Annotated in this window: 43 protein-coding genes (2 of these 43 cut by a window edge); 31 read left to right on the top strand and 12 right to left on the bottom strand. The window is 53.6% G+C overall.

Annotation, left to right across the window (positions count from 1 at the left end):
- On the top strand, positions 1-1,819 hold the 3' portion of the coding sequence (locus C5Y83_RS14865; RefSeq protein WP_158262368.1) for a membrane dipeptidase. 284 nt of this gene lie to the left of the window's left edge; 1,819 of the gene's 2,103 nt are visible here — the last part of the coding sequence; its start codon lies off the left edge, out of view; it ends in the stop codon at positions 1,817-1,819.
- Here the strand turns inward: C5Y83_RS14865 and C5Y83_RS14860 are convergent.
- The gene (locus tag C5Y83_RS14860; RefSeq protein ID WP_105330509.1) at positions 1,809-3,224 is read right to left on the bottom strand and encodes a sulfatase-like hydrolase/transferase; all 1,416 of its coding nucleotides are present in this window, start codon (positions 3,222-3,224) and stop codon (positions 1,809-1,811) included. The two genes, C5Y83_RS14865 and C5Y83_RS14860, sit on opposite strands and share 11 nt — an antisense overlap.
- 585 nt (positions 3,225-3,809) lie before the next feature.
- On the opposite strand from C5Y83_RS14860, the gene C5Y83_RS14855 reads away from it, so the two are divergent.
- Positions 3,810-12,422: an Ig-like domain-containing protein gene (locus tag C5Y83_RS14855; protein ID WP_105330508.1), complete on the top strand. Its 8,613-nt coding sequence runs from the start codon at positions 3,810-3,812 to the stop codon at positions 12,420-12,422.
- A 166-nt stretch (positions 12,423-12,588) separates the two neighbouring features.
- Here C5Y83_RS14855 and C5Y83_RS14850 read toward each other — a convergent pair whose 3' ends face one another.
- Positions 12,589-13,185, bottom strand: a complete 597-nt coding sequence (locus C5Y83_RS14850; RefSeq protein WP_105330507.1) for a hypothetical protein — start codon at positions 13,183-13,185, stop codon at positions 12,589-12,591.
- A gap of 329 nt (positions 13,186-13,514) precedes the next feature.
- On the opposite strand from C5Y83_RS14850, the gene C5Y83_RS14845 reads away from it, so the two are divergent.
- From C5Y83_RS14845 to C5Y83_RS14835, 3 genes are all read left to right on the top strand, one after another.
- On the top strand, positions 13,515-13,925 hold the full coding sequence (locus tag C5Y83_RS14845) for a hypothetical protein (RefSeq protein ID WP_105330506.1): 411 nt from the start codon (positions 13,515-13,517) through the stop codon (positions 13,923-13,925).
- A gap of 231 nt (positions 13,926-14,156) precedes the next feature.
- On the top strand, positions 14,157-15,977 hold the full coding sequence (locus tag C5Y83_RS14840) for a sodium-dependent bicarbonate transport family permease (RefSeq protein WP_199195042.1): 1,821 nt from the start codon (positions 14,157-14,159) through the stop codon (positions 15,975-15,977).
- 60 nt (positions 15,978-16,037) lie between these two features.
- Complete coding sequence (locus tag C5Y83_RS14835; RefSeq protein ID WP_105330505.1) at positions 16,038-16,367, top strand: P-II family nitrogen regulator; 330 nt, start codon at positions 16,038-16,040, stop codon at positions 16,365-16,367.
- Positions 16,368-16,873: 506 nt separating this feature from the next.
- Here the strand turns inward: C5Y83_RS14835 and C5Y83_RS14830 are convergent.
- The 6 genes from C5Y83_RS14830 to C5Y83_RS14805 form a co-directional block, all read right to left on the bottom strand.
- The gene (locus C5Y83_RS14830; protein WP_146117784.1) at positions 16,874-17,446 is read right to left on the bottom strand and encodes an HdeD family acid-resistance protein; all 573 of its coding nucleotides are present in this window, start codon (positions 17,444-17,446) and stop codon (positions 16,874-16,876) included.
- A gap of 151 nt (positions 17,447-17,597) precedes the next feature.
- The gene (locus tag C5Y83_RS14825) at positions 17,598-18,116 is read right to left on the bottom strand and encodes an exonuclease domain-containing protein (protein ID WP_105330503.1); all 519 of its coding nucleotides are present in this window, start codon (positions 18,114-18,116) and stop codon (positions 17,598-17,600) included.
- 105 nt (positions 18,117-18,221) lie between these two features.
- Positions 18,222-18,578: an Imm8 family immunity protein gene (locus tag C5Y83_RS14820; protein ID WP_105330502.1), complete on the bottom strand. Its 357-nt coding sequence runs from the start codon at positions 18,576-18,578 to the stop codon at positions 18,222-18,224.
- A 24-nt stretch (positions 18,579-18,602) separates the two neighbouring features.
- Complete coding sequence (locus tag C5Y83_RS14815; RefSeq protein WP_105330501.1) at positions 18,603-19,532, bottom strand: acyl-CoA desaturase; 930 nt, start codon at positions 19,530-19,532, stop codon at positions 18,603-18,605.
- A gap of 200 nt (positions 19,533-19,732) precedes the next feature.
- A complete protein-coding gene (locus tag C5Y83_RS14810; protein ID WP_105330500.1) occupies positions 19,733-20,575 on the bottom strand; it encodes a DUF4397 domain-containing protein in 843 nt (280 codons plus the stop codon).
- Complete coding sequence (locus C5Y83_RS14805; RefSeq protein WP_105330499.1) at positions 20,572-21,864, bottom strand: APC family permease; 1,293 nt, start codon at positions 21,862-21,864, stop codon at positions 20,572-20,574. The genes C5Y83_RS14810 and C5Y83_RS14805 overlap by 4 nt, the downstream gene beginning before the upstream one ends.
- 528 nt (positions 21,865-22,392) lie before the next feature.
- Between C5Y83_RS14805 and C5Y83_RS14800 the strand changes: the two genes are divergently transcribed.
- The gene (locus C5Y83_RS14800) at positions 22,393-22,851 is read left to right on the top strand and encodes a bacterioferritin (RefSeq protein WP_105330498.1); all 459 of its coding nucleotides are present in this window, start codon (positions 22,393-22,395) and stop codon (positions 22,849-22,851) included.
- Positions 22,852-22,916: 65 nt separating this feature from the next.
- Here the strand turns inward: C5Y83_RS14800 and C5Y83_RS14795 are convergent, their stop codons facing one another.
- The gene (locus tag C5Y83_RS14795) at positions 22,917-23,273 is read right to left on the bottom strand and encodes a hypothetical protein (protein ID WP_105330497.1); all 357 of its coding nucleotides are present in this window, start codon (positions 23,271-23,273) and stop codon (positions 22,917-22,919) included.
- A gap of 337 nt (positions 23,274-23,610) precedes the next feature.
- Here C5Y83_RS14795 and rpmF point away from each other — a divergent pair, with 337 nt between their 5' ends.
- The 5 genes from rpmF (at position 23,611) to fabF (ending at position 27,443) form a co-directional block, all read left to right on the top strand.
- A complete protein-coding gene (rpmF, locus tag C5Y83_RS14790) occupies positions 23,611-23,817 on the top strand; it encodes a 50S ribosomal protein L32 (protein ID WP_105330496.1) in 207 nt (68 codons plus the stop codon).
- Positions 23,818-23,953: 136 nt separating this feature from the next.
- Positions 23,954-24,862, top strand: coding sequence for an ACP S-malonyltransferase (gene fabD / locus C5Y83_RS14785; protein WP_105330495.1), 909 nt, complete (start codon positions 23,954-23,956; stop codon positions 24,860-24,862).
- A 67-nt stretch (positions 24,863-24,929) separates the two neighbouring features.
- Entirely contained in the window at positions 24,930-25,700 is a 771-nt protein-coding gene (gene fabG / locus C5Y83_RS14780) for a 3-oxoacyl-[acyl-carrier-protein] reductase (protein WP_105330494.1), read from the top strand.
- Positions 25,701-25,915: 215 nt separating this feature from the next.
- The gene (gene acpP, locus C5Y83_RS14775; protein ID WP_105330493.1) at positions 25,916-26,152 is read left to right on the top strand and encodes an acyl carrier protein; all 237 of its coding nucleotides are present in this window, start codon (positions 25,916-25,918) and stop codon (positions 26,150-26,152) included.
- A 46-nt stretch (positions 26,153-26,198) separates the two neighbouring features.
- A complete protein-coding gene (fabF, locus tag C5Y83_RS14770; RefSeq protein ID WP_409994594.1) occupies positions 26,199-27,443 on the top strand; it encodes a beta-ketoacyl-ACP synthase II in 1,245 nt (414 codons plus the stop codon).
- Between the two features lie 114 nt (positions 27,444-27,557).
- On the opposite strand, the gene C5Y83_RS14765 is transcribed toward fabF, so the two are convergent.
- Complete coding sequence (locus C5Y83_RS14765; RefSeq protein WP_105330491.1) at positions 27,558-28,766, bottom strand: MJ0042-type zinc finger domain-containing protein; 1,209 nt, start codon at positions 28,764-28,766, stop codon at positions 27,558-27,560.
- 280 nt (positions 28,767-29,046) lie between these two features.
- Here C5Y83_RS14765 and C5Y83_RS14760 point away from each other — a divergent pair, with 280 nt between their 5' ends.
- From C5Y83_RS14760 to C5Y83_RS14715, 10 genes are all read left to right on the top strand, one after another.
- Positions 29,047-29,973, top strand: a complete 927-nt coding sequence (locus C5Y83_RS14760) for a hypothetical protein (RefSeq protein ID WP_146117783.1) — start codon at positions 29,047-29,049, stop codon at positions 29,971-29,973.
- Positions 29,974-30,116: 143 nt separating this feature from the next.
- On the top strand, positions 30,117-31,379 hold the full coding sequence (locus C5Y83_RS14755) for a hypothetical protein (RefSeq protein WP_105330489.1): 1,263 nt from the start codon (positions 30,117-30,119) through the stop codon (positions 31,377-31,379).
- Positions 31,380-31,623: 244 nt separating this feature from the next.
- Positions 31,624-32,934, top strand: coding sequence for a beta-ketoacyl-[acyl-carrier-protein] synthase family protein (locus C5Y83_RS14750; protein WP_105330488.1), 1,311 nt, complete (start codon positions 31,624-31,626; stop codon positions 32,932-32,934).
- Positions 32,935-33,094: 160 nt separating this feature from the next.
- On the top strand, positions 33,095-34,318 hold the full coding sequence (locus tag C5Y83_RS14745) for an ABC transporter ATP-binding protein (RefSeq protein ID WP_105330487.1): 1,224 nt from the start codon (positions 33,095-33,097) through the stop codon (positions 34,316-34,318).
- 152 nt (positions 34,319-34,470) lie between these two features.
- Positions 34,471-35,685 carry a transcription termination factor NusA gene (nusA, locus tag C5Y83_RS14740; RefSeq protein WP_105330486.1) on the top strand — a complete coding sequence of 405 codons (1,215 nt, stop codon included), beginning with the start codon at positions 34,471-34,473 and terminating at the stop codon, positions 35,683-35,685.
- A gap of 259 nt (positions 35,686-35,944) precedes the next feature.
- Complete coding sequence (infB, locus tag C5Y83_RS14735) at positions 35,945-38,932, top strand: translation initiation factor IF-2 (RefSeq protein WP_233207233.1); 2,988 nt, start codon at positions 35,945-35,947, stop codon at positions 38,930-38,932.
- 39 nt (positions 38,933-38,971) lie between these two features.
- Positions 38,972-39,409 (top strand): 30S ribosome-binding factor RbfA, encoded by a 438-nt coding sequence (rbfA, locus tag C5Y83_RS14730; RefSeq protein WP_105330484.1) that lies wholly within the window; start codon positions 38,972-38,974, stop codon positions 39,407-39,409.
- A gap of 64 nt (positions 39,410-39,473) precedes the next feature.
- Complete coding sequence (locus C5Y83_RS14725) at positions 39,474-40,376, top strand: hypothetical protein (protein WP_105330483.1); 903 nt, start codon at positions 39,474-39,476, stop codon at positions 40,374-40,376.
- Positions 40,377-40,609: 233 nt separating this feature from the next.
- Positions 40,610-42,847 (top strand): tetratricopeptide repeat protein, encoded by a 2,238-nt coding sequence (locus tag C5Y83_RS14720; RefSeq protein ID WP_105330482.1) that lies wholly within the window; start codon positions 40,610-40,612, stop codon positions 42,845-42,847.
- 118 nt (positions 42,848-42,965) lie between these two features.
- Entirely contained in the window at positions 42,966-43,715 is a 750-nt protein-coding gene (locus C5Y83_RS14715) for a YebC/PmpR family DNA-binding transcriptional regulator (protein WP_105330481.1), read from the top strand.
- Positions 43,716-43,774: 59 nt separating this feature from the next.
- Here C5Y83_RS14715 and C5Y83_RS14710 read toward each other — a convergent pair whose 3' ends face one another.
- A complete protein-coding gene (locus tag C5Y83_RS14710; protein ID WP_105330480.1) occupies positions 43,775-44,095 on the bottom strand; it encodes a Rieske (2Fe-2S) protein in 321 nt (106 codons plus the stop codon).
- A gap of 132 nt (positions 44,096-44,227) precedes the next feature.
- Between C5Y83_RS14710 and C5Y83_RS14705 the strand changes: the two genes are divergently transcribed.
- The 4 genes from C5Y83_RS14705 (at position 44,228) to C5Y83_RS14690 (ending at position 50,869) form a co-directional block, all read left to right on the top strand.
- Positions 44,228-47,065 (top strand): tetratricopeptide repeat protein, encoded by a 2,838-nt coding sequence (locus C5Y83_RS14705; protein WP_105330479.1) that lies wholly within the window; start codon positions 44,228-44,230, stop codon positions 47,063-47,065.
- Entirely contained in the window at positions 47,062-47,412 is a 351-nt protein-coding gene (locus C5Y83_RS14700) for a MazG nucleotide pyrophosphohydrolase domain-containing protein (RefSeq protein WP_105330478.1), read from the top strand. Before C5Y83_RS14705 ends, C5Y83_RS14700 begins: the two co-directional genes overlap by 4 nt.
- Positions 47,413-47,645: 233 nt before the next feature.
- Entirely contained in the window at positions 47,646-49,919 is a 2,274-nt protein-coding gene (locus C5Y83_RS14695) for a hypothetical protein (RefSeq protein ID WP_105330477.1), read from the top strand.
- Complete coding sequence (locus C5Y83_RS14690) at positions 49,916-50,869, top strand: ABC transporter ATP-binding protein (protein WP_105330476.1); 954 nt, start codon at positions 49,916-49,918, stop codon at positions 50,867-50,869. The genes C5Y83_RS14695 and C5Y83_RS14690 overlap by 4 nt, the downstream gene beginning before the upstream one ends.
- A gap of 24 nt (positions 50,870-50,893) precedes the next feature.
- On the opposite strand, the gene C5Y83_RS14685 is transcribed toward C5Y83_RS14690, so the two are convergent.
- A complete protein-coding gene (locus C5Y83_RS14685) occupies positions 50,894-51,691 on the bottom strand; it encodes an HpcH/HpaI aldolase family protein (RefSeq protein WP_105330475.1) in 798 nt (265 codons plus the stop codon).
- 212 nt (positions 51,692-51,903) lie between these two features.
- Here C5Y83_RS14685 and C5Y83_RS14680 point away from each other — a divergent pair, with 212 nt between their 5' ends.
- The 6 genes from C5Y83_RS14680 to truA form a co-directional block, all read left to right on the top strand.
- On the top strand, positions 51,904-53,127 hold the full coding sequence (locus C5Y83_RS14680; protein WP_105330474.1) for a protein-L-isoaspartate(D-aspartate) O-methyltransferase: 1,224 nt from the start codon (positions 51,904-51,906) through the stop codon (positions 53,125-53,127).
- 243 nt (positions 53,128-53,370) lie between these two features.
- Positions 53,371-54,477: a TIGR03000 domain-containing protein gene (locus C5Y83_RS14675; protein WP_146117782.1), complete on the top strand. Its 1,107-nt coding sequence runs from the start codon at positions 53,371-53,373 to the stop codon at positions 54,475-54,477.
- Positions 54,478-54,629: 152 nt separating this feature from the next.
- Positions 54,630-55,298, top strand: coding sequence for a hypothetical protein (locus C5Y83_RS14670; RefSeq protein WP_105330472.1), 669 nt, complete (start codon positions 54,630-54,632; stop codon positions 55,296-55,298).
- The gene (locus C5Y83_RS14665) at positions 55,295-56,269 is read left to right on the top strand and encodes an HTTM domain-containing protein (protein WP_105330471.1); all 975 of its coding nucleotides are present in this window, start codon (positions 55,295-55,297) and stop codon (positions 56,267-56,269) included. Before C5Y83_RS14670 ends, C5Y83_RS14665 begins: the two co-directional genes overlap by 4 nt.
- A 261-nt stretch (positions 56,270-56,530) precedes the next feature.
- The gene (locus C5Y83_RS14660; RefSeq protein ID WP_105330470.1) at positions 56,531-57,544 is read left to right on the top strand and encodes an aspartate-semialdehyde dehydrogenase; all 1,014 of its coding nucleotides are present in this window, start codon (positions 56,531-56,533) and stop codon (positions 57,542-57,544) included.
- Between the two features lie 14 nt (positions 57,545-57,558).
- Positions 57,559-57,671, top strand: the start of a protein-coding gene (gene truA, locus C5Y83_RS14655) for a tRNA pseudouridine(38-40) synthase TruA (RefSeq protein ID WP_105330469.1). The gene runs 682 nt beyond the window's last position; only the first 113 of its 795 coding nucleotides appear in the window; it begins with the start codon at positions 57,559-57,561; its stop codon lies off the right edge, out of view.

Raw genomic sequence — 57,671 nt, 5'->3', positions numbered from 1 at the left:
AGACCCAGACGCAATTAACGAGACCATTACCTTCTCTGAAAACGCCGACAAGACGGTTGGTTCCACCAGCGATGTCAACGCTGGCGAGAAAGTTTCGGTGGGAGATCTTTTGTATGGTTTGCTCTTGCCATCGGGCAATGATGCATCGGTTGCATTTGCCGAGCACTTCGGCGATCGAGTGGGAGAAGAAAGCGACGCGAAGGGATACGATCGTTTCATCGAAGCAATGAACCAGCGAGCAAAGTCGTTGGGAATGGACAAGACCGGCTATCGCAATTCGCACGGTCTGGATCACGACGAGCACCTGACAACTGCTGCCGACCAAGCCAAGCTGGCCTGCGAGATCATGAAGAGCCCGATCTTGTCCAAAGTTGTGGGTACGGCAAACTACAAAACACACGTGACCAAACCAGACGGATCGAAGCGCGAAGTCGAGTGGGATAATACAAATCGTTTGCTGAAGTACCAGAACTATCTGGGAATCAAGACAGGTACTACTAGTAAAGCGGGCGCTTGTCTCGCTTCCTGCTGCGAGCGGGAAGGGGATCGCCGGATCTTAATTGTCCTTGGTTCCAGCGGCACCGACGCTCGTTATTCCGATTCCCGCAATTTGTGGCGTTGGACTTGGACGCAAACTCCACCCAATTCGGCGAAGACGGATAACAAAATGACACTCAGCCCGGAAGCGAAACGAATTCACGAATCGTCCTTGGTGATCGATGGTCATAACGACTTGATGTGGGAGGTTCGTGAGAAGGGGGACAGCAGTTTCGAGAAGATTGACATTCGCAAGCCACAGCCGAAACTGCACACCGATATTCCTCGTTTGAAGGCTGGCAACGTCGGCGCTCAGTTTTGGTCGGTCTACGTTCCGGCAACTCTCGACGATGATGGAACGGCGTTTTTGACCACGCTGGAACAAATTGCTCTTGTAAAGAAGATGGTTGAGCTTTATCCCGATCAATTCGAACTGGCGATGACCGTGGATGATATCGAACGCATCACGAAGAGTGGTAAGCTGGCTTCGCTGATCGGTGTGGAAGGTGGCCATTGCATTCAAGAATCGCTAAGTAACCTGAATCACCTTTACGATCAAGGTGCTCGCTATATGACATTGACGCATAGCAAGAACTTGAGCTGGGCGGATTCGAGCACTGATGAGGAGCAAACCGGCGGCTTGAGTCCGTTTGGTGTCGAAGTTATTCAACGAATGAATCGACTTGGAATGATGGTCGACATCTCACATGTATCGGCAAAGACCATGCATGCTGCGATGGATGTCAGCAAGGCTCCGATCATCTTCTCGCATTCATCCGCTAGAGCCGTCGCCGATTCACCACGTAATGTTCCAGACGACGTCTTGAAGCGGGTACACGACACTGAAGGCTTGGTGATGGTGAACTTTTACTCGGCGTTCGTTGTTCCAGAATCTGCCCAGCGATACTCGACTCGCTTCGCTCTGAAACAAAAGTTGATCGACGAAGTCGGTTTAGCCGAAGCCAATGTACGAATGGCAAAATGGGATCGTGAGAATCCGATGCAGCTAGGCACGATTGAAGACGTTCTCGATCATATCGATCACCTGGTGAAGGTCGCCGGTTGGGAACATGTTGGTTTGGGCGCCGACTTCGATGGAGTCGACGCTCTGCCCGAAGGCCTTGAGGACGTCAGCCGTTACCCCTACATCACGCAAGGCTTACTCGATCGTGGTTACACCGAAGAGCAAATTCGCGGTATCCTCGGCGAAAACTTGATGCGTGTCATGCGGAAGGTGGAAGAGGTCGCTGCAGAGATGAAACAAACGACCGCTACTCCTTAAAGTCTTGCCGACGCTTCTTTTGAATCGGATCGGACGCTTCAGTGACTGCGACGTGCTTCTTAAGTCCGTCGCGTAGGCGTTCGATCCGCTCGGCATCTTTCGCTGGGATGGTACTCTTGGCCAAAGCTTTCTTTTCGTCGGGATCGGCCAAGACGTCGAACAATCTTCCATCTGCGTACAGCTTGTACTGGGCATCCCGTACATGCTGGGATGCCTTACCACGCATTCCGTTGCGTTCGTACCAACAATAGATGTACGGCTTTTCTCGCTGCTTCCCAGAAAAAACGGGGGCCAAGCTTACGCCATCGATGTTGAGCTTTTCTGGAACTTCGACGCCGGCAACTTCCAGCACGGTTGGCAGTACATCGCTGAAGTCGACCAAGTCTTCCACGACCTTGCCTTTTTCAATTTTGCCAAGCCAGCTCGCGAGAAAACCAACATGGGTACCATTATCTTGTGGGCTACCCTTGCCACCTCGATAGTCACGGCCATGAAAAGGGGTGACAATACTGGTATAAGTTCCGTTATCACCTGTCCATAGAACCAACGTGTTTTCGCGAAGCTTAAGCTCGTCAAGCTTGTTGATGACTTTACCGACCATCTTGTCGGTGTACCGAACCATCGCGTCCCAATATTTCGGTCCCTTAAACCCACCAGGTTCGGTCGTCTTGTCACGCCACATCGTCGGATCCCAATCGGGGTGATCCGGTGTCGGCAAGAAGGGCCAGTGCGGGGCGATCATCGGATAGTAAACCAAGAACGGTTTTTCCTGATGCTCTTCCATGAAGTTGCAAATGTAGTCGCTTACGACGTCTGGGCCGAATTCACCATTCTTGAAGTCAACTTCCTTACCGTCGATTTCTAAGCCTGGGTTCGGGTAGCGGCTTGGCCGCCGTGTGAGCTGCCAGAGGCAATAATGATTGAAGCCAAACTTGTCTGGTCCTTCATACCCACCTTTGAGTTGCCACTTTCCGGCGATGCACGTCTCGTAACCAGCGTCTCGCAAGATGTTAGCAAAGGTCGTCGCGTTGGGATCCAGCAACCCGAATTGGATGTAGTTGCGATTGTTATAGATACCCGTCATGATCTGCACTCGCGAGGGTGTACAGATCGGCTGAGCGTGAGCATTCTCAAATCGCATCCCCTCCGCCGCCAGCCGATCGATGTTAGGAGTGGGATACGCCTTGGAGCCGTAACAACCGAGGCACTCGTAACCGATGTCATCCGCCATAATAACGACGATATTTGGCTTGTCAGGCGATGCTGCCGTTACGAGGTCGACCAATACGAATTGCCACAGCAAGGAAAGCAATCCGAACGCGGCATACCTTGCAAATCGACTTCGCAAAACGCATGGTAGCCAGTTGCGGATGCCAGATTGCGGCTGCGAACGCACAAGAAGCATGGTTATCTTTCGAGTATTGGCGACGGAATCGCCATAGGTTGCGACTTCACTTGGGACCGCGTTGCCTACCGCGATCGAAGAGTCGCTATCGGTGGGAATAAGGCCGCATCGATGATCGATTGACCGCGCGAGCGTCTATTCGCTCGAATTGCATTTTGATCCTTCAATAAAGCTGCGTCAATTCCGACCGTTCAATCGGCTTCAGCGATGACGTGACCGTCCATTTCAAGCAACTCAAGCAGGGATGGTCGAGGCGGTAGGTATCGGACTTCACTTTCGCAATTCAAAACGACTCCAGAAGCGGGTCAACACGTCAGACACGTCAACGTACGGCGTAGAAGAAGTGAATAATTCGTAAAGAGGTAAGGAGGTTGGAGTCGCGAGTTCTTTTGTTGTCCTAGCTAACAGATTATGCAGTTATGTACTTTTATGATTTTCCTTGACTTATGGGTTGCGCTAGTTTTAACTTACCGCAGCTTAGTGTGAATTCCGTCTCAGTGGGTATCTGTTTCCATGAACACTGCGTCGAATTCAGGCTCTCCCCCACATGCTTCGCTCCTCGTCTAATGCACGATTGATAGCCCCATGCGCCAACCCAAACGAGTCTCTCGCCGCAACCGGTACGCACGTCGCCAGCATAAAGCTCGAACGCTTCGCTTCGACACGCTCGAACAACGAGCCATGTTGGCGGCAAACTTCATCGTTAACACAACGCTCGATACGATCGACGTGAATCCTGGCGATGGGATCGCGGAAGACGCAAGTGGAAACACGAGTCTGCGTGCCGCAATCATGGAAGCGAACGCCACGATCGGCAACGATACGATCACGCTCCCGGCTGGAACTTACCGGTTAACTCGTTCGGGAGCTGCTGATGATACGGCCCAGCGAGGCGATCTTGATATCACGGACGATATTACAATCAATGGTGCCGGTTCTGGTTTAACCGTCATTGATGCTGGAGGAGATTCTGGTATCGGTGAGCGAATCTTCGAGATTCATCGTGGACAATTCGAACTCGACCGAGATGTCGAGTTTCACGGGATCACGTTCCGGGGTGGTCGGACGTTAGGGACCACCTTTCCCCTAACTCGTGGCGGAGCGATGCGGATCGATTTCTACAACGATGTGCTCATCACCGATGCCATTTTCGTTGATAACCAGGCACCAGCAACTTCCGGAACTTCCAGTTATGGCGTCGGTGGAGCGATTTCAACGAGCGGTGCGCTCGAAATCCGCGATAGTCGTTTCGAGAACAACTACGCGAGTAATTCGGGAGGAGCGATTTATGCGGCCGGAACGGTTTCCAACTCGCCTGACCGGGTACGACTTGATATCTTCAATTCCACGTTGACGCAGAACCGTTCAGTATCCGGCGGGGCAATTGAGAATTTCGTGCCCCTGACGATTGAAGCTTCGACCTTAGACAACAACACGGCGGTCTCCCAGAACGGCGGAAGCGGGCAGGGCGGGGCGATTAATTTACAAGGAGGATCGTATGCAAGTCTTGCGCTGACGAACTCGACGCTCTCTGGAAATCGAGCAATTTTTGGCGGGGGAATTAACAGCTACTTAACTGCCAACAGCTTTGATATTACTTCAAGCACCATTGTGTACAACGACGGTGCTGGCATTCGCGTTTCTTCAAGCAACGCCCCCTCAATCACCAATTCAATCATTGCGGGGAACTTCGGATCCAATTCTGGTACAGATGTTGTCGGAACGGTTAGCAGTTTGGGCTTCAATCTCGTCGGTGATTCCAGCGGCAGCACCGGTTTCAATGCCGTTGGTGACCTGGTCGGTAGTAGTACCACTCCGATCGACCCCAACTTGGGCGTGCTTGCCGATAACGGCGGGCTAACGTTTACCCATGCACTGTTAGCCGGCAGTCCTGCGATTGACACTGGGAATATCAACCGTTCGACGTCGATCGATCAGCGGGGTATTTTTAGACCTCAGGGAGCCGAGTCTGATATCGGCGCCTTCGAACTAGAAGTCTCCGTCACGGATGGTGTCGTCGCGAACGATCTTTCGTTGACGATCGATGAAGATGCTTTCTACAACGGAACACTTCCCGTTACTGCGCCAGATGGAGCTACGTTGACCTATCGCGTAGTCCAGGCTCCGCTTCACGGTAATGCAGTTACGCGCACGAATGGCACTTTCTTTTATGCTCCCACGTTGAATTATTTCGGATCTGATAGTTTCATCTACGAAGTTTCGGACGGTCAAGGAAACTCCGACACGGGAACGATTTCTTTTACCATCGCTCCTGTTAATGATCCCCCCTATGTTGACAATACGCTCGTTGTCACCACCGATGAAGATCAGGCCGTGACCGCCGAAATTGGCTACCTCGAAGTCGAAGGAGAAACGGTCGCATTTAGCCAAGTGTCCGGACCTGCAAACGGATCGCTTGTCTTTGACTCGAATGTCCCAGGCAAGTTTAACTACACACCTGATCCAAATTTCAACGGAACCGATACGTTCGTATTTCGTGCTACTGACATTCAGGGGAACTTCACCGAAGCAAGCGTAACAATAGAAGTGACACCCGTTAACGATGCACCGATCGCCGTTGGCGATCAGTTTGCGATTAACGTCGGCGAATCGTTGTCGATCAGTGCCCTTCCGGTGTTTCAGTTATCGATGGATAGTGCCCCGGGTGACTTTGTCGGAGCCGGGAAGTCGTGGTACTACGATGATAGTAATACGAGTTTTTCTGGGACGAGGAATTTCGATTCAGGCGTTTCGATCTCACTTCAAGGCGATACGTTTTGGAATCTTGATTTCGCTGCAGCAATGGATGCTCTTCTGACCCCTGGGTATTACACCGACGCAACCCGTTGGCCATTCCAGAGTTCCTCCGAACCAGGACTTGACGTATCAGGTGACGGCCGTGGAAACAACCTGCTAGCTGGCGAGTTCACGATCTACGATGTCGATTATGGTCAGGCCACATCCACCAGCAATCCGATTACCAGTTTCGCCGCTCGGTTCACTCAGCAAGGAATCGAGGATGGCATCATTATGCCACCATTAACCGGCACTATCCTCTACAACACGGCGATTGGCACTGGGGCTGGTGTGCTTGCCAACGACAGCGATATCGATGGCGACCTGTTTACGGCGATGCTGGTTGATGGACCCTCGCACGGCACGCTAACTCTGAACCCTGACGGAACGTTATCTTATTTCCCAGATGCAGGCTTTATCGGGACCGATTCCTTCACGTACAAGACGAACGACGGTCGACTCGATTCTAACGTTGCCACCGTTGAGATTACCGTCAGCGAAGTAAATGATCCGCCGATAGCGGTCGACGATCGGGCAACAACAACGGTTAACAATGCGGTTGTTATTAATGTGCTCGATAACGATACCGATGCAAACGGCGACCCACTGCAAGTATCGCAAACAACGCAGCCTTCCAATGGAACGGTTTCGGTTAATCGTGACGGATCGGTGACCTACTCGCCGGCAACGGGCTTTTCTGGAAACGATAGCTTCTCTTACACAATCAATGATGGAAAGGGAGGGAGCGATATCGCCACCGTTTCTGTTGTGGTGGAAGCCGTCAATACGCCGCCGGTTGCCCAAGACGATGCCTATGCGACTAGCGAAGATGTACCATTGGTCGTATCAGTGTCCTCTGGAACAGGAACCCTCGATCAAGTGAACGACCGGGACACAGGGCGTCACCAGTTCAATGCCGCATCGCTTGATCTACAACAACAAATCGTGGCCGGTCAATCGGGGTATCTTAAGTCGGTCGATGTTTATATCGGTCAATTTAGCGATGTCGGGAATACGCTCGACTTCTACGTCAATGTCGGTTCGGCACTTCAAACCGACACGCCTGACTTCCGCATGCAACACACGTTGCAGGCCAGCGACATCGACGGCTGGCTGACGATTGATGTCGCTGCCGCCAACATCTATCTACAAGCGGGGGAGGTATTCACCATCGGGGCATTCTCGCTTGCCCCGGCAGATGTCTTTCTATTGGCTACAAACTCCGACCTCGTCAACGGCGACAATTACACGGCTGGTTCACTCTGGGTGGATGGGCAACTGCGTCAAACGCCAGGCAACAACGATTACGACTTGCTGTTCCGCACGAGAATGGGGACGGTATCTTCAGCAGGCGGCGTTCTCTTGAACGACCAAGACGCGGATGGCGATCCGCTGACGGCATCTCTGCTAACGCAGGCATCTCACGGTACGGTCGACTTTGCCTCAGACGGCACGTTCACCTACACCCCGGAGTCGAACTTCAACGGTCAGGATAGCTTCACCTACTCAATCAGTGACGGGAATGGTGGATCGGATACGGCGACTGTTGTGTTAACGGTTACGCCTGTCAACGATTATCCAACCGCGTCGGACGACGGTGCGACGACCGACGAAGATAATTCTGTGCTTATCAACGTATTGGCGAACGACACCGATATCGAAGGAGATTCGCTAACCATTGTGCGGACCACTACGCCACTGCATGGCAGTGTCTTTGTTAATCCGAATCAGGAGATCGTCTACACTCCCAACTCCAACTTTAATGGAGTCGATACGTTTACTTACGCCGTTGATGACGGAAAAGGGGGAGTCAGTTCGGCGTCAGTCTCGGTAACCGTCAATTCGGTAAACGATTCGCCAATCGCGATCGACGATGCCCAAACGACCGATGAAGATACTGCCGTGGTGATTGACGTGCTTGCCAATGACTCAGACGTCGACGGCGATCCATTGGCGGTCTCAGGTATGAGTAGTCCGGCGCATGGCGTTGTCGTGTTGAACGGAAACGGAACGATTACTTACACGCCAGATGCAAACTACCACGGTGCTGATAGTTTCACCTATGATGTGAGCGATGGAAACGGAGGTGTCGATACCGCAACGGTCACCATTACCGTGAATTCGGTGAACGATAAGCCTGTTGCAAATGCAGACACCGGGACGACCGACGAAGATGTTCCTGCCGTATTCGATTTGCTCAGCAATGATAGCGATATCGATGGCGACCCGCTGACGATCTCTTCCGTTACCAATCCGAATCACGGTACGGTGGTGGTCAATAACGACGGCACGATCACCTATACACCGAATGCGAACTTTTTTGGTACCGACAGCTTTCTGTACACAATTAACGATGGACAGGGAGGAACTGATACGGGCACGGTCGCGATTACGGTTGACTCCGTCAATGACGCACCTGATGCGAACAGTGACAGCTTCTTAACAAACGAAGATGTCGCTGTCATTTTCGACGTGCTCATCAACGATACGGACGTAGAAGGAGATTCGCTTTCGGTGACTGGGGTTGCTGCACCGTCACATGGAAGTGCTGTACTCAACGTTGACGGGACGGTTACTTATACGCCAGATCCCAATTTCAATGGTGTAGATAGTTTCACTTACACAATAAGCGATGGTCTTGGAGGCGCGGACACGGCCACTGTGTCGGTTACCGTCAGTCCCGTCAATGACAATCCGGTCGCCACCAACGATGTGTCAACCACCGTCGAAGATGCTGCGGTCGTCATCTCGGTGCTCGCTAATGATTTCGATGTCGATGGTGACCCACTGTCCGTGGAATCTGTCGGTAACGCAAGTAGCGGAACCGTCGTGATCAATCCAGACAATACCATCACGTATACGCCCGATCCCAACTTCAATGGAGTCGATAGCTTCCGCTACACCATTATCGACGGTGCCGGTGGTAGTGCGACGGCAACGGTCGATCTTCGTATTAACAACGCCAGCGATCGTCCGGTCGCAGTGGACGATGTTGCCAGCACTGATGAGGATACACCCATTGTTATCGACGTCCTGGCAAATGACAGCGACATTGATGGCGATACCTTGTTACTCGTTTCCGCTTCCAATCCACTTCATGGCAGCGTGGTCATCAATGCGGATAATACCATTACTTATTCACCTTCCGCCGACTACCACGGAGCAGATAGCTTTACTTACTCGATCAGCGACGGAAATGGTGGCACCGACACAGCCACCGTGTCGATCACGGTTGTTCCTGTGAACGATAAACCGGTTGCCGTCGACGATGAAGTATCTACGGCGGAAGACGTTCCCGTTGTGATTGCTCTGTTGAGTAACGATAGCGAAGTCGATGGCGATTCTTTGGGAATTGTTTCGACTACGAACCCACTCCATGGCAATGTCGTTGTCCACGCGGATAACACCGTCACGTATTCGCCATCGGCAAACTACAACGGAACGGATAGTTTCACCTACACGATCAGCGATGGAAACGGTGGCACGGATACCGCAACCGTATCAATTACTGTCACGCAGGTGAACGATGAACCGGTTGCCGTCGACGATGAAACATCTACGGCAGAAGACACGCCAATTGTGATTGATGTGTTGAGTAATGATAACGATGTGGATGGCGATTCGCTCACCATCACAAGCGTATCTAGTCCTGCTTCCGGTTCCGTCTTGATCAACGTGGATAGCACGATTACCTACACGCCGAATCTCAATTTCCATGGCTCCGATAGCTTCACCTATTCGATCGCAGATGGGAACGGCGGAACGGATATGGCCACGGTAACAGTTGGCGTAAGCCCCGCGAACGATGAGCCCGTTGCCTTGGGCGATGTCGTGGTAACCAACGAAGATTCGCTGGTTGTCATCGATGTGCTTAGTAACGACAGCGATATTGACTCCGACCTGCTCTCAGTGAGTTCGGTTTCGTCGCCAAGCAATGGAGTCGCCGTCTTGAATGGTGACGGCACCGTTTCCTACACGCCCAATCCTAACTTCAATGGGACCGACGCATTCACCTACACAATCATTGACGGACACGGCGGGACAGACACAGCCACGGTGAATGTGACCGTTCTTCCGTTGAATGATGCTCCGATCGCCGTGGACGATGTCGTTGTCCTGGCGGAAGATACGTTTGCGGCTATCGATGTTCTGAACAACGATGGCGATGTCGAGGGCGACGTATTGACTGTGATCGCAGTGACGAATCCTGCTAATGGAACTGCCACGATCGAGACCAACGGTTCGATCGCTTACACACCGAATGCGAATTTCAACGGTGTGGACAGTTTCGAGTACACCATCGCGGACGGTAACGGCGGCTTCGATACGGCGACTGTCAATGTTACGGTCACGCCGGTAAACGATGCTCCGATTGCTGAAGACGACTTGGCCACAACCGCGGAAGATTCGTCCGTGGTGATTGCCGTGCTCGATAACGACACTGATTTCGATTCGGATCCATTAGTCGTCGATTCGCTAACTAGTCCAGCGAATGGAAGTGTTGTGCTCAATGGTGACGGGACGATTACTTATACACCAGCCGCCAATTACTTCGGTATAGACAGCTTCGAGTACTCACTTGTGGGTGGCGTCGGAACGGCGACAGTAACCATTACGGTCACTTCTGTTAACGACGAACCAGTTGCAAAAGACGACGCAATAAGCACTACGGAAGATACGGCCGTGGTCATTGATGTGCTTGCGAACGATTCGGATATCGACAGCAACAGTCTGCAGGTCACGCAAGTTGGAGCCCCCGCCAACGGTCTCGTGAGTACCAATATCGATGGTACTCTCACCTACACTCCCAATGCTGATTTTCATGGCTCAGACTCGTTCACCTATTCGATCAGCGATGGCGATGGTAAGAACGCTACAGCTACCGTCTTTGTGACGATCAATTCGGTGAATGATGATCCCATTGCAAACGACGACACCGTCAGCACCGAGCAACGCGTGCCCGTCGTCATACCAGTCTTGGCTAATGATAGTGACGTGGATGAAGATGCGCTCAGCGTCAGTATTTTGGGCAATCCCGCGAATGGCGTTGCCCAGGCAAATCCAGATGGAACGATCACTTACACCCCTAATGCCACGTTTGTCGGAAGTGATCTCTTCACGTATACCGTAAGTGATGGCAACGGGGCGGCGGATACGGCGACCGTTACAATTCGTGTTTCAGAAGCTGGCGGAACCAATGGAAGTACCGTTTCAGTCACGCTTGATCGAGATCACCCAAGTCGGGGACGCGGTAATGGATCGAAACTCCCAGGGAGTAACGGCAACGGACCATCCGGTGATAACGGTCCGACGAACGATGAAATTCCCGTATTCCACGAGTGGCAGGTCGTAGCTGGTCATGTATGGTTGACCATTCAAGATGAATTGCCCGACGTTCCGGTCGATCTAAACGTTCAGCTTACCTCGTCGACCTCTTTGTTCGAGGCCCCCACGATCTCCGAGTATGAAGGTTCATCCGCAACGGTCGAGCATGCTTCTGGCGGTGGTGTTCGGGTCACGACCTTCACGCTCGTGGATGTTGATCTTTCAGAATATCAACCGGGGGATCGCGTGCTACTTGGAACGTTATCGTTCAATCCAAATCGATCTAATCCTGAGGGGTTATCTGCGGATACATCAGGCCATTACGCCGAACTGGAAACGGATCTTGGATTCTTTGTCGAAGATGCCGCTGTCGTTGGGGGCGATCATTTTACCGTCGATTCCGACGTGATCGGGCAGATGGCACCCGTTATTTATGATCATGACGAAGATGGACGAATCGGGCTGAGCGATCTTGCCGAGTTTCTTTCTCACATCGGGAAAAAGGCGAAGGCCTCCAATCCTGAAGTTTACCGATTCGACTACAACCGAAACGGCCGCGTGTCGTTCGATGATCTCTCGCTTTTGCTACGACATTTCGGCATTGCCAAGCCATCTTCAGCGAATATTCGCATGCCGGGACTATCGGATACACCAGTGATTCAGGATAACGGCGGTGGCCTGTTGGAAGGCGAATCGTTGATCGTTTCCCAAACTTCACCCCTTCAAACGACCGCATCGTTCCAGCAAAGCACGATCAGCTTTCTGGAGGTGAGTGATAGCTCGAGCGTGGAGGATTCGAGAACATATCCGAACTTCCTGCCCGCCCTTGGTCAGACGATCACATCGCATGAGAATCAACTTGATCAAACGCTAGAATCATTGACCGATCTGGAGGTAGATTCGACCAAGACGATCACAGATGAATCTCTCGATCCACGTCTCGTCGATTCCGTGGTCGCCGATATTGATCTAATCGATGTCGCGTTTAGCCAGGATGACGATGCAAGCGAGGACTTCTGGGACGAAGCACTCACTGAGATCGACGACACTTTTCCCCTCAAACGATCAGATAATTGAGCGTAACGGAGAGTTTGCCGATTGGTAAACGGATAGCTCTGCTGGGTGTAGCACGCAGGGCAGATCCGTTCGATCGGAAACGAGTTCGAGACGAGTAGACGCTCACTGAACCCAAATTGCGTTCGTTGCGGAATTGGCGCCCAACGCTTGAGTATCGCGGCGCGCGTTAGTCGATGCGAGTTCCTTCTCCGACCATTTTTTCGACCTCTTCTTCACCACGATAAACCCAAGCCTCCAGATCGTTTCCATGCTGGAGTTCGATTTGTTCGCCGATTTCGTTGACCTTCGCGAGCGCCGCCTCGAAGGTGGCTTCGGTTTTGGCGTCAGCGCGTCGGAAACCTTTGGCTTCGCGGTCTTCGGCGTCGGACTGGGCGATCCATGGATCAAAGATGAGATTCACTTGGTGGTTCGGGGCATCCTTGTCATAAGCGGCAGAGTCCTCTTTGGTCGGATTCCGGCCGCCGAAATCTGGTACCGGCGATCGGAGTGCGGTCCATTGCATTTGGCCACTGCGCGAGAACTTGATCATGATCATGCCAGGCGTCCATTCAACACACCAATAAACGTCGTTGCCGTCCAGTACATAGCTGTACCGAGCAAGCATGTGCAGGATAGCCGCCGGCCCGCGCATGTAATCTTCCGCCGAGAGAGGACGCAGCGTATCGATGGCCTTGCGTAGATAGGCAGCATCGTCTCGATCGACCTCTGCTGTATACATGGCCGGGGCTTCGCGTTTCCGTTCGACAAGAATGACGTACCGCATCGTTATCAAGCTAGTTAAAGGAGTTCTGAAGTTTCGCATCACGTATTTTAGGGCCCGAGAATAAATTACGCGATAACCCGCAACAGACCTAACCGGACCATGTTTCCATTAGGGAAAAAGGTTGTCCCGCTACATGGAAAGGGGGCGTTAACGCTACCTTAAGGATCCAATACGTTCATTTTGCGTTAGATTTTTGAGGTTTCCGATCAATACAAATGTCGATTTTTACCGATGAAATAATCCCACAGACCTTGCGTTCTTGAAAACAGCAAGATAGTATTCAAATCAATCTCTCGGATTAGACATCTCGTTCTCAGGAACGCCTACCTGTGTCTCGCAAAACTCAACAAAGCTGGTCTCAGGAAAATCCCTGCAAACGGGATGAGGCGAAGCTTTCGCGAGGCTGGTACCGTCTAGAATCCAATCTCTCTGAGTCGATCACACCGCTACATGCGTTTCTCGTAATCTTCTATGCCTTGTGGGTTGTGGGCGGTTTATTGCAAACTGATCTCGGCCGAAGCGGCAAACCAACTAGTCCGCATTCTTACGATAGCGGTCAGGCTGAGATTGCTGAGCTTGAAACTGAAGGCATGGGTGAATTGCAACTGTTTGCTCTGACGACCACTTGGGTAATGCCCATTGCGGAAGTCACGGCAGTTCCGGTCGTTAACGATCGATCACCAGTTGTTTCTATTCAATCGCATACCGTATCTCTCCTTCGTGGGCCACCGGTCGCTTAAGTGCGCCCCTAGGTTTCTCTTGCACCCCGTCATGCCCCCGTTAACCTGCGGCGCATCTGACAGATTCCTACTAGCGATATGGCCATTTTTCGTGGCATAAGCTTACGTTGGGTTTTTGTTCTCGCCGTAAACATCGCATCACTGTTGTCATGCGATGTAGTGATTCTCGCTACATGAGAGTCCGCAAGACCCCCTTAGCCAACCCGTTGTCCGTTTACTTTTAGGTGCAATATGCGCGAGTTTCTCGAAGCTACGGCTTTCGGTATGCTCGGAGCCAATGTCCGATCGGGCATAAGTCGGATGTTGTTGACATTAGCTGTGCTCGTGTTGACGGCGGCAATCGGAAGTCATGCATTCGCTCAAAGCGAAAGCACGGCGACCATGCCCACGATCCTTGGCCAGTCATTGCAAGCGAAAGACAGAACTGCTCTGCCGGTCACTAAGGTGGGAGGTGACAAAAAAGTAAGGTCTGAGCTGAAAACTCGACCCATTGGAAGCAGCGAATTCAAGGCGATCGTAGAAGTAGCTCACCCCGATGAACTTAAGGTGGGCGAGGCGGTTGATGTCTCGGTGGTCTCACTAGGTGAGGGCGGCTCACATGCAACGCCGGTCTTGCGAAATGTGTTGGTTCACTCCGTCGAGAAATTGCCCGGCACACCGGAACAGACGCCGCCCGAAGAAGAGGAAGATGCACCGACGGTGATCGAGCATGGCCACAAATTGCCGGCCGTCTTTCCAACGCGCATCGTCACGTTGGTAGTGAAGGGTGGTGAGATTGAAAAGTTGCGATTAGCCGATGCACAAGGCGTTTTGCGCGTGTCGGCACATGTCCACAAAGAGTCGGGCAGTATGCTTTCAGAGATCGCGCACAATTTCGTGGCGAACTTGTTTCAGCCCCTGCTGCTGTTCTTCTTCATGGGCTTTGCGATTCCTTTGTTGCGGGTTCCTTTCGAGTTTCCCAAAGCACTTTATCAGAGTTTAACGATATACCTGCTAGTCGCGATCGGCTGGCATGGTGGCGAACTGATGGCTGAATTGCCATCTTCGGAACTGGCGGTTGCCGGCGGGTTGGCCGCAGTGGGGTTCATCGTGAATGGCATCATTGGTTTGAGTGCAACGTGGCTTCTGCGTGCGTTCACTCCGATGCGCCGGATCGATGCGGTGACCGTCGGTTCCTATTATGGATCAGACTCGGCAGGTACATTTGTTACCTGCCTGGGGATCCTCGCTACCTTGAATCTACTCCACGACAGTTATATGCCGGTCATGTTGGCCGTGATGGAAATCCCTGGCTGTCTTGTTGGGTTATTTTTGATTTCTCATTTGCGTCGCAGCGGCATGGACAAGTTAGGCAACATGCCTGAAGAGCCCGGCTACATGGGTGACGCCAGTGCATTATTCGCCGACTCGGTGGCGAGCGATGAACACGGTGATTTGCACAATGGCTCGCGCCACGGTCAACCGGTCGCAAAAAGTGTTGGTGCTGCGGTTGTTGGTGGTAAGAGCAGTGGCTTGAATTTGAAGATCTTGCACGAAGTCTTCTTGAACCCAGGTCTGTACATGCTGTTTGGCGGAATCATCGTCGGATACATCAGTGGTCGTCAAGCGCTCGTCGATCCGCACGTGGTTGAAGGTCCAAACAACTTGTTCCTGACGATGTTTAAGGGGGCGCTTTGTCTGTTTTTGTTGGAAATGGGCATCACTGCTTGTCAACGTCTTAGTGACCTAAAGACTGCTGGTATTGGCTTTATCATGTTTGGTGTCTTGGCACCAACATTGTTTGCCACATTTGGAATGTGTTGCCTGCATGCCTATAGCTTGGCCCTGGGGCATCACTTTGAAACAGGTACTTACGCATTGTTCGCTGTACTTTGTGGTGCAGCCTCGTATATCGCTGTTCCGGCGGTTCAGCGAATTGCCATTCCGGAAGCCAGTCCAACTTTGCCACTTGCGGCTTCGCTTGGTCTGACCTTCACTTGGAACGTTACGCTCGGCATTCCGATCTACATCGAGATCGCCAAGCATCTCATCGCGTTCATGCCGGTCGCTTAATCTACGACTGGTGGCGATGATGCGATTTCATTACCCATCGAATGTGCGAGGAACAATCCAATGATTACGACAAAAAACGCGCGACGCATCACAATTGTTTTAGATGCAGCGCTTAAAGAAATAGTGTTTGAAAAAGTTCAACAGCTTGGTGCGACTTGCTTCAACTACAGCGAAGTGAGTGGACAAGGTCATCATGCGGTAACGGGCAATCCCTACAGCGGAGAGAGTCTGCTACGAATGGAGATTGTCACCACACCGACAACGGGTGCCAAACTGTTGGATTGGATCCACGCGGCTCAGTTTGCCCAACTGAGTCATTACGCCCTGTTCGCTTTCGCGGATACGGTCGAAGTGGATGAACGAGATCAATCCGTCACGAAGTTAGGTTAGTCCCTGCTTCGTGCGACAATCGTCCTCCCCCGAAGCCTGTGTGGAAGTTCGCTTCTGCGCAGGCTTTCCCTTTTATTTCATCTGACTCGCGTGGTTCGTCATCCCGAAGGGAGAGGCTGGCATGTTGTCCAGTTCTGGATACGACGTGTTGAATCAGAATTCCATTCGCATGAGTCTCGCGTCCGTCGAATTCCACGGAAGTGAAAGTAAGTTTAAAATTAGGTAACGCGATGATCGGCGGTTGGGTAGCCGGCGTGATTACTACCAGATGCGATGAGCATGAACCTGGGCCTTATGAGTGCAGCTTACCATTGGACGCGATGGTTACCGGTGCCCAGCTTCTGGCTCAGGTCCCACATGCAATTTCAGATAGAGGCAACACTTGATGATCATTGTGACGCACTATCCAGGCTTCACAGTCGAACCAAGTGTCTAACAAAACAGCCATCGTCACACCTCTAGACGATGGCTGTTTTTTTGAATGATTAAAGTGAGCATGCAAAGGGCTAAGCGGTCGCTTGGCCGTCGTGTAGCTTTTCGTCAACCTTATCGACGATCTTTCCAACCGTTGCGGCAAGTGCCAGAATCGCCATACCGGTCATCAATAGGTCGACGCCGACCAAAATGCCGATGGCCCACAATCCGGAAGCTGGCCACTGCATCCAGATCATCGCACCGAGCAGCCAGGTGACGATGCCGCTGAACAGTAGCGCCGTCCAGCCCTGGGCCGGTCGAAAGTTAAAGGAGGCGATGACTTTCCAGATGCCCTCCGCCACGAAATAAGCAGCGAGGAACAGCGTCAAGACTTCCAAGCCAACGACGGGGTGAGCCAAGACAGCTATGCCGCCGAGTGTCGTCACGATGCCCAAAATGAGTGGCATCAACTTGTGCGTCATCGTGTCGGCCTTCAGGCCGCTGATGACTTGCGTAATGCCGACGATCAGCATGACCGCACCCACGATGTAAACTACCGCTGTGCCAGCGACAAGCGGTGAAGCCACTGCGATCACGCCCATGGCTACGGTTAAGAATCCCATAATATATAGCCAGGTTACACTAGGCTTTTTGGCGTCGGTCATGGTCGTGTCTCCGAGTCGATGGTAGTTGGTTTGGCCAAACGGGCTACCGATCAATATAGCACCCAATTCCAGCACTTATTAATGGTCTTTTTTTAACCTTGCCGGAAGTAAGCAACTGGGGCCGGTTTTAGTTTCGTATTGCCCCTAGCTTCTAAAGCCGAATCTTTAGGCCCAACTCACTTTTCATCGTCAGCAATGCTTCTGCATTTCCCTTGGCGTCGTCGACAGGATCGTGGGTATGGCGTGTTTTCCGTAGATGTTTGAAGTTTTGGAATACATCCTTCACCATCCCTTTGTAGAGCGATCCAAGGTTCGTTGAGCTAAACCCAAACGGATTTCTGCCCAGGAAGTGGTGGAAGTACCAATTAATGAATTGCCAATCGAAGCCGTTGTTGTCGGAAACAAACATCGGCTTGCCATCGCTTACTTGCTTCAGCCAGTCCGCGAACGACCGCATGACCTGCGTTGGCTCGTCGAAGGTAAGGCATGTTTCGCGCGAAAACCCTGAGACGGCGAGTGCTTCTGGAATCCATTTCTCGGAGATCGGCTTGAGGCGGCCGTAAAAGGTTTGCTCAAGACCAGGTTGAACGAGCACGGCACCGAAACAGACCATCGAGTAGTCTCCCGGAATCGGTCCGTCCGACTCGATATCGACCATGATGTAACTCATTGAATTCTCTTTCTTGTGTTTCACTTCTTGTTCTCTAAGGAGTGATTCTATCGAGAATGAGAATTCTTGGATCTTCATTTCCCGGCGGAGAAGGGGAGGTGAGCATTAGTTGCCGGCCATGCCTTCATATTCCCAGAGCATGTAGGTCCGCAGCTGATCGACTGCCTGGTGCCAAGTATTCGTTTTCGTCGATGCAACTTTGGTCTCGATGGCCTGGCGTACTGTGGCGGCATCGAACCAGTCGACGAGGATACCTGGGATGGTTCCGAGTGCTTTCAAACGACCGAACGCAGTTGGTGTCGCGACGCAAACTTGAAAGTCGTTACCTGCTTCCTGGCCAACTTCGCCAACGGTGATGTGGAACCAGCCGTATGCGTCGTACGGATCAGGCGGAGGCTGCTGTGCAAATTCGTCCCAGTTGAGAAAGTCATTGGGGCACGATTCTTTGACTTCGATTTGCATTCCAAAACGATCGCTCGCGAGTATTTATGAATTAGCGGGGCGTTTTTCCGGGCGGGACACGTTCCAGGCCAAGCCAACACTTTCGAGGCAGCAAATCAGACGATAGGAGAAATCGATCTCCCACCAAGCTCGGCCATGGGCGGCAGCGGTAGGCAAGGCATGATGATTGTTGTGCCAGCCTTCTCCGTGGGCAAGCAGTCCAACGAGCCAATTGTTGCGACTGTTGTCGCTTGTCGAATAAGTGCGATATCCCCACAAGTGCGTGAGCGAATTGACGGCCCAGGTAACGTGCCAGACAACAACGGTACGTACTGCCACACCCCAAACAACCAGACTCAGTCCCATTCGCCAGGCTTCGCTCAAACCTCCAGTGGCTGCTCCGATGGCAACCCCGATGAAGAAGATTGCCAGTACGTGCAATAGGAACAGAAGCAGTCCATGGTGTTTTCGTTCCAGCCACAGATAGAATCGGTCACGCAGCAGGTCACGTGCGTATCGATCAACATGGGCCGCGTGACCAACGTCTCGATTTTTAACGATCAACCAACCAACTTGGCCCCAAACTAGATTAACCAGTGGGCTATGAGGATCAGGTTGTTCGTCCGAGTGTTGATGGTGCAGGCGATGCGTCGCGACCCATCGGACGGGCGTATCTTGCAAACAGCAAACGCCCAGCACAGCAAACGTATGTTCCAGCCACAGCGGGCACTGAAAACTGCGATGTGAAAGAAGTCGATGGTAACCAACCGTCATTCCGAGCATGCCGAACAGATAATGACCGATCACCACCGAGGCAACGCCCACCCAGCTAAATAACCAGGGCCAAACGGCCAGTAGTGCCATCAGGTGCATGCCACCAATTCCAATGGCATAGGGCCACCAGATGCGAATTGGGAAGACGCCAGTAGGTTTTTCCTGACGGAGAATCTGCGCCGTCGCGGATTGATCGGGCATATCCTATGCCTCCTTATTGAAAGGGAATCCAACCCAAAGTTTCCGCGTGTTGGCAACGGTGTGAGGATTGAAGAGAGAACGTTGGTGAGCCGTCAGCTTAACGTATGACGCAATGCTTGCCCACGGAATTCCGTTCATTCGCGGATGCGTCGTAAGATTCTCTCGGCAGCGTCAATTCCTTCGTCTCTCTAGACGCTGTTTTACTTACGGGCTCTAAACCGAATAGTTTTACCATTTTCCGCAGATTGCTGGTGCACAATCACGTTACCTTGTTCCGAGTCACAACTTGAGGGCTTCGATACGAGAATGGTCGTGATGGTACCTTGAGGGGCATCGAACACTCCGTTGACAATCAACACCGGACTATCCGCGTACCGAATTTGCAGATTTAGTTCTCCGGTCGATGGCTTCAGCCAATCGCTATGCTCAGGATAGCTTAGTTTCCTGCTTGACGTTGCGTTGCCATTTGAATCGTGAATCGTCGCGACGATCGGTCCTTCCCCCGGCGTGCAAGCGACCACTCGCACCCGCGCTGGATCATCTGGCTCAACACTTGGAATTCGAAGCAGCGTTTGTTGAAGAAGTAAGCGTTTGTCACTGGTTTCATCGATGCCACCCAGCACTAGTCTGGCTTGCTGCCAAATACTCGTGCTCCACAACTGAGCGTTACGTTTCGGACTGGCAAGTGGTTCATGACGATTGAAGCCATGCAAGATAAACAGATAACGATCGCTCTTGGCAAACCCGTATTCGACACTTGCTCCAGGTAACGGACTTTGATCCGTGATCGAAACCCGCCAGCGGCCTGGTCGAAGTTCAAGCGGGCCCAGTAATTTACCATAGGGAAGCTTCTCAGTATTTGCATCGTCGGACTTAGCGATGGATTGGAAGCGTACTTCCAGTTCCGTTTTCGGTTGACTCACATTAATGGCGAATACATTGGCAGGCTGCTCAGCAGTGGCAGCGCTACCACCGCCAAGAACGGTACCGCTTAAGATCAGTGTCGTGATAATGTTTTGTCGAACTTGATTTCGCAGGTTCACGTGGCACCTCCTTCCCCAAGACGTCGCAAGATGGCTGGTCGACCAAAGACTGCGAACATCGAAAGGGCAGCCAGCAGTAGGAGAGGGAATGGGGCCGTGAGTAACAGACGGGCAACTAGCAGTAAGCCGACCGGAGCAGCGATGATCATTCCCAGAATCGGAATCCACCGTAAGTGGTTGACCTCGCGCCAGCAAATGAAATTCACGATGACAAACGTGACTAAAAACACCAAGCTTGCGGCTTCGACCAGCGATGATAACGATCCTAGAATTGCCAGCAGTGTCGCAATCGTACCGATCACCATGATAGGCCGGTCTGGAACATCAAACCGATTGCGGTGATCAAACCACGGGGGGAGTTCGCCATCCCGTGCAACGCGGGCAGCAAGTTTGCCGGTCGAGTAGAGGGTGGAATTGATCGCGGCCGCGGTAGCGAAGGCTGCAGCGATCGTCATGATCACAAGACCTGCAGGGCCAGCCAAGTTTTCGGCCGCAATTGACAATGCGACTTGTTTCTCATCGACGATGGTTAGTGCCCCCGCAAGCATCGTCGCGCCAAGTGCAACCAGGACGTAAACTAACACAACGAAGACCGCCGCGGAGACCAGCACCGGCGTTAATTGTTTCTTAGGTTCTTTAATCTTGTCGTATTCGTAAGTGAGAAGTTGAAAGCCTTCATACGAGACAAAGATACTTGCTGCTCCAATTGGGGCCGCCCAGATGCCACGTGGAGAAATGCCAGCCACGAGCTCGGTCGTGTCCCAGTAGCAGACGCCTGCGATTCCCAAGGCGATGAGGACGAGCAGATTGGCCGATACGATCACAACTTCGACTGCGGTCATTTTCCCGATGCCAATTAGGTTCAGGGCGATCAGGCCGAAACCAGCGGCGAGGGCCAAAATGCGAATCGTTAATGCATCGCCTCCCAGGGCGTAAGAAACATAATGACCGAACGCAAAGGCATAAACCGCGATGGTCAATGTGTAGCCGATGATCAATAACCAAGACAAGCTGCCAGCGGCTCCTTCACGGTCCATGTTCTCCAAGAAGTCGAAGGCACCACCGCTCCCCTCGAAGTGATTGGCAAGCGTCGCGTAAGAATAGGTCGTGGTAACGGCAATGATTCCTGCGATCACAAAGCTCAGCCAAGACCACTGCGCGGCAACCGCAATCACCACTCCGAGTGCGATATAAATACCTCCGCCCACCATTCCACCGGCGGCGAGGGCCCAAACACGAACAGGACCAAGTTTCCCCTGAGGGTGTTGGTCTGCTTTCTCCTCTGTCATTTTTCGTCCCGCTTCGATCACGTGTGAGGCAAGGTTTCACGCGGTGTTGCGCTAGAATGCTTTCGCTAATAAGCGACCATCGCATCTTTTTCGTGCAAACAACGCGCCGCTTGGGCGAGATGCTGCGGGACTATCGGGGGCGATGAAACGTGCAGCGGAATTGCCATGCTTTCATTTCCCTCAGTCTGGCTGCCGTTGATCACTTCGCGAAGTCGTTGTTGAGACCCAATCGCCGCAACAGCGATGGGGATAACTTGCCTTCTTGAGAGCGACTATCTTTTGGCAAAAAATGCAAGTTGGGAAGCTGTAATGGGTTATTGCTCCCTGGATTTTCCCGATACCAGTGGTACGATGCGAGAAGAAGTTGAGACTGCCAACGATAAAGTAGCTGCCGCCAAGTAATCGTTCAGGCTCGGTATTTGCACCGTCTTGGGTTAGGCTTTTCTAACTCTGTGAACGTTACGTGCCGAATGAAAATAAGACGCCCTCGGGCGTTCACCAGCCAAGCTGAAAGTAAAGGAGACAACCATGGATCAGCCAATGATTGACAAGTTGAACGAGATTTTGCGGCACGAGTGGACCGGCGTCGCTCAGTATTCCCAAGCTGCCTTTGTTGTCACCGGTCTGTGGCGGGAAGTTTACAACGAAATCTTCCTGGAGAGCGCCAAGGAATCGTTCGGACACGCTCGAACCATCGGTCAAAAGATCGCGGCTCTCGGTGGTGTTCCAACCATTGAACGGAACCAAGTAAAACAGACCGACGATCTGCACGAGATGCTGACGAACGCCCTGGAATTTGAATCGATGGCCGTCAAACATTACGAAGAAGCACTCGCAATGGCCGACGGCAAGAATCGTCCGCTGGTTGTTCTGCTGGAAGAGATCTTGCTGGAAGAGCAAGACGGCGTTGACCAGTTCACCATGATCTTAAAAGATCCGACCGTCGCCGCTCAAGCCAAAGGTGGTAGTGCTTCCAAGGTCGGCTAATAACCGATCGAGCGTTCCCAGCCTGGAACGCCATAATCGACGAATCCGCCGCTGAGTCACCTCAGTTAGGCTGACTCAGCTTGCCAAACGCGAAGCTCTGGAGCTTTCCGGTTTGTGATTCGTCCGCTGACAATCATATCGTTATCGCCACGGGTTGCCTTCAGGGTGACCCGTTCGCGTTTAGCGGAAACCATTTCAGGCAAAGCACTTGCGATCCCAAGGGCCGTGCGAAGGGCAGTCAGTGATTCGGGCGCGACTTGGATGCTGGATTGCGTGAACCACCCAACTCGCTGCCCACCGTAGCTCTGCTGGCGAATCTCAACAAAGATGCAACCTGCTTTGTCAGCACAGTTTACGATCAGCGTGCGGTCGCATTCTCCGGTCGAAATCGTTTCGACCACTTGTTCTTTCGGGTAGGTCATATGGGGTGAGATCGTTTATCGGCTTGGGCGAAGTTGATATCAAGTCTCAGTTCATCAACATTCTGTGAGGATCCTGCACGCGCGTCAATAAGGAAAATTTCAAATCAACCAAATGCGTCGGTCATTCGGCAAATTGCTGGGCTTATTGACGGTTCAGGGGAATATCATTATCATTTCGCGTTTCCCCCGGCATATTGTGCCTCTATTAGAGAGGCTTTCCTCGGATGCTCGCTCCGGCCGCCGACGATTTCAACGGAATTGTCCTGGCCCGGTTGAGCCCTAATGTAAGGCAGGCAAACGATTTGCGTTTCGCTGATGCCTGTTTGGAACCACGGTCATGGCAGTACCTAAGAGAAAACAGTCCAATTCCCGTACCGGCATGCGTCGCGCTCACGACGGTCTCAAGGCTCGTCAGTTGAGCCTGTGCCCGAACTGCTTGCAAGAACGTCGCCTTCGCGTTGCGGTTCCCACGCATGTTGTGTGCCCTGAATGTGGCCACTACATGGGGCGTAATGTCATCCCTTCGAACGAAGTCGCTGAATAAGCCGTTCCTGGCCTTCCAAGCGATCAAGACCGCTGGCAAAATGCGCCCTCAGGCGAATTAGATAGTCTGAGCAGGCTGATGAGAAACCAGCGGTCTGTCGTCTTCGAAGCATGATCGATAGAAGGATACCCCTGCGATGAGCAAGATCGCATTCCTCTTTCCGGGACAAGGCGCTCAGAGCGTTGGCATGGGGAAGGTCCTCTACGACTCCCTGCCAGCAGCCAAAGAGTATTTTGAGCGTGCCAATGAGGTTCTCGGTTACGACCTGGCCTCGATCTGCTTTGATGGGCCCTCCGATAAGCTCGATTCGACCGTTCATAGTCAGCCGGCTCTCTTTGTGACCAGCATCGCAGCCCTGGCGAAGCTACGTGATCAAACGCCAGATGTCCTGCTCTCCGCAGAAGCTACCGCTGGGTTAAGCCTGGGCGAGTACACCGCCATGGTGTTCGCGGGCGTCATGGAGTTTGAGGACGCCCTCAAGGTGGTCCAGGTGCGTGGCGAAGCGATGCAGGCCGCCTCGGACGCCGTTCCTAGCGGGATGGTGAGCATCCTTGGCCTCGAACAAGAAGCTGTCGAGAAGATCTGCGACGACGCTCGAGAAGATGGCATCCTACAGATCGCGAACCTGCTTTGCCCCGGGAATATTGTTGTTTCCGGGTCGAATGACGCATGTGAGCGTGCTGCTGAAATTGCCGAAAAGAGCGGCGCGATGAAGGTGATTCCTCTCGCTGTCGCAGGTGCGTTTCACACTGAAATTATGCGGCCAGCGGTCGAGAAGCTGGCCGCCGCCTTAGCGGATGTAACGCTTTCCCCTCCAAAAATCCCCGTTATTTCTAACGTTGACGCACAGCCGCACGACGACGTGGAAGAGATTCGCTCTCTTCTGCAGCAGCAGGTTTGTTCCCAGGTTCGATGGGAGCAGTCGATGCGATATCTGCTTGATCTGGGCTTCGACGAGTTCTACGAGATTGGCGCCGGTAAGGTGCTGCGTGGCTTGATGAAGCGAATCAACCGCAAGGTTTCTTTCAATGGTGTGGAAGCCTGAGTCGAGGCTTGATCGATCCCACCTCCCCATTTCTTTATCGTTAACTTTAAAGTAGGCAAGATTCCCCATGAGCGATGCTGTCTGGAATGCACTTCCCGTTGATCTGTCCGGAAAGGTGGCCGTAGTTACAGGGGCCTCGCAAGGGATTGGTCAACAGATCGCGATTGGTTTGGGCATGCGAGGCGCCAAGGTTGCCTGCGTCGCCCGAAGTGCCGATAAGCTTGCTGAAACCGTCGCGGCGATTAAAGAGGCTGGTGGCGACGCCGAAGCACTCCCATGCGATGTGACTTCGCGTGAGAGCGTCGAGCAGTTGATCGACAAGATTGCAGACGAATGGGGCAAGGTCGACATCCTGGTCAACAATGCTGGTGTCACTCGCGATAACTTGCTTCCTCGTATGACCGATGAAGAATGGGATACGGTCATCAACACGAACCTGCGTGGCATGTTCCTGTTTGCTCGAGCGGCATCGAAGTACATGATGCGAGCTCGTTACGGCCGAATCATCAATATCAGCAGTGTGTCCGGCATCATGGGCAATCCAGGCCAGACCAACTATTCCGCTTCAAAGGCTGGCATGATCGGCTTCACGCGAAGCCTGAGTCGCGAACTGGCAGGCCGCAAGGTCACGATCAACGCGATCTGCCCTGGTTTCATCGAATCAGACATGACTAAGGCCTTGGGGCCAGCGGTCGAGGACGAGGTCAAAAAACGCATTCCCGCCAAGCGAATGGGTAAGCCGCAAGAGATTGCGGATGCCGTCCTGTTTTTGGCCAGCGATAGCGCTGCGTACGTTACCGGACAGGTGCTGACCGTTGACGGCGGCATGACCGGTTAATAAATCATGGAAACGCCCTAGTGGCATTGACTTAGATTATCGAAATTTTCTAAGAGCGTGTTTCCTGAAAATATAGGATGGATCGGGTGGTGTCCACCTTGACCCGTTTTACTTGGGTCATCTATCTTGTTGAGCTTGAACCTTAATAATAAATCAACTTAGGCCATCTAAAGGGACCCTCAAACGGTCCCTCGCCCCAAAACGGAGGACACGTCGTGTCGGTAGAAGAGCGTGTAATCGAGATTGTTGCTAGTCAGCTAGGTGTTGATAAGGAAAAGGTTTCTCGTGAAAGTTCGTTCGTGAACGACTTGGGCGCCGATTCCCTCGACATGGTCGAGCTGGTTATGGAATTGGAAGAAGAATTTGATATCGACATCCCGGAAGATTCCGCGGATAAGATTGAAACGGTCGGTCAGGCTATCGATTACTTGGAAGAAGCCAAGAACTCGTAAACTGCCGATTCTATTTCTTCTCGCTAGAACCCCAAGCGTTCACTGAATCATGAAACGTCGTGTTGTCGTTACCGGAATGGGGATTGTCTCCTCGCTAAGCTGCCAGTTGGATACGTTTTGGTCCAAGCTGATTGCCGGCGAGAGCGGCATCCATGATATCAAGATCCTGGATACCTCCCGATTCAAGGTGAAATTTGCGGCCGACGTTCATGATTGGGCGCCTGATGAGTACATCGATTCCAAAGAGCAGAAGCGTCTCGATCGTTTCTCGCAATTTGGAATGGTGGCTGGAATCGATGCCGTGGCTTCGTCGGGCCTCGATTTCTCGCAGGAAGATTCATATCGCTGTGGCGTGATTCTCGGGTCAGGGGTCGGTGGTATCGCCACGATCGAAGAGCAAACCGAGAAACTGCTGACCAAGGGTGCCGATCGTGTCTCGCCAATGACGATCCCGCGCCTGATGCTCAATGCTGCAGGTGGAAATATCTCGATTCGCTACGGATTGCGGGGCCCGAACTATACAGTGGCTACCGCTTGTGCCAGTGCGACCAATGCTTTGGGCGATGCTCTCAAGGCGATTCAGTACGACGAAGCGGACGTCATGATCTCCGGTGGTACTGAAGCGGGTATCACGCCGATGGGAATCAGTGCTTTCTCCAACATGAAAGCATTGTCGTTCCGTAACGACGATCCCGTCAAAGCCAGCCGTCCATTCGACTTGGGCCGCGATGGTTTTGTCATGGCCGAGGGGGCCGGGGTGGTCGTCCTCGAAGAGCTCGAACATGCCAAAGCTCGCGGTGCCAACATCTTGGCAGAGCTCGTTGGCTTTGGTTGTAGCGGCGACGGTGGTCATATCACCTCGCCTGATCCTGAAGGTCGTGGCGCAGCTCGGGCGATGCAAAACGCCCTGAATGATGCCGCTCTCGACCCACAGAAGATCGACTACATCAACGCACACGGCACCAGTACTCCTCCGGGGGACAAGGCCGAGACGATCGCGATTAAGACGGTCTATGGCGACCACGCCTACAAGTTGGCCGTTTCGAGCACCAAGAGCTCGCTTGGTCATTCGTTGGGCGCCAGTGGTGGTATTGAGTTGATTGCTTGTATCAAGGCGATCAACGACGGCGTGATTCCGCCAACCATCAATCTCACTAATCCCGATCCGGCATGTGACTTGGATTACACGCCAAACGAAGCGAAGAATCGCAAGGTAAGCTACGCGATGAGCAACAGCTTCGGATTCGGTGGTCACAATGCATGCGTGATCGCGAAAGAATACGCCGAGTAGTATTTTTTGCTCAGTGCTTAGCAAGCAGCAAAATTCAAGCAGCAAACAGCCCTGGTGAGGTTTCTCGCCAGGGCTGTTTTGTTTCGTAAGTGTCGTTGTTTTTTGGGGCTACATCTACGGGAAGCTTATCGAATTCAGGTAGATGATTCGTTCGCTGGCATCAACACGTTTGATCTCTGCAAACGTAATGTGGGGAACTAGGTCGTTGATATCACCCTCGTAGTGTAATTCGACCACGCCGCCGCTATTGCTGCTAGAACTGGCGGCTGACGCAGTATCGGCCAGCATAGGTTTCAGTTGCTCGGTGATGAGCTGTCCATGTTCGACCTTCAATTCTTGACCTTGGAAGGTCACGGTGTTCTCAAAACCGTATCTCGACTGGAAGTCGGTCAGTGGCTTGTTGGATCGACGACGCGTTGGAGAGGATGTCTGGCGTTTCGGGGCAGAGTTGGTTGCAAGACGTTCTCGAGCAACAGTAATTGCATTACTAACCTCCTTTCCGGCAGCTTGGAAGTCGAGCATCGCGTTGGTCACATCTGCGTTCCGATTGTACTGAGCCATTCTCTGACCTGCCGCTTTCATACGAGGCAGGAATTCTTTGGTGCGTCGCTCCGCCTCCTGGCTGAGCTTCTTGTTGTTCTCGGATGAGATTCGCGGAAGGTTGGCGACCTGGCCAGCCAGGCTACGCAGTTCCGAAGAAAGGCCTTTTACAGTGGTAATGAACTGGGGTAAATCTTGCTCGCCGTTAACCGCTTCCATGGCATCGATAAAGCGATTCATGAGCTTCATCTGCGTGTCGAGTACTTGGTGATGCTGCTCGAAGTCGGCTTGGCTGTTGCCCGGAGTCCCGCCTGCGAACGACTGTCCCGCAGGGGAGCTGCTGCTGGGCAGTGGCGGGATGCTCGAGCCGCCCCAGTCACCAGAATTGTTGGCGATCGACATCACGACCAGGACAATTGCAGCCACAAGTGCAATGCCACCACCTCCCATGGCGATCGGGACAATGGGAATCGATCGCGATGCAGCTTTTTTTCGTGCAACTGGTGGAAGCGAGCCTAGCGTTGGTGCTGGCGAACTGGGGGATGCCAGGTCGGAAAATATATCCTCCGTTTCCGTACCATCGCCGAAGAGGTCGCTATCGCTAAATCCCACGGGATTCGGTGCGGATCGGGCTGCGACTGGTTTGGCGGCCGCAGCGGCGTAGACCTTGGCTGGAAATCGTTGAGCGCACTTTTGGCATTTTACCGGCTTTCCCGCGATATCTTTGTTGGCAACGGAATATTTGGCTTTACAGTTCGGGCAGACGACAAAGAGCTTCGGCATAGATAATAGCTGTCCGGTTGGGGGGAACGTTGTCAGGTCGATTTTATTCGTCTGTAAGCGCGAATGCTATCTTCAGCAGCCCACTTCACGCGGTTAATAAAAGTTAGGTTCGCAGTTTTTTTGACTCGTCAGATCAGACCTGACCTATTCGTTCTGGGTTAGGTTTCCTTGGGCCAAACCTTGCGTTTTCGGCCATTTTGGGGAAAGATCTGATATGGAAGTGATTCGCTCCGGCGAGTTGCTGAGCGAATCGAAACCTTTCACTCATGAGCCCTTGTCCATGATTCGAGTTTCTTGTCCATGTTGCGGTGTCGGTATCAAAGCCGAGGAACGCTACATTGGGCATAGTGTTCGCTGCCCGAAGTGCCTAAGCCCCGTCAATGTTCAGAAGCCGCGACCTGAGGGGTTGGCCAAGTTGGTCGAACCCAATTACGAGCCGCAGGCCCAGGATGATGATCGGCCGAAGGCGACCGATTGTCCGAAGTGCAGTAATCATCTGCCAGCTGGTGAGTATCTCTGCAAGCAGTGTGGGTACCACATCAAGCTGGAGGCCTTCTTCGAGGATCTTACTTCGGAAGCTTTGGCCAAGGGGACCGAGCCCAAGACAAAGTGGGAGCGATGGCTCGAGACGCAGTTGCACGAGCTTTCCACCCCCCGCGACTTCATGATTATGTCAGCTCTGTGCGGGCTTTTTCTCTGTCTTGTTGCGGTGGTTGCCGCTCGGATCGTTGTCGGGCCAATGATCGGTACAATCCTTGGGCTCATTGTCTCGGCAGGGATCGCTCTCGTCTGGTACGTGCTGATGCAGCGCCTGGGTGTCATGAGCGATCCGAAGCGGGAAGAGCGTCTGGCCAAAGAGCGGAACGGCAAGCTTGAAAAGGTTATCCGCGATCCAGGTAAGGGCAGGGTCGTCGGTGAGAGGCGATCGAAGCCGGCGCCCGTGGCGGCAACCAAAGGCAAGTCATCTTCTTCAGAGCCTCAGAAGCTAACGCTGCCGGAATACGAGGTTGATGACATCGATTTGTTCAGCGATGCGTCTCTAAAGCGGTCGAAGCCGGCGTCGACTCGGCCTGCCAAGAGTCCACCAAGGGAAACGGCGTCAAAGTCTTCTTCTCCTTCAACGGCCAAGCCTCCGATCACCAATCCTGCAGCTCCTGCTAAAAAGCCAGCACCAAAGGAGGATGATTGGCTGAATGATCTTCTTTAGGCGAATCCTCGGGTGCTATCACTCGATTCGTCTTGCTGCGACTTTAACGCGTTTCTATACTCCGGCGACTTTCGACGATAATTCTCAGCCAAATCATGGAATCGGCGAGGCTGTATCGGCGTAAATTCAAGGAGGATTGAATCATGGCACGTGGATGCCTTTACAGCATTCTGATGGTCGCTTGCATCGCTCAAACAGCGTCCGCTCAGTCGGAACCTCGCCCCATGCCTGTCAGTGGCGGGGTAACAGGCGGGGCGAATTCCTCCTTGCAGTGGCGAAATCCCGGGGCGTCAGTTCCGAGTCGTCCTTCCTCAAATGTTCAGCCAGCCGCTTTTGCCAGTGATCCGGCAACGCCTCCGAAAGAAGGTGTTTCTTCCTCCGGAACGCTACTGAAGGTAACCTCCGGCCTGAAAGAGCTGCCCAATGGTGCTGGCCAGGTCTGGCGTGACTATGACATCACTCCTTACACCTCGCGCGTGACCACCACCGCGAAGCCCGAGCAGGCCATCATTGATTGGATTTTGCGAGAAACCGGAACCGATGTCTGGTTCGGCGAACCTCTGGGAATGTTGCACGCTAATAAGAGCACATTGCGCGTTTATCACACCGTCGAAATGCAGGAAGTGGTCACCGAGGTGGTCACAAAATTTGTTGATAGCCAAGCTGAAGTGAAGAAGCTTGGCGTGCGAATGGTGACCGTGACAAGCCCCAACTGGCGCCGCCTGGCTTACCGCATGATGCAGCCCGTTTCCGTGAAAACGCCCGGAATTGAAGCGTGGCTGATGAGTAAGGAGAACGCTGCCGTGCTATTGAACGAACTACGGCAGCGTAGCGATTTTCGCGAGCATCACGCGGCCGACCTCCTGGTTCACAACGGCCAGTCGAGCACGATCTCGATGCTTCAGCCCCGTACATTCGTCCGCGGTGTTCGTGCGACACAGACTTTCCCCGGCTACGAATTGCAAAGTGACCAGATTGAAGAGGGTTTCGCCATGGAGGTCAGCCCGCTGCTGACACCTGACGATAAGATGATCGACGCCGTGCTGAAGTGCAGTGTCGATCAGATCGAGAAGTTTGTCACCGTCGACGTCGATGTGCCCACCTCCGGAACGCGTCAGGCCGTCGATATTCAAATTCCACAAATGGTTAGTTGGCGGCTGCACGAGCGTTTTCGCTGGCCTTCTGATCAGGTACTTCTGATCAGTTGCGGTGTCGTGGCTCGTCCGCAGGCTGGAATAGCCGGCACGGCCCCGCAATTGCCTAGTTTAGCGGGCCTATTGCCAGAGCGTCCCCCCAGGGCGGATGGTTTAATGTTCGTGGAGTTCAAAGGGGACGCCAAGACGGGAGCTGGCCAGCCGGTTAGGAGTGCTCAGCCTGCTGCAGTCGACAGTCGTGGCCGTTACTAGTCCTCACTCGCCACCCTCACGTTTGGGGGCGATTACCCTGGCTGGGTTTATGTCAGGACTCGCAAGACGTTCGGCCATTTAATATCCAGCGACGAGGCGGGTGATATCGTGCCCCAGAGCAGGTTAGGGCCTGCTGGCTCCCATCGACATCACCGCCATGGTGCCCTAGAATTTTGGGTCACTATTAAGAATCCCCAGCACCCACGGCATGCACTCTTTTGCCCCGGTGTCGATAGGCGTACGAATGCAATCGAGACGAGTAGTCATTACCGGTATGGGACAGATCAGCCCGCTTGGCATGGATCTGGACTCCTTCGCCAATGCCCTTGGAGCTGGCGTATCTGGAATTCGCAAAATCGAGAGCCTTCCGGCTGATGCGCTGCCGAGTCCGTACGCCGGTGAAGCGACTGAATTCACCGGTCATATCGGCGACTTTGGCGACGTCAGCAAAGAGCAGACACGTTCGATTCGAAAGAATCTGAAGGTGATGTGCCGCGAGATCCAAATGGGTGTCGCAGCCGCACAGCGAGCGCTTCAGCACAGCGGTCTGGCGGTGGGGGATTACGACCCGGAAAAGTCGGGTGTCATTTTTGGTTCCGACTATATGATGACGCTCCCCGAAGAGTTCGACAAAGCGACGGCTGCCTGTCTGAATGAAGGTGGTGAATTCGCCTTCGAGAAGTGGGCAGAAAAGGGGCTCCCTGAGATCACGCCGCTGTGGCTGCTCAAGTATTTGCCAAACATGCCGGCTTCCCACGTTGCGATCTTCAACGATATGCGTGGTCCCAATAACTCGATCACCCTGCGCGAAGCGTCGGCTGGGGCTGCTTTGGGCGAAGCCATGATGACTATTGCTCGTGGGCACGCCGACGTGATCATCTCAGGCTCGACGGGTACGCGCGTGCATGAAACACGAACGGTGCACACTTTCCTACAGGACCCGATCAACGAGGGAAGCGACGAAGAGGCAGGGAGATGCCTGCCGTTCGACCTGAATCGTCGTGGTATGGTAATCGGTGAAGGGGCAGGGGCCCTCGTGCTTGAATCGCTTGAACATGCAGAGGCCCGCGGCGCCAAGATTCTGGGAGAAGTGCTCGGGCAATCGATTTCCACGGGTTGGAATGCTGATCGAACGGCCGACCGGCCGACCGCGATTGCCAATGCTTTGGCGATTGTTTGCCGCGACGCCGGAATCAAGCCTGGCGATATCCAGCATATTAACTCCCACGGATTGGGGGCTCAGCAGTCTGATTGGGATGAAGCTGCCGGTCTGACAAAATTTTTGGGAGACTTGGCAAATAAAACTCCGGTCATTGCAATGAAGAGTTACTTCGGTAACCTGGGTGCCGGCAGCGGCATCGTAGAAGTCATTGGTAGTCTGCTCGCTCAACAGCGTAAAACACTCCCCGGTACGCTTGGTTTCGCTACGCGTGACCCCAAATGCGATCTGAATGTGGGGTGCGAGCCCCAAGAGATCTCGTCCGACGGGGTGTTCGTCAGCTTGAATTTCAGCCCGCAAGGTCAGGCCTCGGCAATCGCCATTCGCGGGGTTTAGTCGGGGTCGCTAGCGTTGCAGTTGGTTGACACTGGGCCTAGAGACCGGTATCTTAGCGGGATTGTGACTGCCACTAAGTTCAGCATGTAGCACGGCTTTCATTTCGAGAGCCGTTTTCCGTTTGGTAGGTAAGCCAGCCGGCAGGCAGTAGCAATTGATCATGGCGAAAGTCGTTCTAAACCAAGTTAGCAAACGATTTTCCGATTCAGTTGCTGCCGTTTCCGAGCTGAACTTAGAGGTCGCCGATCGAGAGTTTCTGGTCCTGGTGGGTCCCAGTGGTTGTGGAAAAACGACCACATTGCGGATGATTGCTGGTCTGGAAGAGGTTTCGAACGGCCAGATCACAATTGGGGATCGAGACGTTACTCACGTTTCGCCAAAAGATCGTGACATCGCAATGGTTTTCCAAAACTACGCGTTGTATCCCCACATGACCGTCCGACGAAATATGTCGTTCGGGCTCCGGCTTCGCTATGGTGGGAACTTGGTATCCCGGATGTGGCGGCGTTGGCAAAATTCCGAGAGTGCTGCGAAACGTGAAGAGCAGTTTCAGCAGATTCCCGCGAAGGTCGACCAAGTGGCCGATACCTTAGGAATAGGCAAACTGCTAGATCGCTATCCGCGAGAACTTTCGGGAGGGGAGCGTCAGCGGGTAGCCCTGGGGCGTGCAATCGTACGCGAACCGGCTGCCTTTTTGTTTGACGAGCCTTTGTCGAATCTTGACGCCAAGTTGCGGGTCGAGATGCGGCGTGAATTGAAAGAACTCCATCGTCGCCTCGGTGCGACGATGATTTACGTCACTCACGATCAGGTCGAAGCGATGACGCTGGGCGATCGAATCGCAGTGATGGATAAGGGAGTTTTACAGCAGGTTGGACCTCCGAGCGAGGTTTATCACAAGCCCGCGAATCGGTTTGTGGCCAGCTTTCTGGGAACGCCCGGTATGAATTTGCTCGAGGGAGAATTGGTCCAGGAGAATGGCCGGTTCCAGTTCCGCGGTTGCGGAATTCAACTGGAGCTCGCAGCCAGCCAATGCCCCGAGTTAGAACCAAGCGGCTCGAGAAAAGTGACTCTCGGTGTCCGACCAGAAGATATTCTTTTAACAGAGGATGCTTCTGCGGAATGGTTGGCGGCTGGCCAAGGTCAGGTAGAACTGATCGAATCGTTGGGAGATGTGGGCTTTGTCCATATTCGCCTTCCAGCGGATGAGGCGAACGGCGCCGTTTCGCCTCGGATTACTGCCAAGGCTGGTGTGAATGTGGCTCTGGATAGATCTATCCTAGGCTTGCAGGATCGACCAGCCTCGATCGCTTTCCGGGCGACAACGTTGCACTGGTTCGATGGAAAAACAGGTCTGCGTCTGTCCTCACCAGGGCGAGACTAATTCGGCAACCCACGTGGTATTCGAAAGACCGACTTACAATTTGGTAAAACGCGGCAGACCATTGCCGGAAGTAAGCCTGCCCTGGGCCAATGGAAGGGAGTCCATCGACTCACCAACCCAGGGTAGCAATTATCGTTGAAAGTGAAGGACTCATGAATCCGTCTGAAGTCTTGCGAATCGTAGATGCGATTCACCGGGACAAAAAGATCGACAAGGAAATCGTCTTCCAGGCGATCGAATCGGCATTGGTTTCCGCTTCGCGGAAGTACCATTCCGAGGACGCCGAGGTGGTGATCAATATCGATCGAAAAGACGGTTCCATTAGCGGTCATATCGACGGTGTCCCCATGGATCCGGAAGAGACCGTAGGCCGTATCGGTGCTCAAACTGCCAAGCAAGTCATTATTCAGAAGATCCGTGAAGCCGAACGGGATGCGCTGCACGAAGAGTACGACGACCTGATCGGCCAAATGGTCAACGGTATCGTCCATCGCAGTGAGGGTGGTGCGACGATCGTCACCTTGGATAACGTGGAAGCGATCCTCCCACGTAGCGAACAAATCCCGGGCGAATCGTTCCATGCGAACGATCGCGTGCGAGCGGTGATATTCGAGGTGCGCAAGCAAGGGAGCCGCGTGAAAGTGGTTCTCAGCCGTACCAATAAAAAGTTCGTGGAACGTCTGTTCGAACAGGAAATCCCCGAAATTACCGAGAACGTCATCGAGATTCGCAACATCAGCCGCGAGCCTGGCTACCGTAGCAAGGTCGCCGTCGATAGCTCGGATCAGCGCGTCGACTGTGTTGGCGCCTGCGTTGGTGTTCGTGGTAATCGAATCAAAAATATCGTGGATGAACTTGCCGGCGAACGCATCGACATCGTGCGCTGGAGCGAGAATCCGCAAGAACTGATCACCAATGCCTTGCAACCGGCAGAGGTCGAGGAAGTGATTTTGTGCCAGATGATGGGTCGCGCCATCGTCTTGGTTCGCGAAGATCAGCTTTCCTTGGCAATCGGTCGTCGAGGCCAAAATGTCCGTCTCGCAAGCAAACTGTGTGGCTGGGACATCGAGATCATGCTCCGCGAAGAACTCGAAGAGCAGATCGAACGTGCCGTGTCTGGGTTCAGCACCATTGAAGGCATTACGGAAGAAGTCGCCGAACAATTGGTCGGCGAAGGCTTCCTGTCCTACGACGACCTTTCGGTCATCGAGACGGATGCATTGATGGAGATGGGCGAGTACACGGAAGAGCAAGTTGAACAGATACGCGATCTGGCCGAGCAGCAAGCGGAACAGGCCGAACGGGCCATGGAAGCTGAACGCCGGCGAATTCGCGATGAAAAACTCAAGGATGGCTCCGCACAATGATAAAGCGGAGCCTTAATTTCGTATCACCTCGGCGGCGAGGCCTTTCCCGATGAGTTCCCAATAGCGAAACGAATCGGGCTGAGGTCGCACTCGTGTGCGGGCTGCCGGATTCACCGAACCTCTGGTTATGACAATCAGGCGTTTGGCTCGTGGTTGGCAAGATATTTGGCGGGACGTAGGATGATTGGTCCCGGTAACAGATGATATGCGAGGTAGTCCTGCCTCCTTCATCACCAGAGAACTCAGCAGGAAGGCACAAGTGCCCATACGAATTTACGCGTTAGCTAAAGAACTTCAGGTAGATAGCAAGCAACTCGTCGACATTTGCAATCGCGCAGGTGTTACTGGGAAAGGGTCTGCACTTGCGAGCCTGGACGATGACGAATTGGTCAAAGTCAAAGCATTTCTTAACAAAGACTCCGGCGGAGATGACTCCCGCCGTGGAAGTCAGGGGCGGTCTACGATTGACGAGCCCATCCGCCCTGAGCGTCCTGTTCAACCGTCGAAGCCAAAACAGATCCGCACCTTAGGCGGGCCTCTTTCTGGCCGCGGTCGAGGTAAGGACGATTCGTCTCACGAACCAGAGGAATCGGAATTGGCAGCATCTGTTGCAACTGAGGAAGAAGATTCGCCGGCTACCGAAGCCGACGAAGTGGTGACCACCAACGAGGTGGAAGCTGAAGCACCTTCGACTCCGGTGGAAGAGACCTCCGAGCCGACTTCGTCCGAGCCCACCGAGAAGGAAGAAGCCCCGGTCGCTGAGTCGAAGCCAGAGGCTGAACAGGCCGAGTCCAAGTCAGAAGATAAGGACGAAGCGGAGCCTTCCAGCGAACAGGCCACCCACAAAGACGCGCCAGTCCGCGGTATTCGTCGCGGCGACTACATCGCAATCGGCTCGCAGCGTAAGGTTCGAACCTTGGGTGCCGGCGGAAGTGGTCCCAAAAAGCAAGAGGACGATCGTAACAAAGGCCGCGAAAAGCCAAAGCCGAAGAAAGCTGGCCCGGTCGTTAAGATCGCTAAGATGCCTACGGCTCCTGCTCCGAAGCAGACGGTCGAAAAGAAAGAACCGGCCGCCCAAAAGCCGATCATGCAGCTGCCTAAGGAGGCCATTAAAGGGGCCAAGAAGGGGCAGAAGGCACCGCTCGAAGAATTTACCAAGCTGCACGAGAAGAAACGCAAATCTAAGGATCGCAAGTCGGTTGCTGACATCGATGATGTGGCAGAAGTTCGCGAAACCGAAGAAGGCACTCCACGCGGTAAAAAGGGTAAAGGTAAGTCGACTGGTATGGCTGGGATGGCCGGCAGTCGCGACGCCCGAACTCAAGGTCGTAAACGCAACCGCAACGTTGGTTCCGTCGATGGCGGAGACGACGGTGAAATCCGTGGACGTCGCTCGCGGCCGCGTCGTGAGAAGTCGAGTAATAAGGTCTCGACCGCCGCACCGCGCAAGACCGATATTGCTCTCGAATTGCCTTGCACGCTACGAGAATTCTCGGAAGCGACTGGGCTACCAGTTCAGTCAGTTCAGCGGACGCTGATGGGCTTGGGCCAAATGGTGACCATCAACGCCAGCCTCGACGCTGAAACGGCCGAGCTGCTGTGTGCGGAACATGGCATCGATCTCAAGATCAAAGAACCAGAATCGATCGAAGATACGCTCCTCAATCACATCGAGGATATGGTCGATTCGGACGCAGACCTCGTGGAACGACCACCAGTCGTCACCTTCTTGGGACACGTCGACCACGGTAAAACCTCGTTGCTCGACAAGATTATCGGTCTCGATGTCGTGTCTGGCGAAGCGGGCGGTATTACCCAGCACATTCGTGCCTACATCGTGGACAAGGGGGACAAGAAGATCTCCTTCGTCGACACGCCTGGCCACGAAGCATTTACCGAAATGCGTGCTCGTGGTGCGAACGTTACTGATATCGCCGTCCTTATTGTGGCCGCCGACGACGGTGTGATGCCACAAACGGAAGAAGCGATCAGTCACGCCAAGGCGGCTGAAGTGCCGATCATCGTGGCGTTGAACAAGATGGACGTTCCTGGTGCGAACCCGGACAAGGCCCTCCAACAACTTTCGCAACATGGTTTGTTGCCAGCAGAATGGGGTGGTGATGTCGAAGTGGTGAAGACCAGCGCCATTACGGGCGAAGGGGTCGATACCTTACTGGAAACGATCTTGCTGACGTCCGAAATCCACGAGTACAAAGCCAACCCAAAACGCCAAGCAGTTGGTGTCTGTTTAGAAGCCGAACAGGAATCGGATCGCGGTGTTTTGGCAAAGCTGATCGTCAACAACGGTACGCTCAAGGTTGGTGACGTTGTGGTTTGTGGTTCGACCTTTGGTCGTGTCAAAGCCATGTACGACACACTCAATCCACGCGTTCGCTTGGAAGAAGCTCCCCCTTCGACTCCAGTCAACGTGACTGGTTTTGACGAAGCTCCGGCAGCTGGGGAACGTTTCTACGTTCTCGACGACATTGCCGATGCTCGCGAAATCGCTGAAATGCGTTCGCACCGTTCCCGCGAACAGCAACTAGGCGGTCATACCGTCAAGATCTCGTTCGAGGACTTCCAGGCTCGCTTGCAGTCGGGCAACCTGGCTGGCGACGAAGCAGGCATTGTTTACCTCAACATCATTCTGCGTGCGGACACGCGTGGTTCGATCGAAGCTATCCAGAAAGAGCTGGACAAACTCGATCACCCAGAAGTCAAGGTTCGCGTGATGCAGGCCACCGTTGGTGGTGTCACTGTGGCGGACGTGACCCTTGCTTCAGCCTCAGATGCGGTGATCGTGGCGTTCAATGTGATTCCAGATGAAGCTGCTCGTAGCCTGGCAGATGATCGGGGCGTCGAAGTTCGTCGTTACGATATCATCTACAAGGTGACCGAAGATATCAAAATGCTGCTCGAAGGACGTTTGCGTCCCGAATCGCGTGTTACCGAACTGGGACGTGCGTTGGTGCAGCGAACCTTCACCGTCAGCCGCATCGGTACGATTGCCGGTTGCCGAGTGTTGGGTGGTATCATCGAACGAAACTGCCGTATTCGTGTAAATCGCGACGGACGTGGCATCGGCGACTATCCGCTCGATTCGCTCAAGCGTGAAAAGGACGACGTCAAGGAAGTTCGCGAAGGCTACGAGTGTGGTATCAAACTCGGTGGCTTCAACGACATCAAGGAAGGGGACATCTTAGAAGCATTCAAGGTCGAGGAATTTGCTCGAACTTTGGAAAGCTAAACTCCCTCTCTTGATACCCCTTGATTGGGGAAAGGACCTATGGCGTCTCGTCGAACTTTGAAAGCCGCATCCGCGATTCGGGAAGTTGTCAGTATGGCAATCCTGACTCGTCTGCGCGATCCCCGCGTTAAAGACGTAACTGTGACGAAAGTGGAAGTGGCTGGCGATATGCGTAGTGCCAATGTCCACGTTTCGATCATGGGGGATGAGAAAAAGCAGTCGCAGTGCCTCAACGGCCTGCGACGATCGGCAGGGTTTCTGCAAGCCTGCATCAAGGACCGCATCGATACTCGCTATATTCCCAAGCTCGAATTCGAGATTGACCAAGGAGTTAAGCAATCGCTGGAGGTCAGCCGCATCCTGAAAGAGGTTCTGCCTCCGGAAGAAGACGACGCGGATCCTTCGGAAGAAACCATGGCGGACGATTTCGATTCTGAAGAGAACGACGATTCGGACGACGAGGACGAGGACTCCTAGCGTTTTTCTTTCCGTTTGCCTTTTCATCAGCTAAGAACCAACATCAGAGAATCCAACAAAGAACATGGCCGCCGCAAACCGAGCAAATGTTTTCAGCGCTTCCCAGAAGGTAATCAAAAAGCACTACACGTCCGCCGGTGCTGATAAGCGGAACGTCGTAGAGCAATTGGTCTTTGCGGCTATTCTGGAAAACGCACCTCGGAAGGTAGCGGACGAATGTTTCGAGGTGATGCAGAAGGAATACATCGACTGGAACGAAATCCGCGTGACCAGTGTGGCCGAACTGGCCGAGATGTTCGCGAAGCATCCCGCCCCTGAAGCAGCTGCTACGCGGGTGAAAACCTTGCTTCAAAACATCTTTGAGTCGGTCTATGGATACGACTTGGAAGGGATGAAGAAGGGCAACCAAGGTAAAGCCGTCGCTCAGATCGAGAAGTACGGCGCGACGCCGTTTGTTGTGGGTTACGTCACGCAACACGGCTTGGGTGGCCATGCGATTCCTGTCGACAGTGCGCTGGTTAATCTGATGTTCGTCCTGGGGGCGATCACCGACAAGGAAATGGACAAACTGGCGGTCCCCGGTGTCGAACGGGCAATCCCCAAGACCAAGGGTGTCGAGTACTCCGACATGATCCACGAGTTGGCGGTCGATTTTCAAGGGGCCCCATTCTCGAAGAAGGTGCGTGATTTACTGCTGGAGATCTCGCCTGATGCCAAATCGCGGTTCCCCAAACGCGTGACCGAAGAGCCGGCCGCGACAGAAGCCGACGAGAAGAAGGCATCGACCAAGAAAACGAGCACTAAAAAGACGGCGGCCAAGAAAGACGAGCCTGCCGATGACGAGTCGAAGAAGAAGGGCACGACCAAAAAGACGACTAAGAAGGCTACCACCAAAGCTGCTCCTAAAAAGACAGCTACGGCCAAAAAGTCGTCGTCGACTCGTATTACCAAGAAGAAGCCTAAATAACGTCGCATCGCCCTTGAGTCAGGCTTCAAGTCGGGAAATTGGATTCGTCTTGGACGAGAGTACGCTCGCAGGATAAAATTCACGGCGTACCTTTCGGGGGATGCAAGTTCGCATCCATGCCATTCATTGCCTCGGTTTCAGCGGTGAAATAAGGCAAGCGCACTTGGCAGTCGCGTTCTTTCTTCTGCTTTCCCCGGACCGTTTTCGACTCTTGCCGCCCGATTGGGGGTTTCATGATAATCCGGCCTAGTGTCCGCGTTCTCTTATTGCTGCTCGCGTCTGCGGGCATTGTTCCGAATGCCCAACGGTGTCTCGCCGATAATGGTGTCTCCAGCGAAACGCCAGCCAAGCCGCGTGGAAAAGATCCCGTTCCCTTCGGCGAACTTCCGGAACCTTTCACCGCGGAGAAAGGGCGGAATGAAGCTGCCGAGAATCGGCTGAAGTTGACAACGCTGCTCACCAAAGCTCGGCTTCAAGATCATCGCGGGGATCTGGAAGGTGCGCTGGAAACCTATCAGCGTGCTTACCGTCTGAGCCCCGGTTCTCCTAGCATTCTGCAGGAAATCGTTCGTCTCGGTTTTATGCTTAAGCGAAACGAAATCGCATCGCGTTACGCGATCCTTCTGGCAGAACATCAAACAACGATGTCGGCTGATGCTTTGCTACGGATTGCCAACTATTGTCTCGAAGACGATCAACCGGGGCGTGCTGCCGAATTATATGAGCGTGCCGTCGAGTTGTTACAGAAAGAAGACTCGCACGCCCAGCAATTGGGTACCGAGTTTCGTCTGCTCGGCATCTATCTTGCCGACGACCAGCCGAAGAAGGCGGCCAAGCACGCGGATGAAGTCAGTAAGATGATTGCAGATCCCAAGAAGTTTGGGCTGGAAGAAGTGATCGAGCAGTTCAGTGAAGGCGGGATTCGCGCCACATACGATCAACTGGGCGAAGCCTACCTCGAAGCAGGCGAACCGGACAAAGCAGCAAAGATGTTTGCCAAGTCGGAAGAGACTGAGTCGAAGCCTGCCATGGCGTTGTATCATGCCGCGAAAGTCGCCGCTGCAAAAAAAGAGTGGGCCGTTGCTGCCGACAAGCTGTACGAGTACCTCCAGGGAGACTACCAGGAAGCTGGTCAAGCTCCCTATCAATTGCTGCTGGAAGTCACACAGGAAACCGCGGAAAGTCCGGAAAAGGCCCGCGACGAAGTGATCGCCAAGCTCCGTCCTATTCATAACAAGTCACCAGAGTTTGCTCCCCTGGCATATTTTCTGGCTGGTTTGTACGCCTACAAACAAAACTGGGATGACGTCATCCTGACTGCTGGGCCACTGATCGAAGCCGACACAAAACTCGCCGCTCTGGCGAATCTGTCGCAAGCTTACACGGCACAAGCGGATTGGGCCGCCTTCGTGAAATTGTTAGCCACGTCACTCGATGGCCGATACGAATTAAGTTCTATTTCAGAACCGCTGGATGAGTTGATTAAGGACGATACTAAGTGGACTGCACTTCAAGAGTATTTAGAGTCCGTTCGGCCAGAATCGCTTTCCCTGAACGAACGAATCGCCGTTGGACGTCTGTTCCAAGAAGCGAAAAAGGGAGAGCTTGCGTGGACATGGACCGAGACCGCTTTGCCTGATCTCGATAAACAGGAGAAAGCCCGACTTCTCATGCAATTCGGTTTGAAGGCATTTCGTGACGAGCAGGAGGTGGTCGCCGAGAAAGCACTTCGCACGGCAATCAAACTTGGCATGCCGAAATCGCAGACGTCGTTGTTTTATTTCTATCTGGCGACGGTTCTCGAGATGCAGGATAAAACCGACGATGCTTTGCGAACGGCCAAGCGCGCCGCATTGCTCGACGAAGAGTCGGCTTTGCTGCGTAGTCGAATCCCATGGACGCTCTATCATGCTGGGCGTACGGAACAAGCGGTTCAAGAGTATGAAACATTGCTGAGTAAGTTTTCCAGCGACTACGAGAATCGGCAGACCCGTCAGGTCGTTCGAGAAGCGAAGCGGTTGCTTTCCAGTTTGGCGAGCCAGAACGGTGACTTGGACACCGCCACCGAATGGCTCGAACAGGTCCTCGACGAGTATCCCTACGATACGGGCGCTATGAATGATCTCGGATATTTGTGGGTCGACAACGGACAGAACCTGGGACGTGGTTTCGACATGATTCGCCAAGCTGTGGCGGACGAGCCGGACAACTTTGCCTACCTTGATAGCCTCGGTTGGGCCTACTACCGTTTGGGACGCTACTCGGATGCTATCTACCATCTAGAAAAAGCGGCCGAGATCGCTGGCGAGGATGATGGTACCGTCCTCGATCACCTCGGTGACGCTTACCTAGGAGCCGGGCAAAAGCAGAAGGCGATCGATACTTGGCAGAAAGCGGTCGAATCGTTACAGAAGTCGGAAGAAGCCGAGATGCTTAAGCAGGTTCAACAGAAGTTAAAGCAGCAAACCTAATCGCCAGCATTCGTTTCACCTCGATTGTGGATCGATGCTCTGATTCATCCTTACTTCATTTCACATACACCGCGTTGCCGATTGACGGCACATGTCTGCATAACGAAAGATTGAGTCGATGGCCGGACACTCTCACTGGGCGAACATCAAACGAAAGAAAGAGGCGGTCGATAACAAACGCGGGAAAATCTGGACAAAGCTTTCCAAGGCAATTTCCGTCGCGGCATCAATGGGAGGTGGTGACCCGGATGCAAATCCTCGGCTACGTCTTGCAATCTCCGATGCCAAGAGCGCCCGAATGCCGAACGATACGATCGATCGGGCGATCAAACGAGGGACCGGTGATCTTAAAGGGAACTCGATCGAAGAGATTTTGTATGAAGGTTATGGACCCGCTGGCGTCGCTGTGATGGTCGATGTGCTGACCGATAATCGGAATCGCACGGCTTCCGAACTGCGAAAGATCTTCGATACCAGTGGCGGCAATCTAGGAGCCACTGGCTGCGTGGCCTGGAACTTCGATCGTAAAGGTGTCTTCAGTATTCCGCTTGCGCAAACAAGTGAAGATCGCTTGATGGAAATCGCGCTGGAAGCGGGTGCGGACGATGTTCAGCGCGAGGAAGAATACTTCACAGTCTCCTGCCAGCCGGAAGTTTATTCCGACGTGCAAGAGGCGTTCGAAGCTGCTGGCATCGAGGTTGACAGTTCCAGCGTCACTCAAGTACCGAAAGACTCCGTCGACGTCGAAGGCAATGATGCCCGCAAACTGATGAAGTTGATGGCCGCGCTCGACGATCACGACGACGTCCAAGGTGTCTCAGCCAACTTCAATATTTCCGACGAAGTGATGGAGGAAATTGAAGACTGAGAAGTCCTCGATCGATTCGCCGCCTGCTGTAAAATAAGCAGATCTCTTCACGAGTCGAGTTAGGTTTCTTTCGCTTCGACCCGGACTTGGATTTCTTCACCGACGACACGAACCTCGAAGCAGTCGACCTTGATTTTCGGATTGTCGAGCCAGGCTCCGTCGCACAATTGAAACCCCCACGCATGCCAGGGGCAAACGACGACACCATCTTCTAGGGGGCCTGAGGCAAGCGAAGCGCCCATGTGAGGGCAGAAGTCATCGATCGCTTGATATCCTTCCTTCGTATTGAATACCGCAACGGTTCGACCACCCACGTTGAATGCTTGGCCTTGGCCTTCTGGGATGTCTCCTACTTTGGCTACCGTGTGAAAATCAGACATCGGGTTGTCGCTTCTCCGGGCGAAAATCTTCGCTCTGGGGGCTTGGTAAGGCTAGAATAACAACTGTTTTGCATTTTAGATTTTTCCCACTCTGCATGACAGGGCAGAGCAGGGGAGGAGCTTGTCGATTCGATGATACGCCTGGCTGTTGTGCTAACTGCCCACCTTGCTTTGCTGTGGATCGCGGACACTTCGTCTGGCGCCAATACTCAGCAGTTGCGTTCTGACTTCCTGCGGGGGAGATACGCCGAAGTCGTCGAAAAATTAGGCGACGAATTAAAGTCAGCCGACGCCGTTGTACTCGCTGCGCAGTCGCTCGATGCGCAGGGAAAGCGTGACGAAGCATTGGCCAAGCTCGACGTCTACCTGAAAGATGGATCGCCCAGTGCGAACGTCTTTGCTGAGAAAGCCCGCTTACTGTTTGAAAAGGGAGAGTGGGAACTAGCTACGGAAGCGGTAAAACGTGCGTTGGCACTTAACAAAGATCATACGCTCAGCCGATGGCTGACTGCGGAACTAGCACGGAGTCGTGGCGACTTAGAAGACGCCCTGTCAGGTTACGAGTGGTTCATCGACTACTACAACAATCATGACGAGTTCGAGCGACCGGAAGACCTGTACTACGTCGGTCTGGCAGCAGCTCAGTATGCCCGGTGGACGCGGAATAGCAGTCAGTTTCAATTTCTCGTTAACGATTTATTTCCGGACGTCCTTTCAAAGGACAAAGAGTTTTGGCCGGCCGAGCTCGCCATCTCGCAGCTCTTTGCTGAAAAATACAACATGGCCGAAGCTGCCAAGCATTTGAACCGTGCGATGGCGATCAACGCTGCCAGTGCCGATGTTCTCGCATTGAAGGCCACAATCGAACTCGATGGTTACCAGGTTGATTCTGCCCTGCGAACAGCAGAACAAGCGCTCAGTATTAATCCACAGCACGTCCTGGCGAAACGTTTGCAAGGACAAGCGAAGCTGGCCGACTTTCGTCCGGAACAAGCGATTGTCATTTTCCAAGAAGCAGTCGAACTGAATCCTGCTAATCAAACAACGCTCGGCTTTCTTGCTGCCGCCCTATTAGCTGCCGATGGAGAAGCAACTACGGATAGTGAATCTGGCGAAGCGACCCGTCTGGGCGAGTTGGTTGCCAAGGTCGAGCAACAGTATAAGAACACAGGTGAGTTCTATGCTGCCTTAGGTGAAGGAAGCGATATCGTTCGTAAGTATCCCGACGCCGTGACGTATCTGCAATTAGCTCGCGAGAAGATGCCCCAGTTGATCAACGTGCATGGTGACCTGGGCATGGTGCTCATGCGGTTGGGTGACGAACAGAGGGCGAAGAAAGTTTTGGGCGATGCGTTCGAGGCCGATCCATTCAATGTCCGTGTGAAGAACTCGCTGCAAGTTCTTGATGTCCTCGCACAGTATGAAACAATCGAAACCGATCACTTTCAGGTTCGCTTCGATCCGTCGAAAGACCGACTGTTGGCTGTCTACTTGTCTCGTTTTCTGGAAGACGAGGTCTTTCCCAAAGTGTGCCAAGGCCTTGATTACACGCCGCAAGATAAGACTTTGATCGAGATCTTTAACGATGCCAAGAATACCAAAGGGCACGGCTGGTTTAGTGCTCGCATGGTCGGATTACCTTACATTGGAACCGTCGGGGCATGTGCCGGAAAGATGATCGCAATGGCTTCGCCGGAAGCGATCCCGGAACCGTATAACTGGGCCCACGTGATTCGCCATGAATTCGTCCATGTGGTGAATCTGCAGCAAACGAACTTCAACATTCCGCATTGGTTTACAGAGGCCCTGGCAGTCAGCTACGAAAGCGAACAGCGTCCACCTGATTGGAACCAGGTGCTTGCGCGACGGCTGGCTGAAAAGAATGTCTTCAATCTCGACAACATCAACTACGGCTTTATTCGGCCCAAGGATCAAGATGATTGGACGATGGCCTACTGCCAGGCGTTCTACTACTCACAATTTATCGTACAAGAATTTGGTGACGATGCTCTGCAGCGAATGCTGTCCGCCTATCGCGACTACCACACCACCGATGAAATACTGCAAGATATTTTTAAAGTCGACAAAGAAGACTTCGAGAAGCGTTACCTCGAGTACCTCCATCAGCAAATTGAAGGAGTGAAGCTCGCTTCCACCGATCAACGTTCCTTCTCGGAACTATTCCAAGCCGCAAAGGACAATCCGGAGGATGGCGACGTTCAAGCGGAGCTGGCTTACGTTTACTTTCAACGCAAAGCATTGCCTGACGCGCGCAAGTTCGCCTTGAAAGCGGTCGAAGCGGATGAGAACCAACCGCTGGCCAAATACGTTCTCGGTCGGCTCTATTTAACGATCGGTGATACCGACAAAGGGCTTGCCGAGATCGAAGAGGCCGCCAACGGCGATCGCTTTGAACGAAACTCGGTTGCCTTGCTGGCCGGCTTACGGGTTAAGCAGGGAAAAATTGAAGATGCCCTGAAGTATTACGAACGGGGTGCAGCCCAGGAGCCGACAACCACCGACTGGCAGGAATCGATTCTCCGCGTTTATCTGTTGAAGAAAGACAACGAGGCGTTAGCAAAATTGATTCCGAAGCTTTCTGCCCTTAAGCATCACGATCCGCTGCTACGAAAGAAGATGGCCGAAATCCTGATCGCGCGAGAGAACTGGGACGAGGCGATTCGCTGGGCGTACGAAGCGATTGGAATCCGAGTTTCCGACGCAGATGCGCACGCGTTGCTTGCTGAGGCTTATCGCGGTAAAGAGGTTTGGGATTTGGCCGCCCGTGAATTTGAGGTTGCTGGTCAGCTACGTCCAAAAACGGTATCGTGGTCGATCGAAGCAGCCGAGCTTTATGCCAAGGCGAATGACCTGGAAAAAGCCAAATCGGTTGCCAAGCGTGTGTTGGAAATCGATCCCGACAACGCTCAAGCTCTAGCCGTACTCAAGAAAGAATCGGACGCTCCATGACGGACAATTCTTCCAGCGATTCGCCTGAGACTCCCTTGGAAGGGGATGTCGGAATTCGCCAACTTCAACAGCTCATCCGTGAGATGTACTACGAGAAGGATGAAGCTCGGGGCATCGAGGGAACCTTCATGTGGCTGATGGAGGAGGTGGGGGAACTTTCTTCCGCCCTGCGAGGGGGAACCCACGAAGAACGGAAAGGCGAGTTCGCCGACGTGATTGCTTGGTTGGCCACCATTGCCAACGTCGCTGGAATCGACTTGGCGGAAGCTTTGAATGAGAAATACGGCAGCGGCTGCCCAGGCTGCGGAAAGTTCGTTTGTACCTGCGATGATGCGGAAAAACCGTAACTTCAGGCGTAAACTTCTCAGGAAATTCGGCAAGCCGATCGATTCGGCCGCTCGCTCACAAACGCCCAGGCGACTATCCTAGTAGGTTTACTTTGCCTTCGCCGCAGTGCTTCAGGGCGAGGTCACGGGAATCTTTTGCCGCCTAAACGGATTTGGCGGCCGAACAAGCCAATTGTTTGCCCGTAATAAATGTACCGCGAAGAAAACGGCCCCAGGCTTGTTTGGGAATCAAGATGCGGAGCTTATTCAACCAACGTACTTCTCGCTTGCTCGCATGGTTCCTGCTGGCGCTGTTTTGCGTTGCGCCTTTTTCAACTGCCGTTGCTGCGGAAGAAACCGCTCCTGAAGAATCTGCTGCAGATGCCGGTTTCTGGGTTGCTAATGAACACAATCTCCAGTCAATCTCCGTTGACCTGGGTATCGCAGGCCGTTTCAAGCTTGGAAGCTGGACGGAAGTCCGTATTTCGATGCCGACGAATTCCTTCGAGTCACCTCCCAGCGTGGCTGTGATCGCGCTCGATAGCGATGGCGTTCCCGTTGAAGTAAAAGCTGGCGTGCCTGAAACCATTTCGGGCGAGTCATTGTATCGCGTACCGGTGAAGATCGGCCGTCGCAGCTCCAATTTGCAGATTCAAATCGTCACTGGCCAATCAGGACAAACCAAGACAACAATCCGTGAGATCCCGGTAGGCAAGCTCGCCGAGCCAGTTCAAGCAACACAGCGATGGTTTCTTCAAATCGGTTCCGACATGGGACTGGCCAACGCACTTCAGCGGTACGGTTCGCGGTTAGGTGAATCGACCGTCTTGGTTCCACTTACCGATCCCCGTCAGATGCCCAAAGCCTGGTATATGATGGAAGGGGTCGATCTGATCGTGTGGAATGCCAACGATCCTTCCGAAGTCACTCGCTTCGCACCTGCACAGTTAGACGCCATCGAGCAGTGGCTTAAGCTGGGCGGTCAATTCGTGATGTCGGTTGGGGCGGCTGGTTCCGATCTAATTGCGGAAGGTAAGCCGTTGGCTCGTTTCGCCCCTGGAACATTCGATCGCGTCGCCGAGGTCCGTGACACCACCGAACTCGAAGCGTTAGTTGGCCGCGAAGCTCGCATCGACCGCGCCGTCGGAGGGGCGATCACCGTATCGGTGTTGAAGGAAACGAGCGGTATCCAAAGGGTGGTCGAAGGGTCACGACAGGCCAGTTTCCCGTTGTGGGTTCGCAGCGCGGCGGGTTTCGGAACGATTGATTTCTTCGGATTCGATTTCACAGCCGAACCCATCGCTTCCTGGGATGGACGCGAGCCGCTGCTGAAGATCTTGCTCGAAGACATCAGCGTTCGTCAGGATGATTCGCAATCCTCCAATCAATCGGGCAGCAGCGTAGCTCACTTCGGCTACACCGACATCGCAGGCCAGTTACGAATGGCGCTCGATCAATTCCCAGGCGTGCGAAACGTCTCGTTCTTCATGATCGGAGCGATCTTGGTTGCCTACTTGGCGTTGATTGGTCCAGGCGACTACTTCTTCCTGCGTCGTTTCAATATTCGGATGGAATGGACCTGGGTGACGTTCCCAACGGTGATTCTTTTGGCCAGCGTTGGTATCTGGTACTTGGCGACATGGAGCAAAGGAACCGTGTTGAAGATGAACCATGTGGAAGTGCTCGACGTCGACATGGCTTCGCGTACGGTTCGTTCGACGACTTGGTTTCATCTCTTCAGCCCTGACACAAAACGATACGACGTAAAGATCGAGCCGAAGGCGATTCCCGTGGCCAATTGGAACCAGCTCGAAAGCTGGCAGGGACTCGCCGGTTCAGGGCTCGGAGGTATGAGTGCTCGCCAGTCGATCTCTACCGTGCCCACGCCGTATGCGATCGACTTCACCGATGGTGATGTTACCGACGGAACGCTCGAACAACTCCCGATTCAAATCTGGTCGTCCAAAACCTTAATGGGACGTGGTTGGGGCGAGATGTCCAAAGTCGATAATCAGCCGCTCAACGAACGCGAGAGCGAACTGATCGATGGTGAATTGCACAATCCAACGGACATGAATCTGACCGACTGTTTCGTCTTTCATGGACGCTGGGCCTACTTCGTGCCGAACTTACCGGCGAATGGAACGGTTCAGCTTCTTCCTGGGCATTCCGTTCAGAATACCGAGAAAGTTCTCAAGCGACGACGCGTTCAGGAATTGTCCGACGGCGACTCGTTGTGGGATCGGCAGAGCACGGATGTCGACCGAATCATGGAGGTCGCCATGTTTTACAGTGCCGCAGGTGGGCCAAACTTCACAGGCCTCTCGAATCAGTTTCAGAGCTACGTCGATCTTTCCTCGCACACGCAGGGAGATCGAGCAGTGCTGATCGGGAAGGTTGAACGTCCCGCCTCGCAAGTTCAGATCGACGGTGAACCCGTCGCCGAAGGGGATTCGCAAACGTGGTCGTACGTGCGAATCGTTTATCCCGTTCAACGACGTAGCGATAGTGAGATAGCACAACGATGATCAAGACCATCGATCTGACCAAGAAGTACGGCGACTTCTACGCCATCAAGGGCATCGAACTCGATCTCGACCAAGGAGATGTATTTGGGTTCATTGGTCCCAACGGTGCCGGTAAGACGACCACCATGCGGATCATCGCCACGCTTCTCAATCCAACTTGGGGCGAAGCTTACGTCTGCGGGAATTCGATCTATACCAAGCCGAAGGAGATTCGTCGCTTGGTCGGTTACATGCCAGACTTCTTCGGCGTGTACGACGACATGAAGGTGATCGAATACCTCGAGTTTTTCGCGGCTGCCTATCGCATTAACGGTGCCGCGCGAACCAAAGTATGTAACGAAATGCTCGAGTTGGTCGACCTCGAATTCAAACGTAACGCGTTCGCCAACACGCTTTCACGTGGTCAGACGCAGCGTTTGGGATTGGCCCGCGTGCTGCTTCACAATCCCCAAGTTTTGCTTTTGGACGAGCCCGCGAGTGGTTTAGATCCGCGTGCTCGTATTCAAATGCGAAACTTGCTCAAGCGACTCCGCGATATGGGGAAAACGATTATCGTTTCCAGTCACATTCTGCCGGAATTGGCGGATGTTTGTAACAAGATCGGAATCATCGATCGTGGTGTGCTGGAAGTGAACGCCTCGGTTTCCGAAGTCATCAAGCAGGTCAAGCAGAAGACCACTCTCTTGATTGCCGTTGCTGGCGACAATGAGGCGGCCGGCAAGACGCTCGAGCAATCTGAGATTGTCGAAACGATTGAATCTCGGGTCGACCATCTCCTGGTAACCTTGAAGAAAGATGTCGAAGATTACAGCGACCTGCCGACGCAGTTGATTCAAGCAGGTCACAAGATCACGATGTTCCGTGAAGAGGAAATCAATCTCGAGTCCGCCTTCATGGCGCTGACGAAGGGGATGGGCCAGCAGATCTCAGCGGAACCGACGGCTGGCTAATTCTTGTTGCGTCTAATTTGGCGATTAATATCGGGCCAAGTCGCGTTGGTCGCCGTTGGGGCGGATTTTCTTAAGCGACTCTTGAGCGTAAACCGTCATCATTCTTAGGTCGCTGCCAACGGCGAGAAACTGCATTCCCTCTTCGGCCCGCTTCAGGGCTTCTTCCGCTTCCATTGTGTGCATGCCGGTTGGGCAACTTACCTTTTTACCCGCTTCAATTACGCGCTGAATCATGGCCTCGTGCTGGTCAGGCGTAGGATCCGTGCCGTCGCCGGATCGCATCTGAGCTCGCAAGTCGTTGGGGCCGACGAAAATCGCATCGCAACCTGGCAAGGCATAAATCTGTTCGGCGTTGGCGACCCCGGTGGGGCTTTCCGTTTGCAGGACAACCAAGATCTCGTAATTCGCTTGTTTGTAGTAATCGCCGGCGGTTGCACCGAAGTTCATCGCGTGCATACCGCCACCAACGCTTCGGTTTCCAACAGGCGGATATTTGGCGGCGGCGATAGCGGCCTTTCCTTGTTCGACCGTATCGACCATCGGCACAATGATTCCCCACGCCCCAGCATCGAGCGTTCTCTTAATGGTCGTGTGATCGCCATCTGGAATACGGGCCAGCGGAACAGATCCAGCGTCGGCGACCGCTCCGAAGATCATGGTTGCCTGGGCCCAGTCGATCGCCGAGTGTTCGATATCGAGTGCCAGCCAGTCCCAACTCATGCGGGCCAACACGCGGGTCGCATAAAGGTCGCCCAAACTAAGCCAGGTTCCGAATGTGGGTTCGCCGGCACGCAATTTTGCTTTGACAGGGTTGTGACGCATGTATCGATTCTTTCGCGAGAAGGCCGAATTGGGGCAGGGCAGGGGAAACAGACTATTTTCGATGACTGGCTGGCGGAAGCAAGTAAGTCGCCGATCGCGCACACAGATAGCTAAAAAAGTAGCGAAACAGTCCGAATTCTGGAGGTCAGAACCTATAATGGGAAGTGCCCGTACCCCCGAAATCTCTTCTCACCCTCCCGAAAAGTAGTGTGATGAACCGATCTATTTCCACGACCGCTTGGTTATTCGCTGCCACGTTCCTCGTTCTGGGAGTCGCTCGTACGGCGGATGCTCGTGATCCCTTCGAAGCCGCGCGGAATCAGTTGGTCGAAACGGCCATCGTGGCCAATGGGGTGAAAGATCCACGCGTCATCAAGTCGATGCGCGATACCTTGCGGCATGAGTTCGTTTCGTCGTCGCAACGAGCTCAGGCTTATTACGACATGGCGTTGCCCATCGGCGAAGATCAAACGATTTCTTCTCCGTTCATCGTGGCCTACATGACCGAGTCACTCGAAACGAAGCCGACCGATAAGGTGTTAGAAATTGGCACCGGCAGCGGCTACCAAGCCGCGATCCTGAGCCCTTTGGTGAAGGATGTCTATAGCATCGAAATCAAGGAAGTGCTGGGACGAAAAGCAGCTCGCACCCTTCAGCGTCTCGGCTACGACAACGTGCATACGAAAGTGGGCGATGGTTTCTTAGGTTGGCCGCAGTACGCACCGTTCGACAAAATCATCGTGACCTGTTCTCCTGAGAATGTCCCGCAACCGCTGATCGACCAGCTGCGAGAAGGAGGACGCATGGTCATTCCAGTGGGGGAACGTTATCAACAAACGTTAGTGCTGTTTACGAAGAAGAACGGTAAGCTTGAGGCCGATCCACTTCGCCCGACTTTGTTCGTCCCGATGACGGGCGAAGCGGAAGATCGTCGTCAAGTGAAGCCTGATCCAGCGAACCCACACCTTGAAAACGGCGACTTCGAACAACCGTTAGCTGAAAACGGCACGGTGCAGGGGTGGTACTACCAGCGGCAATTGGAACTGGTGGAAGACTCCGCTTCTCCTAGTGGCACGCATTGCTTGAAGCTCTCGAACAGCGATCCTGGACGTGTCGCGTTGGCTTTACAGGGATTGGCACTCGACGGCCGTCAGGTTCATCGGCTGAACATCAAAGGATGGGTGAAGACTGATGGGATCGGGTTGGGGACCGATCGGACATTGGCACCGATGCTGATGCTTAGTTTCTACGACGAACAGCGGAGGGAATTAGGCCGCGCTGCGGTGGGGCCTTTCCTGGGAACGCAAGACTGGCACCAAGTCGAAAAGACGATCACCATCCCCCCAGCGACGCGGGAAGCACTGTTCCGGATTAATACGGCTGGGGCCGTTGGCACTATGTATGTGGATAATGTCAGCATCGAAGCGGTCCGCTAGATGTCCATAACGCCAGCGACGTCGATCTGCGTGAGAAATGTGATCTCTGTAAGTTGCTGCTGCGCCGCTATTTACGGGAATACAATTCCCCATCTCTAAATTCTATGTATTCAGTAAAATTTGCCCATTCTCCTTGAATTGAAGGCTACACTTGCTAAGTTCATGGAAGGCAGCGTTGGTGCTAGCCTCGCAATGATTGCAGATCACGTGTTTTGGAAAACGATAGTTGGAGTGAATCCGGGTATGAAAAGCATTGGCCGAAAATTCGCGTTGGCCGGAGCGTTGGCATGTGCGGTAATGTTTACCACCGCAGGCCAAGCACAGGCAGGCTGGGGATCTTGGGGATCAAGCGGCGGGTCCAGTGGTGGATCGAGCGGCGGTAGCAGCGGCGGTTCGAGTGGTTCCTACTGGAGCGGCAGCAGCGGTGCGAGCAGTGGCTCGTACGGTTCCAGCGGCAGCTGGCGCGGCGGACTGTTCCAACGTTGGTGGGATCATCATCGTGCTCCGAAAGTATACGGAAGCTCGGGCAGCAGCAGCGGTAGCTGGGGTTCCAGTGGCGGCAGCAGCGGTGGCGGGTTGTTCAGTCATCATGTGAAGAAGCGTTCGTGGGGTTCGAGCGGTGGAAGCAGTGGCAGCTGGGGTTCCAGCGGTGCTTCAAGCGGCGGTAGCAGTGGTGGATCGAGCGGCGGCAGCAGCGGCGGTTCGAGTGGTATCTACCAGTACTACACCCCAACCGAATCGGCTCCTTCGATGGAAGCTCCGATGACTCCACCAGAAACGCCAATGACGCCAGCCGAAGCTGCAAGCTATCGTGCCAATGACGCCGTCATTAACGTCAATGTTCCTGCAGACGCTAAGATCTATGTCAATGACAAAGTCACCCGCAGCACCGGCAACGTCCGTCGCTTTGTCTCTCGCGACCTGGAGCCAGGTTACACGTTCGAGTACGAAATTCGTGCTGAAATGCGTGTCAACGGCGAACTGGTCAGCGAAGTCAAAACGGTCAAGTTGAACAGTGGTGAAACCCAGAACGTCGACTTCAACTTCGACCCGACTGCGACGCCAGACGTTCAAGTCGTTGGCAAGCCCGTCGAAACCAAGGTTACGCTGAACGTTCCTGAGAACGCTTCGGTTGTTCTCGCAGGCAACGAAATGCGAACGCTGGGCGAAAAGCGGGTGTTCAGCACCGATACGCTGGCCCCGGGCGAAACCTGGAAGGATTACGACATCGTCGTGACCGTTCTTCGCAACGGTAACCCTGTCACCAAGCGTAAGGTCATCGACCTGACCGGTGGTGACAACCAGGAAATCACCTTCGATTTCAGCACCGATTCGGTCGCTTCGCTCTAAGGCGAATCGTCCCGATAAAGTTTGACTAAACCAGAAAACCCTCGTGATGGCTAATCCCTTCGCGAGGGTTTTTTTCGTGCCCACTTGGCAAGTTCAGGCGTACTTCTTTTTCAGACAGACGCAGCCGCGTTTTGGTCGATAGGAAAAGTACCATGAACAATCGCCCTAACGCCAATCCGACACCACCGCAAAGCCCGGTCCCGCATCCGAATTGGAGCCCTGGTTTTCGTGGCTTTGTCAGCGTGCTCTTGCTGGTACACCTGACGGCTCTCTTCGTCGGACCATGCGCTTCGCCACCTCCATCGAGTATGTGGGCACGCGAGGCGGAAGCAGTTTTCGAGCCCTACTTGCACGTGGCGTTCCTGAAGGATCACGGCTACCGATTCTTTGCTCCCAACCCTGGTCCAAGTCACTTGGTGCGGTACGAGTTGTTAGACGAAGCAGATCAGAAGATCGGAGAGGGGACCTTTCCGAACCTCGACGAGCACTGGCCGCGACTCTTATACCATCGCCACTTTATGATCAGCGAATCACTATTCAACATGGCGAATATTTCAGACGAGCCACCGCCGCCCGATGCGCACCCCGCGGTGCGTGCCGACTACGAGTCTGCCCGCGACCTGCGAAATGCTTACCTCGATTCCATTTCACGGCACCTGGCTCGGCAGTATCCCGAAGCGGCCAAGATTCGTATCGTGATGGTACAGCATTCCATTCCATTGCCCTTGGATGTCGCGAACGGTCGACCGTTGAGCGATCCCGAACTTTACGAGGAAGCGCCGCTCGGCGTCTATACGATTCAGCCGGAGGATCGCGAATGATTACCGCTTATTTTCGCGAACTGTACCAAGGGGTTGTCGATGGCTGGAACCGTTTTTGGTTCACGCCGACCGATCCTGCCACGCTAGGTTTGATTCGGATCTTTGCCGGCAGCATGTTGTTTTATACTCACCTGGTATGGTCGATCGACCTGAACGGGTTCATGGGCGCTAGGGGGCGGTTCTCGCACGATCTTGTCGATCGCATGCACCGAGGGAGCGACTTTGCGTTCAGTTATTTACCAATCTTCGATGGCAACCCGCCCATGTTGTGGTTGGTCCATATCATCGGGTTGGCTGTGTTGCTGATGTTCGCTTTGGGCTTGTGGTCGAAGGTCACCAGTGTGCTGGCTTTTATCATCGCGGTCAGCTATGTGCATCGTGCGCCGGGTGCTTTATTTGGGCTCGATCAGATTAACGTCATGTTGGCGATGTACTTGATGCTGGGCGGGGCAGGGGAGGCATTCAGTCTCGATCGCTGGATCGAAAAACGACGCTACCCAATGCGAGATTTGCCGACGACCAGCACCGCCGCGAATGTTTCGATTCGATTGATTCAACTACACATGTGTGTGATCTATCTCTTCGCCGGTACGGGTAAGTTGCTCGGGGATACCTGGTGGGAAGGAACCGCACTTTGGGGAGCGGTCGCCAACAGTGAGTACCAATCGTTGGACATGACTTGGTTGGCGAGTTATCCGTTGCTGATTGCCTTGATGACTCAGGTTTCGCTCGCTTGGGAACTCAGCTACAGCGTTCTGGTGTGGCCGCGGCTGACTCGTCCAATTGTCTTGGCGTTGGCGATTCCACTTCACTTAGGAATCGCCATGTGCATGGGGATGATCACCTTCGGCTTGATCATGCTCGTTGGCAATTTTGCCTTTGTGAGCCCCTGGGTCATTCGCGAGGTCGAAGGCGAACTGAAAAAGCGGTTTGGAAAAGCCGAACCTTCGGTGACGGCAACCGCGTCTTAAGTCGGAAAGCCGGGGTTTTCCACGGTCATACGGCAGAATTTCCAAAAAGAATTCGAAACCCACTGACATTGCGGTAATGCAATAGAAGGCCAACGGTTACGAAGTCTGACACGCGCCGATAGGGCAGGGTAGGGTGGGGGCTACCGCCCGAATGAACTCCATTACGCGTTGATGTGTCCCGGTTGGAGAATCTATAATGTGGGTTTCGGATGCACGCATGCATCCGTTTAGGTAGTTTGTTTAACCTCATAGGACTTTCACGTGTACGAAAATCTGGCCATTGTTGGAGCCACTGGAGCCGTTGGGCGTCTGATCCGTCAACTCTTGGAAGAACGCAAGTTCCCCTACAAAACGATCAAATTCCTCGCTTCCAAACGCTCGGCCGGCACAGAGATCACATTCAACGGTCAAACGCACATCGTGGAAGAACTGACGCCTGAGTCCTTCGAGGGAATCGATATCGCCATCGGTAGCACCCCAGATGACGCGGCCGCGGAGTTCGCTCCTTGGGCGGTCGAACGTGGCTGTATCGTTGTCGACGAAAGCGGCTACTGGCGAATGAAGGAAGACGTGCCTCTGGTTGTTCCCGAAGTGAACCCGGAAGCGATTCAAAACCACAAGGGGATCATCAGCAGCCCCAACTGCTCGACCACGCAGATGGTCGTTGCGATGAAGCCGCTGCACGACGCCGCCAAGATCAAACGCGTTGTCGTCTCGACCTACCAGGCAACCAGCGGTGCTGGTGTCGCCGGCGAGAAAGATTTGGTTGAAGGTGCCAAGTCGGTGCTGAACGATACGCCATACGAATACCAGGCATTCACGCATCAGATCGCTTTCAATTTGATTCCGCAGATCGGTAGCGAGAAGTACGAAGGTTACACCTCGGAAGAAATGAAGATGGTGTACGAAACGCAAAAGATCTTCGGCGACAACTCGATCCAGGTCTGCCCGACTTGCGTTCGCGTTCCGGTTACCAATTGTCACAGCGAAACGATTCTGGTCGAAACCGAACGTCCGATCTCGGTTGCAGAGGCTCGCGAGCTATTCGAGAAGACCGAAGGAATCACGGTTGTCGACAACCTTGGGGCAGGGGAGTACCCGATGCCATTGACTTGCTCGAACAAGAACGAAGTGTTTATCGGTCGTATCCGCAAGGATATCTCGAATCCGAATGGGCTGACGTTCTGGTGCGTGAGCGACAACCTGCGTAAGGGTGCCGCCACCAACGCCGTGCAGATCGCCGAACTGTTGGTTCGCAGCCAAGCTGCCGTCTAAAGATTGGCTGCTTGATGGAAGAATCGGAGCATGCGGCGGCCAGATCTACCGGCCGCTGCATCAAGCTGACGGTTGCCTACGATGGCACCAACTATCACGGTTGGCAGACGCAGCCGACTGGCCCGAC

The organism is Blastopirellula marina, from assembly GCF_002967765.1.
Classification (GTDB): Bacteria; Planctomycetota; Planctomycetia; order Pirellulales; family Pirellulaceae; genus Bremerella; species Bremerella marina_A.
Note: the sequence above shows the minus strand (reverse complement) of the source record. Positions and strands in the feature narration are given on the sequence as shown.

Coding starts and splice junctions, on each gene's coding strand:
- C5Y83_RS14860 (WP_105330509.1), bottom strand. CDS start 3,224: ATGCTTCTTGTGCGTTCGCAGCCGCAATCTGGCATCCGCAACTGGCTA.
- C5Y83_RS14855 (WP_105330508.1), top strand. CDS start 3,810: ATGCGCCAACCCAAACGAGTCTCTCGCCGCAACCGGTACGCACGTCGC.
- C5Y83_RS14850 (WP_105330507.1), bottom strand. CDS start 13,185: ATGCGGTACGTCATTCTTGTCGAACGGAAACGCGAAGCCCCGGCCATG.
- C5Y83_RS14840 (WP_199195042.1), top strand. CDS start 14,157: ATGCGCGAGTTTCTCGAAGCTACGGCTTTCGGTATGCTCGGAGCCAAT.
- C5Y83_RS14835 (WP_105330505.1), top strand. CDS start 16,038: ATGATTACGACAAAAAACGCGCGACGCATCACAATTGTTTTAGATGCA.
- C5Y83_RS14830 (WP_146117784.1), bottom strand. CDS start 17,446: ATGACCGACGCCAAAAAGCCTAGTGTAACCTGGCTATATATTATGGGA.
- C5Y83_RS14825 (WP_105330503.1), bottom strand. CDS start 18,116: ATGAGTTACATCATGGTCGATATCGAGTCGGACGGACCGATTCCGGGA.
- C5Y83_RS14820 (WP_105330502.1), bottom strand. CDS start 18,578: ATGCAAATCGAAGTCAAAGAATCGTGCCCCAATGACTTTCTCAACTGG.
- C5Y83_RS14815 (WP_105330501.1), bottom strand. CDS start 19,532: ATGCCCGATCAATCCGCGACGGCGCAGATTCTCCGTCAGGAAAAACCT.
- C5Y83_RS14805 (WP_105330499.1), bottom strand. CDS start 21,864: ATGACAGAGGAGAAAGCAGACCAACACCCTCAGGGGAAACTTGGTCCT.
- C5Y83_RS14800 (WP_105330498.1), top strand. CDS start 22,393: ATGGATCAGCCAATGATTGACAAGTTGAACGAGATTTTGCGGCACGAG.
- C5Y83_RS14795 (WP_105330497.1), bottom strand. CDS start 23,273: ATGACCTACCCGAAAGAACAAGTGGTCGAAACGATTTCGACCGGAGAA.
- rpmF (WP_105330496.1), top strand. CDS start 23,611: ATGGCAGTACCTAAGAGAAAACAGTCCAATTCCCGTACCGGCATGCGT.
- fabD (WP_105330495.1), top strand. CDS start 23,954: ATGAGCAAGATCGCATTCCTCTTTCCGGGACAAGGCGCTCAGAGCGTT.
- fabG (WP_105330494.1), top strand. CDS start 24,930: ATGAGCGATGCTGTCTGGAATGCACTTCCCGTTGATCTGTCCGGAAAG.
- C5Y83_RS14765 (WP_105330491.1), bottom strand. CDS start 28,766: ATGCCGAAGCTCTTTGTCGTCTGCCCGAACTGTAAAGCCAAATATTCC.
- C5Y83_RS14760 (WP_146117783.1), top strand. CDS start 29,047: ATGATTCGAGTTTCTTGTCCATGTTGCGGTGTCGGTATCAAAGCCGAG.
- C5Y83_RS14755 (WP_105330489.1), top strand. CDS start 30,117: ATGGCACGTGGATGCCTTTACAGCATTCTGATGGTCGCTTGCATCGCT.
- C5Y83_RS14750 (WP_105330488.1), top strand. CDS start 31,624: ATGCAATCGAGACGAGTAGTCATTACCGGTATGGGACAGATCAGCCCG.
- C5Y83_RS14745 (WP_105330487.1), top strand. CDS start 33,095: ATGGCGAAAGTCGTTCTAAACCAAGTTAGCAAACGATTTTCCGATTCA.
- nusA (WP_105330486.1), top strand. CDS start 34,471: ATGAATCCGTCTGAAGTCTTGCGAATCGTAGATGCGATTCACCGGGAC.
- rbfA (WP_105330484.1), top strand. CDS start 38,972: ATGGCGTCTCGTCGAACTTTGAAAGCCGCATCCGCGATTCGGGAAGTT.
- C5Y83_RS14725 (WP_105330483.1), top strand. CDS start 39,474: ATGGCCGCCGCAAACCGAGCAAATGTTTTCAGCGCTTCCCAGAAGGTA.
- C5Y83_RS14720 (WP_105330482.1), top strand. CDS start 40,610: ATGATAATCCGGCCTAGTGTCCGCGTTCTCTTATTGCTGCTCGCGTCT.
- C5Y83_RS14715 (WP_105330481.1), top strand. CDS start 42,966: ATGGCCGGACACTCTCACTGGGCGAACATCAAACGAAAGAAAGAGGCG.
- C5Y83_RS14710 (WP_105330480.1), bottom strand. CDS start 44,095: ATGTCTGATTTTCACACGGTAGCCAAAGTAGGAGACATCCCAGAAGGC.
- C5Y83_RS14705 (WP_105330479.1), top strand. CDS start 44,228: ATGATACGCCTGGCTGTTGTGCTAACTGCCCACCTTGCTTTGCTGTGG.
- C5Y83_RS14700 (WP_105330478.1), top strand. CDS start 47,062: ATGACGGACAATTCTTCCAGCGATTCGCCTGAGACTCCCTTGGAAGGG.
- C5Y83_RS14695 (WP_105330477.1), top strand. CDS start 47,646: ATGCGGAGCTTATTCAACCAACGTACTTCTCGCTTGCTCGCATGGTTC.
- C5Y83_RS14690 (WP_105330476.1), top strand. CDS start 49,916: ATGATCAAGACCATCGATCTGACCAAGAAGTACGGCGACTTCTACGCC.
- C5Y83_RS14685 (WP_105330475.1), bottom strand. CDS start 51,691: ATGCGTCACAACCCTGTCAAAGCAAAATTGCGTGCCGGCGAACCCACA.
- C5Y83_RS14680 (WP_105330474.1), top strand. CDS start 51,904: ATGAACCGATCTATTTCCACGACCGCTTGGTTATTCGCTGCCACGTTC.
- C5Y83_RS14675 (WP_146117782.1), top strand. CDS start 53,371: ATGAAAAGCATTGGCCGAAAATTCGCGTTGGCCGGAGCGTTGGCATGT.
- C5Y83_RS14670 (WP_105330472.1), top strand. CDS start 54,630: ATGAACAATCGCCCTAACGCCAATCCGACACCACCGCAAAGCCCGGTC.
- C5Y83_RS14665 (WP_105330471.1), top strand. CDS start 55,295: ATGATTACCGCTTATTTTCGCGAACTGTACCAAGGGGTTGTCGATGGC.